This window comes from Herpetosiphon giganteus (genome assembly GCF_016907925.1).
Classification (GTDB): domain Bacteria; phylum Chloroflexota; class Chloroflexia; order Chloroflexales; family Herpetosiphonaceae; genus Herpetosiphon; species Herpetosiphon giganteus.
In genome coordinates this window covers 1-57,671 of record NZ_JAFBCZ010000007.1, presented here as the reverse complement: position 1 = coordinate 57,671, position 57,671 = coordinate 1, and the positions used below count along the sequence as shown (strand labels likewise).

The following is a 57,671-nucleotide window of genomic DNA, read 5'->3' as shown; positions in this document are numbered from 1 at the left end:
CGCCGAATTGGCAGCAATTGGCGCTGGCGAATTTCGCACGCCAGTCGTGCATGCCGCCAGTTTATGGCAACAAACCGGACGTTATGCCCAATATGGCGAGGCGATGTTGCGCTTCGAGAATCGGAATCAGCAAGCGTTGTTGTTTGCGCCAACTCATGAAGAAGCTGTGGCCGAACTAGCTCGCCGCGAGGTCGATTCGTATCGCCAATTGCCAAGCTTGCTTTATCAAATTCACACCAAATATCGCGACGAATTACGGGTGCGCGGCGGTTTGTTGCGGCTGCGCGAATTCACTATGCTCGATGCCTACTCGCTCGATGCAGATTGGGCTGGCTTGGACGCAGTGTATGATCGGGTTGCCTTGGCCTTCGAAACGATCTTCGAACGCTGCGGCGTGCGCTTCACCGCAGTTGAAGCCGATGGCGGCGAGATGGGCGGACGCGAACCACGCGAATATATGGCCTTTTCGGGCAGCGGCGAAGATACGCTGGTAGTTTGCCAAAACTGCAATTACGCCGCCAATAGCGAGGTCGCGGTGCGCGGCCAAGCTGCTGCAACCAACGAAATTGTGCCAGCCATGAGCGAAATTGCTACGCCAGCCTGCACCACGATTGCAGAATTAGCGACATTTTTGCAGATTAGCGAAGCCCAAACTGCCAAAGCGGTCTTTTTCAACTCAGAAAAAGGCTTGATCTTCGTCGTTGTGCGTGGCGATCGCGAAGTCAACGAAATTAAATTGCGAGCGGCGGCAGGCGTTTCGGCATTGGAAGCAGCCACCCTTGAGCAAATTAGCGCCGTTGGCGCGGTCGCAGGATACGCCTCACCAGTCGGCCTAACCAACGTCACTGTGATCGCCGATCATTCGGTCGTTGGAGTTGGTGGCTTGGTTGCGGGCGCAAATCGTAGCGGCTATCATCTGCAAAACGTAGTGTATGGCCGCGATTGGCAAGCAACAATCGTCGCCGATATTGCCAATGTTGAGGCTGGCGATGCCTGTCCAAGCTGTGGCGCAAGCCTAAGTTTGGAGCGCGGGATCGAAATTGGCCATATTTTCAAATTAGGCACGCGCTACACCGAAGCGCTTGGCGCAACCTATCTTGATCCACAAGGCCAAGCCCAGCCAATCGTCATGGGTTCGTATGGCATTGGTCTCGAACGCTTGTTGCAGGTGATTATCGAGCAACATCACGACGAAAAAGGTATCGTTTGGCCAGCCAGCGTTGCGCCGTTTGATCTGCATTTGGTGCAACTTGGGGCAAGTGCCACGGTCAGCGATGCCGCCAATCAGCTGTATGAACAATTGAATGCTGCTGGCGTGAGCGTGCTCTACGACGACCGCAACGAATCGGCGGGCGTGAAATTTAACGACGCAGATTTACTTGGCATGCCATGGCGGCTCACGGTTGGCGAACGCGGCCTCAAACAACAGGTGGTTGAGCTGCGCAACCGCGCAACGGGTGTGGTCGATACGATTGGGCTTGATGAGGTGGTAACGACGGTTAAGAACATAGAACATAGAGCATAGAACAAAGGATGAGGGATGAAGTCAAAAGGCAGAAGTCAAAAATCAAAAGCAGGCTTCAGGGGCCAGTTTTAACGCAGAGGTGCAGAGGAATAATGGCTATGGGCTGGAGGCTTTGGGCTATCGGAACATCATTCGTGCAATTCGGGCAATTCGTGGCTAAAAATGTTCAAGGCTTTGGGCTAGCAAGAACCTAATTCTAAAAATCTGTGCCAATCTGTGGCCAAAAAACTTAACCTTCGTGGCCTTCGCGTTCTTCGCGGTTTTCGAATCCTTCTTGGATCAATTTTTAACGCAGCGGCGCAGAGTTGAAAAGGATGAAGGATGAGGGATGAGGGATGAAGGGGCTAGGGTTCAGGGGCTAGGCTCTAGGCTTTGGGCTAGCAAGAATCCAATCCTAAAAATCTGTGGCCAAAAAACTTAACCTTCGTGGCCTTCGTGGCCTTCGCGTTCTTCGCGGTTTCCATCCTTCGTCCACTTCGGGAATCAAAACGAACATTGCCGCAGTGTGGCGGCTAGGCAATGCAGCCTGTGAACAATCAACTACTCATGGAGAATAACCGACCATGTTAACCAACCTCAATATTGCAGTTATTGGCACAGGCACAATGGGCGAGGCCGTTATCGGTGGTTTATTGCAAGCAGAATTAGTACAACCAACCCAAGTTTTAGCTGCCACGCCACGCCCTGAGCGACGGCGCGAATTATCGCAACGCTGGGGTATTGCCACCACTGGCGATAACCGCGAGGCCGCAACTTGGGGCAACGTCGTGATTTTGGGCATCAAGCCTCAAATGACCGAGCAAGTGCTGCCCCAACTCAATGGCGCGTTTCAAAGCGATGATCTGATTGTTTCGGTACTGGCGGGCGTGAAAATGCGCCAAATTGCCGAAGCCACCGGCCATAGCGCCATTGCCCGTTCGATGCCCAACACTCCAGCCCAAATTGCTGAAGGGATTACGGTTTGGACCGCCAGCAAAGGCCTTGATCAGGCTCGCCGGGGCTGGGCCAAAATTGTGCTCAGTGCAATTGGCGAGGAAGTTGAGGTCGAAGATGAAAAATTTATGGATATGGCCACAGCCTTATCTGGCACAGGCCCAGCCTATGTTTTTATGGTGATGGAAGCCTTGATCGATGCAGGGGTGCATATGGGTTTTCCTCGCCGCATCGCCGCCCAACTGGTCGAGCAAACGGTGATCGGCGCGGTGCGCTACTCGGCGCAATCGGGCAAGCACGTTGCCGAGTTGCGTAATATGGTCACCTCGCCTGGTGGCACAACCGCCGCCGCGCTCTACGAGCTTGAAAAAGGTCGGTTGCGCACCGTCTTGGCCGATGGGGTTTGGGCGGCCTATCGGCGGGCGCGCGAGCTTGGCGGCGAGTAACGGGCGCAATTGCTTTTTTGGGCTGTCCATGTACCATTAAGCCTACATTCGTGCTGGATTAAGGTTGGTGGCCTATGCTGGAATTTCGTGATATTCGCGCCCTTGAAGGGCCAAATGGCTATGCCCATGCCCCGGTAGCTTTAGTTCGGCTTGTCGGAAATCTGGCTGAAATTCAGGTTTGGCTCGATCAGGTAGCCTATGCGCTCAGCAGTACAGACATCAAGGCTGCTGAGCCAGTCATTCAACAACACCCAAGCCTTGGTGAATTTGCCATCACGTGGGCAACCACAACGCCTGAAAGTTTGGCGCTGCTGCTTGAACAGGTCGCGGGCACTGCCGAGGCCGCCAGTACCGCCGAGATTCAGGCCATGCTTGCCAGAGAACAAGTGCCAAGTACCTTGCAACCCTTGCGTGAACAACATTTGCCAGTGTGGCGCGCTGATGATCGCTGGCTGGTTGGCTACGGCGTGCATAGCCAAAACGCCGCCCAATTCGACCAAACGACCTATCAAGCCTTGCCGATTATCGCCATTAGCGGCACCAACGGCAAAACTACCACCACTCGCTTAATCGATTTTACCCTGCGCACCGCTGGCTACCAGACCGGTCGCACCGACACTGACGGCGTGTGGATCAATAATCAGGCGATTGAGCATGGCGATTGGACAGGCTTTGGCGGGGCGCAACTGGTACTCAGTCAGCCAACAGTTGAGGTGGCGGTGCTCGAAACCGCGCGTGGTGGTTTATTGCGCCGTGGCATTGCCTTCGATCATTGTGATATTGCGGTTTTGACCAATGTTGCCGACGATCATTTGCCTGATCGCGGCTTGGCGACAGTCGCCGAAATGGCCCATTTCAAGGCCACGATTGTGCGAGCAGCCCAAAAAGCTGTCATTTTGAATGCTGATGATCAGGTATTGATAGAGGTGGTTGCGCCCCAAGCGCCTGCGCCGATTATTTGGTTTAGTTTGCAGGCCAACAATCCGTTGATTCTCCAAGCGCAGCAAGCCCAACACAGCTGTTTGTTTCTGGCAGCAGATCAATTGATGCTTGCCAGCGCAGGCCACATTCAACCATTAATTGCTGTGGCTGAATTGCCATTAAGTTTTGGCGGCGTGGCTCAGCACAATATTGCCAACGCCTTGGCAGCAGCAGCAGCCTTGCACGCATTTGGATTAAGTGCAGGCCAGATTGCGCTTGGCCTCGCTGGATTTCGACCAAATGCTGAGCACAATCCAGGCCGCTTGAATCAATTTCAGCGTGATGGCATCACCTTGTTGATCGATTACGCGCACAACAGCGATGGCCTGCGCGTGTTGTTGGCCAGTGCCGAGCCATTGAGCGCAGCCGATGGCCAAATTGCCATGGTGTTTAGTGGCACCGGCGATCGCACCGATCAGCAAATTCAAGAGCAAATGACGATTATCGCGCAACATGTCGATCGTTTGGTGATCAAACGCGATCCTTGGTTTTTGCGCGGACGCGAGCCAGGCACGTTGGAGCCATTGATGATCGCCGCTGCCAGCGCTGCGGGCCTAGATCCAAGCGCAATCACCGAGCTTGAAGGCGACGATAACGCCTTCGCCGAGTTAACGAAAGATGCCAAGCCTGGTGATGTATTGCTGTGGCTGGTGTATAAAGATCGGCTGAGCAAAATTGCGATGGCCCAAGCATGGGAGCGTGCTGAATGAGTGAACCGCAGATCGCGACAGTTGATCAAGCTGAATATCTGTGGAACTCACCGCGCGAAGCCCAAGCACCCAAACGCCCGTTGGTCGAAATTGGCTGGGTGCTGATCGGCACCTTCGAAAAAATCGACGAGGGCGCAATTCGGACAGCCCGCGAGCAAACCCGCGATTATTTGCGCCAATGCTGGCCCGAATTTTCGTGGCGTTTGCCAATCGTCGTGCGCCCCGACCCCGACCCGGGCGATGTTTTGGCCGAACCAATTCGCTTAATCGATATGGCGGTGACCGAACGCTTGACCAAAGGCTGGGATTTTGCGGTCGCCTTCACCGCCACCGATTTGCATGCCTTGAGCAAGCAATACACCTTGGGCACGCCAGCTAGCGGCCTCGATGCAGCCGCCATTTCTACAGCGCGGCTCGACCCAACCGCTCAACGGTCGATGGTGCGCAAGGCTGAGCGCGAATTGGTGCTCAGCAAGCGCATTTGGGCCTTATTTTTACATTTACTTGGCGATTTATTGGCCTTGCCGCATAGCGACGAGCCAAGTAGCCCAATGAGTGTGCCGCGCGTGCCCGAAGATCTCGATGCGGTGCAGGATTTCAGCAGCGAGGAGCGCGAATGGATGCTCGAATCGCTGACCGAAGTTGCTGATTTGCGAGTTGAAGAAACCGGCGAATCATCGCGCAATCCCTTCTTTTTTACCTTGCGGGTGCTGGCCCGTTCAGGTCGCGAAATTCTGGCGGCAGTCGTGCGTAATCGGCCATGGATTTTGGTCTGGCACCTGACCAAATTCACTGGCGCAGCCTTATCAACCTTGCTGATTTTGCTGTTTACCGCCGAGGTATGGGATGTTGGGGTGCGCTTGCCGTTCGATGAAGTTGCTGGAGCGTTGGCAATTACAATTGCCGCCACCACAACCTTCGTCGTTACCCGCCAACGCCTGCTGACGCGGCGCACCCGCTTTCGGCTAACCGAGCAAGTCGTCGTGACCGATTTTGCAATTATCCTGACGATTTTAGGCGCAATGCTTTCAATGGTGCTGCTGCTGATCAGCGCGGCAATGCTGGTGATTTGGGTTGTGCCCAATGAGCTAGCCGAGCGCTGGACCGATTTTGCCACGCTTTCGTTGGAGCATAATCTGGCCTTAGCTGGCACCGTCACCGTGATTGGCCTGATCGTCGGCGCACTCGGGGCCAGCATCGAAGACCAAACCACCTTTCGCCATGTGGCTTTTATCGATGAGGAAACCTAATTAAAAGGATGAATTATGAATTATGAAGGATGAAAGCAAAAATCAAAAGTCAGAAATCAAAAATAAGTTTGGGGATATTGTAAGAATACAAGGTTTAGAAACCTTCGTGTCCTTCGTGGTTAAATTTCATCCTTCATCCCTCATCCTTCATCCTTCTACTAACTTCTTGGTATACTACAGGGAGGCAACGAAGCCGACCAACATCATAGGAGATATGCTCGATGGATTTCCAGTTAACCCAAGAACAGCAAGAACTGCGTCAAACGGTACGTGAATTTGCTGAGCGTGAGTTATTGCCCAAAGCCAAAGAGGTTGATGAAAAAGCCCAAATTCCGGCCTCGACATGGAAAAAAATGGCCGATACTGGCCTCATGGGCTTGCCTTTTGCCGAAGAATTAGGCGGCGCAGGAGCCGACGCGATTAGTGCAGCCCTCGCCGTCGAGGAGATTGCCCGCTGCTGTGGCTCGACCGCACTTTCGTATGCGGCCCACGTTGGTTTAGGCAGCGCCCCAATTGCCATGTTTGGCAACGATCAACAAAAACAACAATTTTTGCGGCCTGCCGCCGAAGGTCGCTACCTTGGCGCGTTTGGCCTAACCGAGCCACATGCAGGCTCAGATGCAGGCTCGACCCGCACCACCGCCGTGCGCGAAGGCAACGAATGGGTGATCAACGGCGCAAAAATGTGGATCACCAACGCTGCCGAAGCTGGCCACTTAATTGTTACTGCAATCACCAATAAAGATCGTGGCAAACGTGGCATCAGCGCAATCATCATTCCCCAAGGCACGCCTGGCGTACATTTTGGCAGCCCTGAGCATAAAATGGGTTTGCGTGGCTCGAATACCCACGCCATCACCTTTGATAATGTGCGCGTGCCAGCCGAAAACTTGCTTGGAGCCGAGGGCGATGGCTTTGTGCAGTTCCTCAAAGTGCTTGATGGCGGGCGGATTTCGATTGGCGCAATGGCAATTGGCCTAGGCGTTGCGGCCATGGAAGCAGCAGTCAGCTATGCCCGTGAGCGCCAAGCCTTTGGCCATGCGATTGGCAGCTATCAATCGATTAGCAATATGCTGGCCGATATGGATACCGAGCTGGAAGCTGCTCGCTTGCTGATTTTACGCGCCGCTTGGCTCAAAGAAAACGGCAAGCCATTCACTCGCGAAGCAGCGATTGCCAAGCTCTACGCCTCAGAAGCTTCAGAACGGGCCTGCCGCAACGCGGTGCAAATCTTTGGCGGCTACGGCTATAGCAGCGAATATCCGGTTGAGCGCTACTATCGCGATACCCGTTTGCTGACGATTGGCGAAGGCACCTCGGAAATTCTGCGCATGGTCATCTCGCGAGGCCTACTTGGCGAATTAGCCTAATTACGTGCAGCATTGAGAAGCCCCTCGCCCATGCGCGGGTGAGGGGTAGTACGATTGGGCAACCAAGAAATCAGGCCAAAACCACCTAATCCAAAGCCCTTCGCCCACGTGCAGTGGATACTCGTTCTGCGCTACTGCGCGAACCAAACCCACAAGGTTTCAATTTCATCACAGACCTACTGTAACCCACCAATCCAAAGCCCCTCGCCCGCGTGCAGTGGGAGAGGGGTTGGGGTGAGGGGATTACAAATTACTTGGAATAGATTAATAATTTCCGTAAATAAAGCTAAATAGCTAACTAAATTGTGCTGCTGATTACACCATATTAATCAGCAGCACGGTAATTGCTTGACAGGCAAACTAATTTCATTATAATCGTGGGCAACAGTTGGCTGCGAGAGAAGCCCGTTGATTATTCCACATAATCATCCATCAAACTCCTTCATCATTCAATCCCTCGCCTCATTCCAAATAATTATTTGGTTTATTTTGTTATTCCCAATAATTCAGTACTTCAGAGGATACACAAACACACAAGTATTTATATCCGATTGCAATTTAAAATAGTAGTTGTTTATATACCAATTAGGTATTTATTTTGCATTTAATTCAAAATATATAATACTTTAGGGATAAATTTTTAACTCTTGACAAATAAAATAATTATTACTATCATAAATTAATGATTATCTTATCAGGAGTGAAGAATCATGGTTAAGTTTATCAGTCGAGGGATTATTGCATTAGCAATCGTTTTAGGTGCGGCTAATGCAGGAGAGGCGTTTGCAGCGGCAGTTAACCCGTCAACACACCATAGTAGCGGCTCATGGCGCGCATGGCCAGCACGAGTAGTAGGTGGAGGCAGAACTGGCGTTCAAAATTATAATTATGCTCGTGGTCTTACAGTCAATGGGCATATGAATGTTTTTGGGCCAAGTGGCGGATCATGTTCGTTTAATGATTCAACGTCAACCGCTCATGGCGAAGCCTATGATGAATGTAGTGTATGGGATGCAAATGGATTACATACAGCGGCTGTATCAGCTAGTCATACTTGGTCAAATCCTAATGAAGTAAAAAATACAAATAGTACGGTAAATCATCCATAGGAATTTAAATTGGTCGATGTATGTTTAAATCCATACATCGACCAGATAATACTATATGAAAAAATTAATTCCAACAATTCAAGGTTCATTAAGAACGATTTGGAAAAGCCGATTTATTCGAATTATGATTCCGCTCTTAATAGCTTTCGGCGGATTTCTTGATAAACGCTTTGGAGCAGAACTATTATCAATATTAATGTTTTCAACCAGTGCTTGTCTCATAGTTATATTTGCGCAGGAAAATCGATATATTCAAAAAATTGAAGAACAAATTGTTAGCACAAATTATAATACAGTTCAATTAATAACTGGACAATTAATTTCCTACCTTATCGCTACAATCTGTATTCTATTATTATGTTGGGGTGCGACCTTTCCATTTTCAGATGGTCAAAGTGCAGGATTTACGATTAATGGAGTTTACTTGCGAGTTTTCAGCCAAAATCCTTGGCCATTAATGAGTAAAGTATTTGCAGCAAATTCGATTATACTAACTGGTTTAGTATGGCTGCGAAATAAACCCAGATTAAGTATATTTATTGCTATTAGTTATTGGCTATTTTCATTCATTGGGATAGCAATACGTGGTTATTTACGTAATTTATTATTAGGAAATTCAAGTAATCCACTCAAAATATTAAATTTCATCCCAAGTTTTAATGTTCATCAATTTTACTGGGCTGCAACTCAGTATTGGCTACTACCAACCCTTGGGTTGGTACTCATATTATTTTCAAGCTATTGCTTTTGGCTCGATTATCGATATAAGAAGCGCTTACCAGTATCATTTTCTAAGCCGTTAATGCTAGGATTAGCAATCGGAGGTCTCATTTGTTTCGTTACCGGTGAGATCTTATTTAAAGATATGTTGCAGCAGTATCAATTGATAAGGTAATAATTGATGAATCTAATCCAAACTTTTTGCCTTGGTTCACTGCGGAATATCAGCCGTAATCGTTTTTTATGGGTCATCTTACCCTTATTAATCGTATTTAGTAACTTCCTTGGGTTAAATGGCGATATTATGTATACCCTATTTACTCAATCTTGTGCATGTTTAGCTATTGTGTTTGTGCACGAAAGCAAGTGTGATCTGCAAGTGCGTGAAACAGTATGGAGTACGCGCTATAATCTGGTGAATTATAGCATTGGTCGCTTATTGGCCTATAGTATTGCTACCCTGATTATTATTGGACTCTGTGAAATTGTAATGTTCTTGCATGGCAGTAATGGTTATATTGGCGCTGTTCTGCATCATAACGGTGAACATATAACTATTTCAATGCGCTTTCCATGGCAATTATGGCTCAAAACCTTCTTTAGCATGTTGCCTATCTTCGTATTGTTATTATGCGTGCGAAATTATTACAGGTTGGGTTTAATCACCGCAATTGGCTATTGGTTATACATTTTTGCCTTTGTTATTTTGCTTAGGCAAAATATTCTGATCGGAACAATTACCTCAGGCTTTTATCCGTTGCGCTGGTTGGCAATTATTCCCAGCACCAATGTGTTTTTATATGCATGGGCTGACCCGATTCCTTGGATTTTGCCCAGCCTTGGCTTGGCCGGCTTAGGTTGGTTTGGCTATCTGGCGAAGTGCATGTGGCGCAAAACCGCTGAGCCACTGCACATCAAACCAGCTTGGCTTGGGCTGGGCCTCGCGCTGAGTTGCTTGAGTTTGTATCTTGGCTATCAGCAATTTGTAGCCATGCTCCACATGTATAATCCAGCAAGCGTGTTCTAAGGAAGGTGAGCGATGAGTTTAATCCAGCTTGAGAATATCTCTAAGCATTATGGTAAATACCAAGCACTTGAGCAATTAAATGTGCAGCTTGAAGGCGGCATGATTGGCTTGCTTGGGCCAAATGGCGCAGGCAAAACGACCTTAATTCGGGTTTTGACGGGCTTTTTGCAGCCTTCGCAAGGCCGCGCCAGCCTCGCAGGTTGCGATTTAGCCCAGCCTGAACAATTGGCTCAACTGCGCCAACAACTTGGCTATGTGCCCCAACATCCTGCCTTTTACCCAACTTGGACATGCAGCGAATTTGTCGATTACATCGCCCAACTCAAGGGCATGCACGCTGCCACTGAGCGCAAAGCGGCGGTCGAACGTAGCATTCAGTATGTTGGACTCAGCGACCATGCCAATAAAGCAACCCGCCAACTCTCAGGCGGCATGCAACGGCGACTTGGCATCGCCCAAGCAATCGTGAATGATCCCAAAGTGTTGATTGTCGATGAGCCAACCGCTGGCTTAGACCCAGAGGAGCGGCTGCGCTTTCGCCATCTCTTGGCAGGGCTGGGCAACCAGCGCTTGGTGATTTTCTCGACCCACATTGTTGAGGATATTGTGCAAACCTGCCGCCAAGTGATTATGCTCAAAAAAACCATTTTATATGCAGGCGGCTTGAACGAGCTGTTGGAGCAGGCCCGCGCAGCGCAAGTAAGCTGGGAAATTACCAGCCCAACCCCGCTCTACGATCAACAATTGGCAATTGTCAGCAGCAGCAACGACGAGCAAGGCTACCATTATCGAATTGTCGGCCAGCCGCCAGCAGGCAGCAACGCCAAACCAGCCAGCAGCGTTGGCCTAGAGGAAGCCTACCTATGGATGATGCAACAAGCCAGCGCCTAAATCGTAACCCCAGCCTGCGCCAACCCTTGACGCTTTGGCGTTTACAAGCGCGAATCGTGCGTTGGCGCTGGATCAGCAGTTTAAGCATTACGACCAGCTTGGCCCTGTGGGCGCTGACCGCCAGCTATCACAATGCAATGCTTGTTGTCCAAGCAATTATGCCAACCATTATCGCCTGGCTGAGTGTTGGCTGCTTAATCGACGATCCAACTATTGAACTAAGTGCCGCGACTGGCCTTGGCATTCGGCGCTTGTGGTGGATGCGTAGCTGCCTGATCATTGGGCCAAGTTGGCTGGTTGCAATGCTCTGCACATGGCTTGTGGCCAACGATTGGTTGATTTTTGGCTATAGCAATTTGTTGATGTTTAGCGCGCTCAGCCTCGGCCATTGGATGACCCGCATCACCCGCTACAGCCTGATTGGCGCAATGTTGATTTCATTTATTCTCTTGAGCCAATGGGTTGCGCCATTTTGGTGGTTGCCAATGGTCATGAAGCAGCGCACGCGGCTTGAGCAAATTAAGCAATATCTTTTCTTCCCCTTAGATAGCCATGCTGCTTTTCAGGTATTGCTGGCTGAGCGCCATTGGAATGTGCTTATGCTTGGCAGTTTGGGGCTAATTACTGCCTTGTGGGCTTGGTGGTTGTATGGCCGCGAAGAAGCCCTGATTTTGCCCAGAACCGAGTAAACAGGAGCAGCTAATGTATACAATTCCTTCAGCATCGATTCCATTAGCTAAAATAGTTTGGTTTGGAATTAAAAAAGCTTTGTTGTATGCATTGATTGCCTTTCTCATCTACTTAAGCATATCCTTTCTAGTTTCGTTCAACAATCATACTTCAATTATTATTCGATTATTTATTGTTATTGCTATGTTTCTGAGCATACCTTCGTTAATTTATACAGCAATACTAGTGTTTCTAAAGCGTAAATTATCATCGATAAAAATATATCATTATCTCTACATGCTATTCTTTTCAATTGAAATTCATCTTATCATAATCATAGTATTTGATAATCTATTTTCAAGCTCATTTCGTACTCCGTTAATTGAACAAATTATCTCGGTTAATCAACAAACAATTGAAAATATTCTAGAACCAGCCACGATCTTATCGTTTATCAATGCGATTACCTTTATTTTACCCCCAATCATTGCAGTTTTTACACTCTATCGTTGCCAGCAGCAAAAGTGGTTTTACCAACCTACAACATAAAAGCACCTCAATCGTGATTGATTGAAGTGCTTTTTGGATTAGTTCAGCGTTACGAAACTTAGCGTTTGCCAGAAACCGAGACTGTTTGCTCTTCTTCGCGGCCTTTGAACACCAAAATAATTGGCGTGCCAATAAAGCCATATTGCTCGCGAATGCGGTTTTCGAGGTAGCGCTTGTAGCCAAAGTGCACTTGCTCAGGCGCATTCGAGAAGAATAAGAAGACTGGTGGCTCGGCCTGCGCTTGAGTCGCGTAGAACAAGCGTAAGTGTGCGCCTTTGTGCATAGCTGTTGGTGGGTGTTCACGCACCGCCGCCCGCAACAGGTTGTTAATATCCGAGGTGCTAATCCGTTTGGCGCGTTCGCTCTGGATAGTTTGGGCAATATCGAGCACTTTGGTTGCACGCTGGCCAGTTTTGGCCGAGATAAACTCAATTGGTGCGTATGGCGCAAAGTGAAATACTTCCGACATGGTGGTTTTGGCATCTTCGTAGCTAAATTTGGCTTTATCGATCAAGTCCCATTTATTGACAATAATCGCCAAGCCTTTGTTGGCCTCCAAAACCATGCCAGCCACGTGGGTATCTTGGGCGGTTGGGCCTTCTTTGGCATCGATCAACAGCAAGGCAATTTGGCAACGCTCGATCGCTTTCATCGTGCGCAACACGCTGTAGCGTTCAATCCCTTGCTCAATCGAACCCCGCCGCCGAATCCCAGCGGTATCGATCAAGGTAATTGGCGTGCCTTTATAGGTCAATTTAGTATCGATTGAATCGCGAGTTGTGCCAGGAATATTGCTGACAACGACCCGTTCTTCGCCGACCAATTTATTCAGCAAGCTTGATTTACCGACGTTTGGCCGCCCGACAATCGCAATTTTCAGCGAATTGTCGTCTTCTTCCTCTTCTTGGCCAGCAGGCAAATTGTTTACGATCTCATCAAGCAAATCGCCTGAGCCAGTGCCGTGATAGGCGCTCAACGCAATTGGGTCGCCCAAACCAAGGTTGTAGAATTCAACCGCATTTTGGCGGCGATCTTCGGTATCGGCTTTGTTTACGCCCAAAACGACGGGCTTGCTGCTGCGGCGCAACAAGGCAGCCACTTCTTCATCAGCAGCGATCAAACCTTCGCGCACGTCGACCATAAATACAATGACATCGGCTTCATCGATAGCCAGTTGCGCTTGTTGGTGGGTGCGGCGCACAATTTCGGCCAACGGCAAGTTGGGGTCGTCATCGCCAACCAACAAACCAGCAGTATCGACAATCGTAAAGACGCGGCCATTCCAAATCGTTTCGCCATATTGGCGGTCGCGGGTTGTGCCAGCTTCGTCGGCAATAATTGCCCGGCGCTCGCCAATCAGCTTATTAAACAAGGTCGATTTGCCAACATTCGGTCGGCCAACAATCGCCACAATTGGTTTTTCCATAGCTATACCTCTTTCGCCATCGCTGCCCAAGGGCAACCATCGCTACATTCTACGACGTTCAAGTTGCACAATCGTGGCAGTTTGGCCCAACACAGCGATTGGGAACGTACCACGAACTCGTAATTCAGGGGTGGCATTGATCTTTTCGCGTAGCACATCGATTTCGGCGGCTAGCGCGACGATGATGCCACCAGGCGCAACAATTCGCGCCCATTCAGCACACACCCCTGAATACAATTGATGCAATTCATCGATATTGTTGACTTGTTTACCAAAGGGCAAATTGGTGACGAGTTTGTTGATTTCGCCTGGTTGGAATGGTAAGTCAGTTGCATCTAAACGGCGAATTGCTAAATCGCCGCCGACACTTGCCAGATTTCGGCTCAAGGCTTTGACGGCTTCACGGCTTTTATCGCCAGCAATCAGCCGCTCAAACGGCCCAACTGCTGCCCGTTCAGCAATGATCGTACCTGTGCCAGCCATGGCATCTAAAAATACATCGTTTGGTTGGGGATTGGAAAGCCGAACCATCGCCGCAGCAATTGCAGGCCGCAACGCCGCAGGCCGATCGACAATTCGGTTAATGCGATGACGCATGCCGCCAGTCGAAAGCCGAATCGCTACAATGATTTCGCTGCCAAACAGCGTAACCCATACTTCAACATCAGCTTCTTCTTCGACCAATTTCCAGCGGCCTGGCCACGAATCGCGCACCGCATCGGCCACGGCGATACCCACGGCTTTACGGGCAAAATCTTGTTTGCCAGTTACCCGCGTAACCACCCGAAAGGTGGTGATTTTGGGCGTGCGCCCGCCGTTGAGGGTGAAAACCCGCAGCGCAGTTGGCACTAGCATACTATTTTTGACCGAAGCATGAATTTGCTTCAAGCCGCCTTGATCGGGAGCAATATTGAAGGCCCGCGCCGCTACCACAAATAAATCTTCGGCAGCGCGCAAATTAAACAATTCTTTGGAGTTGGTGTCGGTGTGAAACAGCAACATATCATCTTTTTGGGTGACATGGCGCTGAGCAACCAACATTGGTTTTTGCAAGGTGGCATTAATTTCAGCCAACAACAATTGGCCAACCCCTGGTTGCGTTTGCACCGCAAACAACGGGCGGCTCATATCAACGGTTGGCAGGTGCACAAAGGCACGGCGACGTGGTGCGCCGGCGGGTGTTGGCGCGCCAGTTGGGCGGCCAGCAGGATCATGGCGTGGGCCACGGCTTGGCGCACCACTTGGGCGGCCAGCGGAATCATGGCGTGGGCCACGAGCAGGCGCTTGATTGGAGCGTGCGCCAGGTCGGCCTGGCCGCGCAGGACGTGAGTTTGATTGCGGGCCGCGCTCTGGGCTACGGCGTTTTGGGCGTTGGAATGGCATATCTATTACAACTCGCGCAAAGTGCGAGTTTTCCTTTCATCAGACTAAATCTATGTCAAGCAGCAATCTGCTGACAACCAACCCCACCATTAGCCCGCGCAAATGCCCGAATGACCCAGCCTGCTCAAGCCGATGGTGTTAGGGGAGTACGAAATGGCGCGACATCGTTGATAATCCGATGCTCGCCGCTATCATCACGCAGGCGTTGCGAACGAACTCGCCCACGATTTATTGCTTGCCAGAGCGCTTCAACACAGACTGCATCAAACTCTGTGTCGGCTCCTGCGCGCAAACGCCGAAACGCTTCTTCAATTGGTAAGCCTCTGCGATACGGTCGGTCAGAGGTCATAGCATCAAAGGCATCGGCGACGGCTACAATCCGCCCGCCGAGCGAAATTTGGCCTCGGGCTAAGCCATACGGATAGCCACTGCCATCAAGCCGCTCGTGATGCTGAATGATCACTGGCAACTCAGTTTGCAACATGCGAATATGGCCGAGAATCCGTTCGCCAATTTCTGGATGCGATTTCATCTCGCCAAATTCAGCGTCGGTCAAACGTCCAGGCTTTTTCAGCACCCCATCGCTAATGCCAATTTTGCCAACATCGTGCAAAATTGCGCCAATCCGCAGATGATGAATAAAGCTTGGGTCTAGCTCCAACTCTTCAGCAATCGCCACTGCAAATTCCGAAACCCGCATGGAATGGCCTTCGGTATACGGGTCTTTGGCATCGATCGCTGCCGTCAGCGCTTGAATAACATCCAAAAACAGCTCGTTAACATCGGCATACAAATCGGCAATTTCTAGCACTGTCGCTGCTTGACGGGCCAAGGTTTGCAACAACAAGGTATCATCGGCATCAAACCGACCAGCGCGTTTGTTCAAAACCTCGATGCACCCAATCAGATGCTCCTCAGATTGTGCACGTTCGCGGCCAAAGGTAATGCAACGAGTCTGCAATGGCACTGCCAAAATCGAGCGCGTCGCAAAGCCAGTCATCTCATCGACGCTGCCATCGTGGCGTTGATCGCGTTTGACATCGCCAACGCAAATCGTCTCGCCAGTGGCAGCAACATAACCTGCGATGCCACGGCCCTTGGCCAAACGCACCGCCTGCACTCGTTCGTGCATATAGCCAGTCGAATGCTGCAAAATCAAATCGCCGCTTTCAGGCTCGGTTAAAAATAGCGAACTGGCCTCGGCATCGAGCAAAATCCGTGCATAATCGATGATTAGATTCAGCAATGTTGTACGATCGAGCGTCGAGCCAATATGGCCAACAATCTCGACCAACGCACTCAAGCGCGATTCGCGTTGCTGGCTTTTTTTCAACAAGCGCGCTTTTTCCACTTCGGCAGCCATGCGATTGCCCAGCAATTTAAGCAAGCGTGGCTCCGAGCGTTGCGGATTGAAAATCTGAATCACGCCAACGACTTGTTCTTCGAGCAAGAGCGGCAACGACAAGAGCGAGCGCAATTGCAGGCTGTTAGCCTCGCCCAAACGCCGATCCCAGCGCGGATCGTTGTTAATATCTTCGATCCAGAGTGGCTGGGTAGCGGCAATTGTTGCGCCAACCAAGCCAACATCAATCGGCAAACGCACGCCAATCAAATGTTGGCTGGCGGGATCGCCGTGGACGACCTGAAACACAATCTCGTCTGCTTCAACCAGATAGAGCGTGCCAGCTTCGCCGCCAGCGATCTCGATCAATAAATCCAACATGCGATTCAGTAATGGGTCGAGCGACATGCTACTGGCAATAGCATCGGCCCGTTCAATCACCGCCAATACGTGTTCCAACTCAAAGGCACTATCCTGCACAACCGTCTGCAATGTCATACTCATGCTCCACTGGGTTGGGTAGCACTCGCAGGTGGTTGGTGGGCTAGCGCATTGAAGCCTGAGCCATGAAACGGCGCTGCGAGCGCGGTTTTGCTTGGCGGCTAAGTTGGCGCACGACCCGCCGAATTTCATGCGGCATACGGGCCATAGTCACTTGCGCACCAAGTGCGGTTGCAATTTGTTCAACAGTCCATTCGTCAATTGTGCGAGTTCCGGAGTGATCAAACATCACTTTCGGCAGCATCACAATATCAGCCGGGCCATGCTTTTGTAACTCGGCAACCACATCGCCGCCGGTCAGCAAGCCCGAAACGGTCACCATATCGCCAAAGAATTGATTGACGACAGGGCATAATTCAACAGTCAGGTTTTCGATTCGACTAAGTTGCTCGGCGACTTGTTGCAAGACTGGAGCGGCCAAGGTGGCACACGCCATCAGCATTCTGGTTGGTTTATCGACAGCGTTTGGCAGCGATGGCACAATTTCTGCCCATTCGTCTTGGAACTGACGCACCAAACCAACGCCGTTTTCTAATTGGTCATAGCCTTCGTACAACGAGCCATCTGGCTGTTCGCGGCCAGCCAACAGATAAAACTCATCGGAAGGATAGACCAAGACCGAGCCATGTTCGGCCATGTAATATTCTTGAAACGGTTCGCAAATGTCGATCACCGCAGCGGCTTCATCGCCGCGATATGGCCGCAATTCAACTTCGGTGGCTGCGCCTAAGCGGGCGCAAAAGCCAAGATTGCCTTCTTTGGCAGCTTGAAACAGCTCGTTGGCAACAGGCGCTTCCTCTTGCCAAATTGGCTGAGCTTCCCAGTTGCTATCAATCCATTCGGCGCTTTCGTGCACGCGGATGGCGGCTTTGATGCTTTGCGGTTTCTTACCTTCAAAGCGATAGCGGGTTAGGCCAACTGGCACAATCGCGATACTTTGGACGATTGGGTACAACTGGCCCAATTCATGGATGGTTTGGGCCAAGGCTGGGCCATCGTTTAACTGTGGGCATGCCACCACTTGGGTATGCACCTCGATGCCCAAATCGCCCAAGCGCCGAATTTGCGCCAACACATCGGGAACATCAGGTTTGCCCAGCAGAATTGCCCGCAAGGTACGATCAGTCGCGTGGACTGAAATATACATTGGGCCTAGGCGCTGTTCTGCAATCCGATCCCAGTCATCCTCCTTGAGATTCGTCAATGTTACAAAGTTACCATACAAAAACGACAAGCGATAGTCATCGTCCTTAAGGTAGAGTGTTTTGCGAAATCCTTTGGGCATTTGGGTTAAAAAGCAGAACGGGCATTTATTGTTGCAGGTTCGGAGGCGATCGAAGAGTGGCTCGACAAAATCGAGGCCCAGCATATCATCGGGGTTTTTGGTGAGTTGGATGCTGCGTTCTTCGCCAGCTTGACGTACCAGCAACTCAACCTGGTCTTCAGTCATGGCAAAGCGAAAATCAATCACATCGCGCATCACCCGACCGTTGACTTGCAGAATCGCGTCGCCAGCTTGTAGCCCAAGTTGCGCACCAGTGCTGCCTGCTGCGACTGCTTGAATAACCCCGCCATTGCCTGGTCGAATATTACTAAGATTTGGTTGATATTCCATAGCACATCACTATTTACTGCGTTAAACGCGGCGGCTAATCGCACAAAAGGCGCACCTTGCATTGTGCGCCTCATCCGCATTCTATCGCGTCAAATTATCAAGGGCCGTGGCCCAACATTATGTATTATAGCAGAAAGCCTTAATTCTGCTAGCCTGCTGCCAGATTAATTGAGTTTGCTGAGCTTGATTGCTGTGCATCAAACAACCTATATTTGATTGATCCACGCTACCATTTCATCCCATTAATTGTCCTTTAGGGGGTGCAGGGGGATGAAAACCCCCTGCGTTTCCCTCCGGCGGAGGGACGGAAGGGTGGCGAAACAATATCAACTCAGCTAAAAGCCTCAACATCCAAGATCTAACGTGGCAACACAATCACTTGTTTATCTTGAATGCGGCTGGGCCGATACAAAATTGCCACATTGCCCACCAACGCCACCAATGCAGCCTCAGTATCAGCCACCAATTGATCGGTTAATTCGCGGCGTTCTTCTTTAAATTCAACAAATTTCACTTTGATCAATTCATGTGCATCAAGTGCGGAGGCGACAGCAGCTACCACCGTGCTTGAAAGCCCTTGCTTGCCAACTTGCACAATTGGCTTGAAATCGTGGGCCAAGCGGCGCAAATATTGGCGTTGATTGCTATTTAAGCTGAGCATTCTTGCCCTTTCAGTGATTAATTTACAAGAAAAAACTGCTGGTTTTCACCAGCAGTCATTCGTGGAGCGGGAAACGAGACTCGAACTCGCGACCTTCTCCTTGGCAAGGAGATGCTCTACCAACTGAGCTATTCCCGCATCGCGTTATGACGCTATTATACACGGCTTTGCGAAAATTGCAAATTTAGCCAAACCCCAACCAAAACCTGCTACCAAGCCTCGTCATTTAGCCGATTACAAGGCCCTAAAACCTTTTGTTCATCCTTTGTCGATAGTTTGTTCAAATCTTGTCGCAAGCATGGCTTTCTGCTACACTAGTTTGAACGAAAGGTGTCGATCATGCCTGCTGCGAAACCACAACGATGCCAACGATGGCAAGCCTCATGAACCGTTTCATTCGCAACGTTCGCCATTTTTTGATGGCCAGCGGCAACCTGTATGCGCTACGTACAGGGCTTTTGCCATGCATACTGGTTTGGACTGCCTGGCGACAAACTCAGTTTTTGGGCTTAGGGCTAGCTATCGCGAGCTTTGGCTATCTGGCTCAATATTTGCGTGCTGCTGGGCGCTGGCCAGTGCCCCGCTGGCCATGGCTTGATCAATGGCTAGAATTTGGGCTGGCGCTGATTATGCCCTTAATTGCGACGAGCTGGTATAGCCCATGGTTATTTGATACGTGGCTTATTTTGGCGGCTACGGCGAGCCAACTTTCGCGCCGCAGCAGTACTACCTTGGGGATAGTATGGTTGGGCTATAGTGTGGCGCTATTTACCAGCAACAAACTTGGTCAAGCCAACCCGATGTTGTTTAGTATGCTGGTGCTTGGCGTACCAAGTATTTTATTGATCAGCATTAAGCCGCGCCCCCTCGAAACCAGCAATCAACCTGCTGCGCGCATGCTCAGTAGCCTACAAACTGCCCAACGCCGCTTTGAACTCATCAGGACAATTATTGATCATGCGCAGCGCTCGGCGATGGTTGAGGCCGTCTATCATCAGGCGCATCATGGTGTTCGCGATTTAGGCTTATTAATTGATGATATTAAGCCCCAAGCCAGCCAACCAAGTTTAGTCGAGCGCTTTAAGCCAATTATTGAACGCTGGCGAGCTACGACGTTAATTGAAGTACAGCTCCAAACCACAACTATTCCCCAGCAGGTTAGTCCAGCCCTCGAAGCCTTATTCGTGCGCGCTTTGGAAGAAACCCTCAGCAATGTAGCGCGCCATGCCAAAGCCAGCCTCGTCGAAATTAGCCTGCGTGGCGACGAACAGCAGCTCTCTTTAATTGTGCGCGATAATGGAATTGGCTTGCTCAACGGCCTAATTCAAGCTGGCAGCCACGGCTTGCGCTGGCTACGTTACCGGGCGCAAGAGATGAATGGCTGTTTGGATGTCTATGATGGGGTTGATGGTGGCTTAGTGGTGCAATTGGCAGTGCCAATCAACGTCTATGTGGCCTAAAAACAACAGCCGCCATACAACTGTATGACGGCTGTTGCAAAAAGAGCGAGTGGGCCAGGCTTGCTGTGACACCCATAGAGGCAAGCGTACCGTTGCTATCTTTCAATCCTGGCGGAGTTGGCAAACATATGCCGCACAGGACCCGACCCGTTCGCCATTATAGTCTACAAGCGGCTTAAAGTCAAAAAATGTTGATCTTTTGACCTGCCATGGTATACTTGCGATTGCCAGAACAACTACAGACCGTGGTGTCCTAGAAGATAGCGATGTGTCAGAATGCAGCGATGCCAGAACAAGTGCATCGCTTTTTTATTGGATACTTAAAATTTTTTTAGGACAAAAGTCACCCTTGACACTTTTAGTGACAGAGGCCAAAGTAGAAGACGACCATTGGTAGGTAGTCCTTTCTCTTGATATGGTTAAGCTAAGGTACTATTAAAAATTTAGTACCCACGCTTTAGAATATTCTGTTGGCACACAGCCAAAGACACCGTACTATTGTAAGTAGCGCTAAGCAGGCAATTTGGGAGCTGTTCTCGGTTGCAATCCAAAGCGGCGGCAGCTTGGCAACGTGTTGTTTTTTGGTGTAGTGTGGCACATATAGCCAGAAAGTAAGCCACCATGAAGTACCTGCGTCGATCAATTATTGCGCTCGTTCTCTATCTTGCTGCGTTTTTTAACATCGAGCGGCTGGACTTCCAGGGCGAGAATGTTATTGACCTACGTTCATTTGTGTATGTTCTCGGGTTAGCATCCATCATTATCACGCTGATGCTGCCCTATTTTCGCCAACGGCGGCTTTTGGTAGCCATGACCTATTGGGGTGCGATCTACGCAATTATTCGCTTGGCATTTTTTAATAGTGTTTCGTTTGTTGGGGTCGATATTTATTTATCACTCACCGAACTGGTCTTTTTGTTGGTCGGGGTGCGCTTTGCACACCAAGTCGCGATTGATCTCTACGATTTCGAACAGGCAGTGATCAACATCACCTTGCCCCAAGTCAATCGCCAAATTCGGCCACTCAACGACTCGAACGACGAAATTCAAACCGAGATGGTGCGCAGTCGCCGTCACCGTCGCCCAATGAGTGTCTTGGTGATCAAGCCCGATCCCCAATCAGTCAATTTGGCGATTCATCGCAGCGTCGAAGAAGTGCAAAAATCAATGATGACCCGCTATGTTGTTACCAGCTTAACCCGGGTTGTTGCTGATGTGATGCGCCGTACCGACATGATTTTTGAGCAACCAAGCTCAAACCAATTTATCGTGATGAGTCCCGAAACCAATGCCGCCAATTCTGTTTCTTTCGCGGAACGCATCAAGGCTGCTGCGTCCGAGAGGCTGGGTGTAGATGTGTTGTGTGGAATTGCATCATTTCCCGACGATGCCCTAACATTTGATGAGTTGATTCGCGAGGCCGATACACGGGCATTGCGCCAACTCAAAGCGGTTAAACCACAAGACACACGCTCGACCATTCAGACTGAAGTTTAAAGGCCACCAATGCATCGTGCAGAAAGGAACCGTCATGGCTTCTTCACTCAATTATCGTGAAAATCCAGCCTATGCCTGGCTGTTTCAAGTTCAACCCAATCGCTCACCAATGGCTCGCAAGATCTATTTGATTAATAAACGAGCGATGGATTTGTTGATTTTATTGCTGGCCATGCCATTTTTGCTGCCATTTTTCCTCTTATGTGCCATTTTGATTAAAATCGATTCGCCCAACGGGCCGATCATGTTTACTCAAAAACGCACTGGCAAGGGCGGGCGCACTTTCCGTATGTATAAATTTCGCACGATGGTGCCCAACGCCGAGGAAATGAAAAAGCAGTTGATGCACCTCAACGAGCTGCAATGGCCCGATTTCAAAATTAGCAACGATCCACGCATCACCAAGGTTGGTAAGTTTTTGCGCAAAACCAGCCTCGATGAATTGCCTCAGTTGCTGAATGTGATCAAAGGCGAGATGAGCCTCGTCGGCCCACGCCCAACCTCGTTTGGCGCACACACCTACGATTTGTGGCAAACCGAACGCCTCGATGTACAACCAGGTTTGACTGGGCTTTGGCAATTGTTCGGTCGCGCTAGCACCGAATTCCATGATCGCTTGCTTTTGGATATTGCCTATATCGAACGCCGCTGCTTGTGGATCGATATTCAGATTCTGTTCCGCACCATCCCAGCCGTGTTGAAACAGCGGGGTGCGCATTAGTGCCACAACCAATTGCTTACATGATGTCACGTTTCCCACATTTGTCGGAAACGTTTATTCTGCGTGAAATGCTCGAAATGGAGCGCTTGGGCTGGGATGTGAAGCTGTTTCCGTTGATGTTGCAACAACAGGCAGTTGTCCACGATGAAGCCAAGCGCTGGATTCCGCAGGCGCAGGCGCAGCCGTTTATCTCGCCGCATGTTGCGCTAAGCTTGGCCCAACGCTTGGCCAAACAACCGCTCAAAACTGGCGGCATCGTGGCCAAAACAGTGGCCGAAAGTGCCAGCAGCCCAGGCGAATTAGTCCGCAAATTGGCATTAATTCCCAAAGCGATCACGCTCGGCAAGCATATGCAAGCGCAAAAGATTGCCCATATTCATTGCCATTATGCCACCTATCCAGCCTTTGCGGCCTGGATTATCAATCGCCTAACTGGCATTCCCTATTCGTTCACGGTGCATGGCCACGATATTTTTGTGAATCGAGCGATGCTGCCAACCAAAGCGCGCGGAGCCAGCGCAATTATTGCCATCGCTGAGTTCCACCGCGAATTTTTGGTTGAAAAACTAGGCGAATGGGTGCGCAATCGAATTCATATTGTGCATTGTGGCATTCGCCCAGAGCGCTATCAACCCCAACCCAAGCCCGCTGGCGAACGCTTCGAAATTTTGACCACAGGCAGCCTACAAGATTACAAAGGCCATCCCTTCTTGATTCAGGCATGCAGCTTCTTGCGCGACCGTGGCGTAAACTTCCGCTGCCGGATTATTGGCGGTGGCGAAGATAAAGCAATGCTTGAGCAATTGATCGCCGAAAAACAATTAACCGGCAAGGTCGAATTGCTTGGCCCACAGCCAGAAACCGCAGTCCGCGAGCTGTTAGCCACTGCTGATTGCTATGTGCAAGCAAGCATCATCACCCCAGCGGGCAAGATGGAAGGTGTTCCGGTATCGTTGATGGAAGCCTTGGCCTGCGAATTACCAGTTGTGGCCTCGCGCATGTCGGGCATTCCCGAGCTAGTGCGCCCCGACGAAACTGGCTACCTCGTGCCACCTGCCAACGCCGCTGCCTTGGCCGACCAACTGCTCTACGTGCGCGATAACCCAGAAGAAGCAGCCCGCTATGCAGCACGTGGCCGCGAACTGGTGCAAAGCGATTTCAATTTGGTAACCTGTGTCGAGAAACTTTCCGAAACCTTACTCGCCGTGAATCCCGCTTTGCAACGACCAATTCAACGCAATGCCTAAGCGTAGGAGCAGCAGGAATGCCCCAAAAGATTGCTTTTCTCAAAATTCGCGATTTTTCGTTTATTAATCCCAATCTGATCGCTCAATTCAATCGGGTGTTTCCTGAATATACGCTTGAGGTTTTCGATTTTAAAGATTGGCTTAAACATAATCCACATTTGTATCTGTTGGCGATGGCCGCCGTTTACAAAGAATATGGCCGCGAGATTTTGGCTGGCAAGAAGCAGCCCAACCCGCATTTATTTGTCACACGCTGGATTGGCACGCGAATTAAAAAGCTGGTGCAACAGCGTTTCAATCCGCGTGATTATGCCTTTGCTTTTCAGACCCAAACCTTTTTTGATGCAAGTGTGGCAGGCTTGCCGCATTTTATCTACACCGACCACACCTTGCGCGCCAACTGGCGCTACAAACTGTTTGACCCAAGCAAAATTCAATACTCGGCAGAATGGCGCGCGGCGATTGAGCCGGAGATTTATCGCAATGCCAGCAAAATCTTTTTTGCCAGCAATTTTGCCCGCAATTCAGCCATTGAAGATTACAACTATCCTGCTGAAAAAGCCGAGTGTGTCTATACAGGTATTAATGTTAAAATAGACCCACCAACCGATAAAGATTACGCCGCCAAACGAATCTTATTTGTTGGAGTAGAATGGGAGCGCAAAGGCGGGCCGGAAGTAGCCGAAGCCTTCAAGCGCATCCAAGCCCAGCATCCCGACGCAACATTAACCATCGTGGGATGCACGCCAGAGCTTGATTTGCCCAATTGCCGGATTATTGGGCGCGTGCCGCGTGAAGAGGTTGTGCAACACTTCCGTGAGGCGACGATTTTTTGCATGCCCAGCAGAATCGAGCCAGCCGGAATTGCCTTTACTGAAGCGGCAATGTATAAATTACCGATTATTTCGGCCAATAGTGGCGGCCTGCCCGACCGCGTATTGCACGGCCAAACTGGCTATCTGATTGAACCTGGCGATGTTGATAGCTTGACCAATTATTTAAGTGATTTATTGGATCACCCAGAACGCTGTCGCGAATTTGGTGAAGCTGGCTACCAACTCGCGCATCGTGAATTTACTTGGGATCGCGTTGGCGATCGCATTCGGGCTGCTATTCTTTCAACTATTCAACCAACGCAGCGCATGGCCTAGCCAGCAGTCGGCGCTGCAACAAAGGAACTGTTGCTATGGAATTTCGTCATTATCTCCGAATGTTAGGGCGCGGCTGGTGGCTGATCGCTCTGGCAGCACTAACAGGGGCAACCTTGGCGCTTGCCCGCTCTTATGTAACTGAGCCTGAGTATCGCACGCGCACGCGGCTATTGCTCAGCCCAAACTTGGCCCGCGTTGATAGCGGCCAAGAATTATATAGCGTTACCACCTTGCAAAACCGCACAATCGTCAACACGATTGCCGAAATTCTGAATAGTGGTAGCCCATTCAAGGAAACTGGCGGCGGCCTGAATTTGCCCCCAAGCGAAGTCGTGCGCTATAAAAACAATGCGGTCACGGTTCCCGAGGCTAATGTCTTGGAAGTCTATGTTGATGGGCCTGATGCGAATACCACCGCATTGTTGGCCAATAGTTTGGCGCAACGCACGATCGATTTCGTTGATCAAAAATACCCCAGCTACAGCCTAACTGTGCTTGACCCAGCTTTGCCCTCATCGGTGCCGCAAAGCCCCAAGCCAGTGCGCGACACGACCTTAGCTTTGATTTTGGGTGCAGTCGTTGGAGCAATTATCGCGATTGTCCAAGCCCAATTGAAAACACCGTTGGAAGCCTTACGCCGCCGCAGCACAATCGATGCGATTTCGACGGCCTTCACGCGTCGTCACTTCGACCAACAAGCCAAAGATGCGCTGGGTCGTAGCTCCATTGCCTCGTTGGGCTTGGTCTATCTCGATGGCATGCAAGATGTGATTGATAGTATGCCTGCGCCTGTGGTGCAGCGCGTCCTGCGCCATGCCAAAAACGTCTTGCGCAACGAATTACGTGGCAACGATATTATTGGGCGTTGGGATAACACGACCTTCTCGATTTTGCTGCCTGAAACGCCGGAAATTGCCGCCACGCGCACACTTGATCGGATTCTGAATGCGCTTGATCAGCCAGTCGAAACCGGGATTGACGATGTAGTGGTGAAACTCACGCCCTACGCTGGGGGCGCAACCCGCCGCAACAACATGGCCTATGGGCAATTAGTCGAAGAAGCCGAAGCCGCCTTGACCCGCTCCTATCGCAGCGGCGAAAAGAATGTGCTCTTCTCTGCCGTCGAACAACCGGCCTAACTTAAACCAACCTGCACGGCGTGAATTGCATGCCGTGCAGCAACGAGGTCATTATGCTGGTCAACACACCACAAGAAGAGCCAAGCAGCCAACCAGATTTTTTTAACAGCAAATGGATGAATGTCATCTTTGCATGTTTGGCGATCGCTGGTGGAGCTGGGGTTGCTGCCGCCTTGGCAGTTTTCGATAACCCGTTGAAATTGGTGCTGCTGTTTGGCGGAGCCGCCGCCGCAATGGTCACGATGCGCAACAGCGAATGGGGCTTGTTGGCGCTGGTTTTTATGAGCTACACCCGTTTTTCCGATGTGATGGTGCGCAATGGTGCTCCTTCGACTGCCCAACCATTTTTAGCGCTGCTCTTTTTAATTATTTTCATGCGCTGGATGCTCTACAACCAAAAGCCCGAACCATGGCTCAAACCAGCGGTCTGGATTTTCATCTATGGCATGGTTGGGGTGGCCACGTTTCTGTATGCAGATGATGTGCTGCGGGTCAAAAACGGCGTGGTGAGCTACTTCAAAGATGCAATTATCGTGGTGGTGGTGGTGATGATGATGCGTTCGCCCAAGATGCTGCATCGTTCGATGTGGGCACTCTTGTTTGCGGGCATTTTCATGGCTTCGATCACCACGTGGCAGCAATTAACTGGCACCTTCGATAACGATTATTTGGGCTTTGCCAAAGCTGGCAAAATGCAAATCGTCTCCGGCGTTGAGGATGATTACCGAATTGCAGGGCCAATCGGTGACCCCAACTTCTATTCGCAAGTGCTGCTCACGCTGATTCCGCTGGGCATGGATCGCTTGTGGAATGAGAAAAATAAGAAATTGCGCTGGTTTGCAATTTGGCAATTGAGCGTCTGTATGGCCTCGATTTTCTTCTCGTTCAGTCGCGGTGCGTTTCTCTCGCTGGCGTTTGCCAGCTTGCTGATGTTTATTCGACGGCCACCAAAGCTGATGTCAGTAATTATTATTGTGGCCTTGGCCATTGTAATTATTCCGACCTTGCCAGCCTCGTATATTGCGCGGCTCGAAACGATTCCCGAGGCGATTCCTGGTTTAGCCCAAGAAGATGTGCGCAACGAAGCCTCGTTTCGCGGGCGTTCGAGCGCCCAACAAGCAGGTATTCGCATGTTCTTGGCGAATCCGGTTTTTGGCTTGGGCGTGGGCAATTTTGGCAATCACTACCAAGAATATGCCCGCGATCTGGGGCTGGATAACAGTCGCTGGGACCAAGCGCCGCACAATATGTACCTCGAAATTCTGACCGAAAAAGGCTTGTTTGGGCTTTCGGTCTTTGCGGCCATGATGTGGGTGCTGTTCCGCGATATGAACAAGGCGCGCAAGAAATTCCGCGAAATCAAAATGGATGATTTTGATGGCTTGATTTTTGGCTTTCAGGCGGGCTTGGTGGGCTATATGATTGCGGGGATTTTCCTGCAACTCTCCTATCCACGCTTCTTTTGGATTCTGATTGCCATCGCCTATGCAATTCCCAATGTTGCCAACAAAGCTTACGAAGACTATCGCGAGGCGCAACCAAATGGCGAAACAGCCTGAGACGATTGTACAGAGCGCTGCTCGCAATACGTTATGGTCGTATGCCGCCACTTATGGCGGCAAAATTCTGATCTTTATCACCACGGTGATTCTGGCCTATTTTGTCACCAAAGCTGAGTATGGCTTGGTTGGCATGGGTCTGACCGTCATCGCCTTTTTAGAGGTGATGCAAGATCTGGGGATTGGCTCAGCGGTGATTTATCAGGCTGATGAGGATGCCGCCAACACCGCGTTTTGGCTTGGCTGTGGCATTGCGCTGACCCTTTTCAGCATGACATGGCTGGCAGCACCAATCGTCGCCACCTATTTTTTGCAAAATAATCCTGATGTGATTCCGATTATTCGGGCTTTGGGCTTGAGCTTCCCGCTGTTTGCCTTGCGCAATATTCACGATGCCTTGTTGCGCAAACGCATGCAATTCAAAAAGCGTTTTATCCCCGACTTGATTCAAGTCAGCAGCAAAGGCGCAATTTCGATTGGTTGTGCCTTGGCGGGTATGGGCGCGTGGAGCTTGGTTTGGGGCCAGTTGGGCGGCTCGGCATGTGGCGTAATTGCCTATTGGATGGTTAATCCATGGCGACCTAGCTTGAAACTGGATCGCGCGGTTATCAAGCCGCTGTTAGGCTTTGGCAGCAATATTGTGGCGGTCAATGGCTTGGCGGTGATGCTCGCCCAAACCGATTATTTGCTGGTTGGGCGCTACCTTGGCGATGAAAAGCTGGGCGTGTATACCAACGGTTTTCGCTTTCCCGATTTGATGGTGATGCAAATTTGTATTGCCTTGGCGAATGTGTTGTATCCCTTGTACAGCCGCTTGCGCGACGATCCGGCGGGCTTGCAACAGGGCTTTTTTATTGCTTCGCGCTATGTTGCCTTGGTTACGGTGCCACTTTCGTTGGGCATCGCGATCGCGGCTGAGCCGTTTGTGCTGACCTTGCTGAGCGTGAAGTGGGTTGAAACCGTGCCGATTATGCGCACGATTGCAATTTATACCCTGTTTCTTTCGCTGGGCTACAATGTTGGCGATGTGTATAAAGCCCAAAATCGCACCAGCATTTTGACCAAGCTTTCGATTGTGCGTTTGGTGGTGTTGGTGCCAGCCTTGTGGTTTGCCGCTGCTCAATTCAAATCGTTGCAAGCGGTCGGCATCACCCACGCCTTGGTCGCATTTTTGGGCAGCACGCTCAACTTGGTGGTTGCCGCCAAAGTGCTCAACATGCCAATCCGGCGAATTTTGAGCGCCTTCCAGCCAGCCTTTCTTGCTGGCGCAGTGATGAGTATTTGTTTGATGTTGACCCTGCTGGCGTTGCAAAACACGCCGTCGTGGTTGCAACTCTTGGCAGCGGTCGTGGTTGGCATCGGCTCCTACGGTGGAACTTTATGGTTTGGCCAGCGCGAAGTCTTGACCCAAGCAGGCCAAACCTTGCGTGGTGCGGTGGCACGGAGATAATATGCACGTTGTTCAGGTCATCGATTCGCTCTATCGTGGTGGAGCGCAACAATTGCTGGTTACCTTCGCCATCGAAGCCCAACGCCGTGGGATCAAAACCAGCGTTGTGTGCCTCAAGGATGAAGATCGCGGCAGCAACTTGGTTGAACGGCTGAATAGTTTGGGCGTTGAAGTTGTGCGTTTTGCTGCGCCCAAAATGCTGGCTCCCAAACGCATCTGGCAATTAACCCGCTGGTTACGCCGTAATCAAGTCAGCGTTGTCCACACCCATTTGACCTATGGCAATGTGGTGGGCATTTTAGCCGCCCGCTTGGCCAATATTCCGGTGGTGGCAACCATGCACTTGGCTGGCTTCGACCCTTCGATTGCCAATCGCCAGCAGCAATTTGAAGCGCAGATTGTGCGCTTTTTGGCCCAACAAATTATTGCGGTGGGCTATACCACTCGCGATGCCTACCAGCCAATTATGCCCAATCGCAAGCTACATGTGGTGCATAATGCGGTGGTTGCCGTGCCAGAAATTAGCGCTGAGCAACGCTACGCCACGCGCGAGGCAATTCTGGGCGATGCTGATTTGACGATGTTGATCAACGTTGGGCGCTTTGCTGCAATCAAAGATTTGCCAACCCTGATCGATGCTTTTGCCTTGGTGCATCCTGAACACCCCCAAGCACGCTTGGTTTTGGCTGGCGAAGGCGATCAGCGGCCTAAAATCGAGGCCAAGATTGACGAACATCACTTGCATGCGGTCGTCAATTTGCTCGGCGCACGCGATGATATTCCAGTGCTATTGCGCAGCGCTGATGTCTTTGTTAGCTCGTCGGCCAATGAAGGCTTGCCAATCGCGGTGCTCGAAGCGATGGCCGCAGGCTTGCCGATTGTCGCGACCAAGGTTGGCGATATTCCGCAGGTTGTGCGCGAACAAGCAGGCATCACCGTGCCACCACACGATCATCAAGCGCTGGCAGCGGCAATTAATCAATTGTTGAGCGAGCCAAGCCAAATGCAGCAAATGCAACAGGCAGCGCAAGCGATTATCGAGCAGTATCACAGCCCAAGCGCATGGGTCGATCAATTATTAGCGTTGTATACCGCCGCCCACGAGGGCGTTGACCAGCGTGAGGCAGTTTCCGCATGAACGATAGCTTGCACGTAGCGATGATCATCCAAGGTTATTTTCCGCGCATCGGCGGTGCTGAACGCCAACTGGCGGCTTTGGCTCCTTTTTTGGCCGCCGAAGGTGTGGCAATTAGCGTGCTAACCCGCCGTTATGCTGGATTCAAGCCCTTCGAGATGATTGAGAATGTTCCGGTACATCGTTTGCCAATTCCTGGGCCAGTGCCAACTGCGGCCTTAGTCTTTACGGCAGCGGCAATTCCCTTGCTCTGGCGCTTGAAGCCCAATTTGGTTCATGCGCACGAGATGTTTTCGCCAGCAACGACGGCGATTGCGGCCAAACAAGCCTTGGGACTGCCCTATGCCGTGACCGCGCATCGTTCAGGGCCGCTTGGCGATGTGCTGCGCATGCAACAACGCCCGTTTGGCAAAGGTCGGTTGGAGCGGATCACCAAAACCGCCGATGCCTTCTTTACCATCAGTCGCGAAATCGATCAGGAATTTGAGCAGATTTTGGGCATTGAGGCCGAACGACGACATTATGTACCCAACGGCGTTGATCCTGAGAAATATCATCCGGTGAGCGCTGAAGCTAAAGTTGCGCTCCGCCGCGAACTGAATTTGCCTAGCGAAGGCCCAATCACGCTCTACGCTGGGCGGCTCTCTGAGGAAAAACGGGTGCGCTATTTGGTCGAGGCTTGGCCTGCGGTTCGCGCTAAGCATCCCGATGCAAGCTTATTGATTTTGGGGCAAGGGCCAGAGGAAGCAGCGCTCAAAGCCAAAAGCAGCCCTGGGGTGATTTTTGGCGGCGCAGTGCATAACGTCCCACCCTATTTGCAAGCAGCTGATGTGTTTGTGTTGCCATCGATTGCCGAGGGCTTTTCGGTGGCAATGCTCGAAGCCATGGCCAGCGAATTGGCAGTTATCATTACCGATGTTGGTGGCGCACGCGATGCAATCGACGACAGCCAGAATGGCTTGATCATTCCGCCAGACGATCAGCCAGCGCTGGAACAAGCCTTGTTGCAAGTTTTGGGCGATGCAGCAGCGCGTCAACGCATGGGCCAAGCAGCGCGCCAACGGGTGCAGCAAGAATTTGCCTTGAGCGTAATCGCCAAGCGCTTGCGCAGTTTGTACGAAGGCATACGGAAAGTATGAAGTATGAGGGATGAAGGATGAAATGTGAGAACATAGAGCATAGAGCATAGAACATAGGGTATAGGAATCGGGGATCAGGGGTCGAGGATCGGGGATCGGCTTTGGACTAAAAGAATATAATCCCAATAATCTGTGGAATCTGTGGCTAAAACTTAACCTTCGCGACCTTCGCGTTCTTCGCGGTTTCAGCTTTCGTGCTCTTTGTGCTCTTCGTGGATCAATCCATTAACTGAGAGGCGCAGAGTGACCGAAGGGTGAGGGATGAGGGATGAAGGATGAAATGCGCTCGGCATTGGGCCAGTAGAACAATAATCCCAATAATCTGTGGAATCTGTGGCTAAAACTTAACCTTCGCGACCTTCGCGTTCTTCGCGGTTACAACTTTTGCGGATCAATAGTAAGGAATACTCAATGATTGCGGCGTTATTTTGGCTGTTTGCAGGCAGCGTCATCTACACATATGCAGGCTATCCGGCGCTCTTGACGTTGTTGGCGCGCTTTCGCCATGAACGCGGGCCGTATCCGCATGCCGAGCCAGCAGTTACCTTGCTGATTGCGGCCTACAACGAAGAGGCTGAAATTGCCCGCAAAATTGAAAACTCGCTCGAATTAGATTATCCACGCGAGCAATTGCAGATTTTGATTATTGCCGATGGCTCGAGCGATCGCACGCCAGAAATTGTGCAGCAATACGCCGACCAAGGCGTGGAATTGCTCTACGAAGCGCCTCGGCGCGGCAAAATGGCGGCGATCAATCGCGCGATTCCGTTTGTGCGCGGCGAGATTATTGTCTTTTCCGATGCCAATAATCGCTACGATGCCAACGTAATTCGCGAACTGGTTGCGCCATTTGCCGATGCCGATGTGGGCGCAGTGTCGGGCGCAAAAGTCATCGAAAAAGGCGACGGTGCGCTGGGCGAATCCGAAGGGCTGTATTGGCGCTACGAGTCGTTTGTTAAAAAGCAAGAGAGCAAATTGGCTGGCTGTACTGCGGTTGCTGGCGAAGTGCTGGCCGTGCGCAGCGATTTGTTCGAATCGCCGCCAGATGAAATTATCAACGACGACACCCATATGGGCATGCGCATCATCGCCCGTGGCTTTCGCATTCACTATGCGCCGCAAGCTCGCTCGCACGAACGAGTTTCGCAATCGGCGCAGGATGAAATTGCCCGCCGCGCGCGGATTTTCGCTGGGCGTTATCAAGCAATTACCTATGCCCGCAGTTTATGGCCCTTCCGCCGCCCGCTGGCCTTGTGGCAATTGCTCTCGCACCAAACCCTGCGCACCTTGGTGGCAGTGAATATGGTCGGGGCCTTGGTCATGAATATTGTGGCGGTGCTATGGCCAAGTAAGGCAAAATCGCATAAACTACTCCGTCTGGCAGCGCCATTCAATTGGCTGTTGCTGGCGTTTCAAATTGTGTTCTACACCATGGCTTGGCTTGGGGGCCAGGTTGACTCAAATAGTAAACTAGGCAAGGTGGTTTACGTGCCAACCTTCCTAGTCAATAGCAATTGGGCTGGCTTGATTGGCCTGTATCGCTTTGTCCGACGACGACAAACCACGCTATGGCAGCGAGTGGGGCGGCGCACGAACTAACTTCGACTGGTATTTGCGCATAAACTGAGGTGATCCTATGTGTGGTATTTGTGGCATTGTCTATTTTGATCAAAGTCGTACCGCTGAGCGGCCATTGCTCGAAGCGCTGTGCGAAAACATCCATCATCGCGGGCCAGATCAAAATGGCTTTTATCTCAACGGCCCGGTGGGGCTTGGCTCAGTGCGGCTGTCGATTATCGACGTTGCTGGCGGCAAAATGCCAATCGCCAACGAAGATGGCTCAATCTGGATCGTCTATAACGGCGAGGTCTACAACTTTCCTGAATTGCGCCCACGCCTAGAAAAAGCTGGCCATAAATTCGAAACCCACTCCGATACCGAAACGATCGTGCATTTGTACGAAGAAATTGGCGATGAATTTCCCAAGCATCTCAACGGCATGTTTGCCTGCGCAATTTGGGATGAGCGCCGTCAGCGCTTGGTGATTGCCCGCGATCACGTTGGCATCAAGCCTGTGTATTATGCCAATTTAGGCGATCGCTTGGTCTTTGGCTCGGAAATTAAGGCCATGCTCGATACAGGCATTAGCCGCGAAATCGACCCAATTGGCTTGCACGATTATCTTTCGTTGAATTATGTGCCTGGTCCAAATACGATTTTCAAAGCAATTAAAAAGCTTCAACCAGGCCATATGCTGACCTACGAAGCAGCAACCAACGCCGTCGAAATCAAGCAATATTGGGATATTCCGCGCGTCGTTTCGCCACACTTCAAAATTACCAACGATGTTGAAACCGACCTGCTGAATCTGTTGCGCACCGTTGTGCAGGATCAACTGGTTAGCGATGTGCCCTTGGGAGCATTCCTCAGCGGCGGGGTCGATTCAAGTTTGGTGGTGGCCTTGATGAGCGAAGTCACCAGCCAGCCCGTTAAAACCTTCTCGGTCGGTTTTGCCGAAAAATCCTACGACGAATCGCCATATGCGCGAATTGTCGCCGAGCGCTTCCGCACCGATCACCACGAAATCGTGATGAATCCTGATGCACAAGCCACGGTCGATGCCATGGTCAAATATTTTGACGAGCCATTCGCCGATTCATCGTCGGTAGCGGTGTATGCGGTCAGCGAATTGGCCAGCCAGCATGTCAAAGTAGCGCTCAGTGGCGATGGTGGCGACGAGGTATTTGGCGGCTATGCCACCTATCAAGCAGATAAAATCGCTGCGCTCTATCGGCGTTTGCCGCAAGCAATTGGCAGCGGTTTGGTGCCAAGCGTAGGCAATCGGCTACCGACATCCGATGGCAAAGTGAGCTTCGATTTCAAAGCCAAGCGCTTTGTGCAGGGCGGGATGCTTGCGCCGTTGCCAGCCCACGCCGCGTGGAAAGCCTTTATGAGCGAATCGATGAAAGAGCAGCTGTATGCAGGCTCGTCGATTTTGACCAAACAACGCCCAACCGTCGATCTGTTGCAAGGCTATTACGATGCCTACGCGCCCGACGATGTGCTCAATCGTTTGCTGTATGTCGATTCCAAAGTACAATTGGCCGACGATATGTTGGTCAAGGTTGATCGGATGAGCATGGCCCATTCGCTCGAAGTGCGCGTGCCGTTGCTCGATACGCGTTTGGTCGAGTGGATGGCCAAATTGCCAAGCCACACCAAAATCAATGGCATGAAGCTTAAATATTTGCTCAAGCGCGTGGCTGCCAAAGTGCTGCCAGCAGAAATTTTGCAACGCCGCAAAGCTGGGTTTAGCGTGCCAATTCCCCAATGGCTCAAAACCGACCTGCGGCCATTGGTCAACCAAAAACTTTCGGTTGAAGCCTTAACCGAACAAGGTTTCTTCAACCCGCAATATATTGCAACAATGCTCAGTGATCATTGGGCTGGGCGGCACGATTATAGTCGCCAAATTTGGAATTTACTTATGTTCAGCATGTGGTACGAACGCTACGGCAAATAATCACGTGCCACCAACACTGCCAGCGTAACTCGCTGTTACGCTGGCCTATTGTCTCGCAAGGAGTTCGCATGGTTCGTTTAGTGCGCGTTTTTCTGCTTTTTTCCGTGGCGCTGGGCCTTTTTGCCAGCTTGCCAATGGTTTCACAGGCTGCTCGCACCAGCCTTAATCCCATTCCTGCCAAAACTGCGGCAGCCCCGCTTAACCAAGCAACGGTTACGCCAGTGGTTACCGATAGCGATACTGTGACCTTTGCCCAGCTTGGCGCGCGCGAAGATTCGATGGAAGGGCCGTTCAACGCCCGCTATATCAACGTGCGCTTGCCTAGCACATGGCAATTGGAGCCAGGCGCAGCAATCACGCTTGATTTCGAAACCTTCGTTTCCGGCAGTTCAGTCAGCAGTGATGAAAATGTCCAATTTTTCGCTGGCTCGATGGATGTGCAATTTAATAACGTGCAGCTTGAACGAATTTTCCTCGATCGTTCAGGGCCACGCTCGGTTACCATCCCTATTTCGCAAACTGCCTACACCTCAACTCGCGTCGATGGCGCACACACCTTGGGCATTTTGCTCGATGCAGGCCTCAACTGTGGCAACGATAGCCAAACCAGCGTGATCATTCGCGCCACATCGTCGCTCAAATTGCCTCATAGCTTGGGCACACTTTCGACCGATGTCAAGCAATTGCCACGCCCAATCTTCCAAGATTCGCCGCTTGAGCCAGATGTTGCCACGATCGTTGTGCCCAGCAATGCCAGCGCCGCCGAGCTTGAAGCCGGCTTGATTGTTGCCGCCAAAGTTGGTAGCATTACGTCAAGCAGAATTCAAGTGCCGTTGATTGCAGAGAGCGTGCTTTCGCCAACGCTGCGCAGCGAATCGCACTTGATTTTCGTTGGTCAAGCAGCCAATTTCGAAAATTTAGCTGCCGTTGATTTTGCCGAGGGCAGCGGAGCCGAGGGCTTTAACCTCAGCGAAGCCCAAGCCGCCGATGGCATTATTCAAATGGCAACCTCGCCATGGAACCAACAACGGGTTGTGTTGGCGCTCAGCGGTAACGACGACGAAGGCGTTATCAAAGCAGCCAAGGCATTTAGCACCGGCAATGTGCGCGCGAGCAACGATCCCTCAATTGCTGTGGTCGCCGATGTCAATTCGCCAGATGTTTTGACCAAAACCCTGAATTTGCAAATTACTGATGTGCCAAGCACTGGCTTGACTGTCGAACGCACCTTCCGCAGCCTTGGCTTCGAAACCGCCTCGGAGTTTGGCATCGGCGGGCATACCTTCGAACTCAATGTCGATATGCCCAGCGGCTACGAAATGAGCAACGATGGCTATATCGAAGTTCATTTTGCCCACTCGGCCTTGCTCGATTATTCAGTTTCGGCGATGATGGTGCGAGTCAACGATCGGCCAGCAGGCTCGATTCGCTTCGATGATACGACCTCGCAAAATGGCGTTGGCCGCGTGCCGATTCCACGTGGCAACTTGAATGTTGGCCGCAACCGAATCACAATTAGCGCCAACTTAATTCCCAATACGCCATGTGTTGATCCCAACTTGGCAGGCATTTGGTACACGCTGCGCGCCGATTCGATGATTGGCATTCCAGTCCGCGCCACCCGTGGCCGCTCGATCGTGTTGCGCAATTTGGCGACCTTCTTGGAGCCACTCACGATCAGCAATACCTTGAAAAACGTCGCCTTTGTGGTGCCAAGCGATGATCCAGCAAGTTGGACGGTTGCTGGTCAGTTGGCAACAGCTTTGGGCGATAGCCTCGATCCAGCGTTTGTTGAGTTGCGCGCAGTCAATCCCGAACAGGTTGCCAGCGTACAGGCAAATCACGATTTGATCTTGGTTGGCCAAGCCCCAGCGCATGCCATTTTGCAAGATCCTGCTTTGCAGCCAATTATTCCTGCACCGTTTGCTCAAGGCAGCAAGCATCCAACCCTTGGCAATAGTCGGGTAGTTTATCGGATTCCGCCCGAATTGAGCCTTGGCTATTTGGAGTTTATGCGTTCGCCTTGGAACGAGCAACGCAGCATTTTGGCGGTGCTTGGCAGCACTGACCAAGGCGTGCAATGGTCGGGCAATGCCTTAACGACCTCGCGCTTGCGCACGCGGCTCAATGGCAGCTTGGCAATCGTCAACGACCAACAAATTAGCGTCGAAGATCCAACGGTCACTGGCGATACAGCTGGCATTGCCAACGATGCACTCGGCGAAAACCAAGATGATCCGATCTATCGCGAAGTGACACCACCTGAAAAACCGCAATGGATTTTGTATGCTATCGCTGGACTCTTGGTGTTGATGGTGATTATTTCGGTCATCGTGATCATTCAAGCCGCCCGCAAGCGCAAGCAACGCCTAATCTAAATTGGGGATCGGTTGTTGGGGGTCGGGGATCGGATGATCCTCGGCCCCTGCGTTTTTAAATTGATCCACGAAGGACACGAAGAGACACGAAGAATGGGAACCGCGAAGGACGCGAAGGGTAAGTTTTTAGCCACAGATTGGCACAGATTGCTCAGATTATGTTCCGATAGCCTAAAGCCCAAAGCCCTTCATCCCTCATCCCTCATCCCTCATCCTTCGGTGCTCTGCGCCGCTACGTTAAATTTTTCGCCATGAATTGCACGAATTCCACGAATAATTATTTTTAGCTACAGATTCTTCTTCCGATAGCCCAAAGCCAATAGCCCTTCATCCTTCATCCCTCATCCCTCATCTTCATCCTTCGGTGCTCTGCGCCTCTGCGTTAAACCCCCGACTCCTGACCCCTGAATCCTCGCCACTCTCTTTGTTCTCTATACAGCCATAGGCCAACGCTCAGGCTATATGCCAGCAACAGCCAGATGCTGCTAAACTTGGGGATTTCGACGGCAGCCCAAGGCAGATCGGCCAGCCATTCGGCGACGCGCACGACCCAGGTTAAGGCGGCCCAGGTAATCGGCAAAGCCAAGAAGGCCAACCAGCGCCCAAACAAGCCCAAACAGGCCAACACCGCGCCGCTCGCCATAATCAAGGGCACAACCGGCACAATCAGTACATTCGCGACTGGCGCAATTAACGAGAGATTGCCAAAGTGATACAAAATAATTGGCAAGGCCCACACTTGAGCAGCCAAGGTTGCAGTCAATGGCTCAATTATCCATTCGAGCCAGCGCCAACGTAGCCACAAACGCAATTTGGCTTCAATAGGCTTGCCCCACGCAAACAAACTGGCGGTTGCCAGAGCTGATAATTGAAAGCCTAAATCCCACAATGCCTGCGGATCAAGCAAGGTCATCAGCCAAATTGCTGCTGCCAAGGCAGCCCAAGCATCGGGTTTGCGGCCAAGCGGCTGGGCCAAAGCTACAATCGCGCCCATCAAGGCGGCTCGCACCACCGCACCACTCGCCCCTACAAAAGCCACATAGACCACAATTGCCCCAAGTGCCAAACCAGTGGCATGGCGTTGATTGAGCTTGAGTGCCTTGCCCAAGCCCAAAAGCGAGGCCACCACAATCGTAATATTCCAACCAGAGATCACCAGAATATGCGAAAGCCCTGTGCGATTGAAGGTTTCCCAAACTGGCTTGGGCACGCTGCTTTTGACCCCCAGCAACATCCCAACCAAAACTGCTGCTTGGGGCTGAGGCAGAGTTTGGTTGATGATTGTTTGAGTGCGAATTTTTAGCGCCAATAAGCGTTGATAGGCTGAGTTGGTGGCAGGCAAAGCTTGTTCAAGCAGCGCAGGCTCAAGCATGGCATAGATCGAGCGGCGACGCAGATAAGCAGCGTAATCGAAGTTTGGGCTTGAGCTTGGCGTGATGATTGTGCCACTCACCAGCAAGCGTTCGCCGTTGCTGCGTGGCGGCTCTGCTGGCAGGGTAAGCATAATTTGGCCCGAGGTTGCTACCCGTTGCCGATTGGCTTCATAGGCCTGAACTTCAAGCACAATTCGTTGTTGTTGCGGAGTCCATTGCGGCTCACCAACGATCACCCCTTCCAAACGGGTTGTCAAACCAATCTGTTGACGAATATCGTCAGAATTGACCATATTTTGACTGAGCAGCATTCGGCCTACCCCTAGCATAGTACCGGCATATATTGCTATTAGCATAATTCGCCATGATTTGCGGATATAAACAAAAATTAAAATAATTGGTATTGATGCAATAAAATATAGATACCACGCTATTTGAAGCCTATCAACCAACCACAGTCCTATAGCCCATCCCAGCGTAAAACAGCAAAATCGCATATGCAAACCTCCAAATAATGCTGGTTTTTTAGAGCCACAAACTGCTAAAAATCCCCCATGTCACTATTGCCACTGGATGGTGGTGAAAAATAGTAAAATTGTTTTTATCCCTTTGGAATGGCCTAAAAATAGTTAAAAATTAGTTGAAACAACGTATCAACAATCTTGCATATTGAAATAGGGCGTGGTATTGTTCTCCTGCGCAAATAGTACTATTCCAGCAAACCAAGATTCAGACCCTTCGATAAGCGCCATGAGCATTGATAATGCTCCAGCTTTGGCCAACCAATGACTTCTAGCATGCGCTCGCCCGATCGCATCAGAGAAGTCAGCGCCAGACCTGCCGCGGCTCTGCAATTTCGTGTTTGGCAGTCAATAACGCTCGTTAGCGATATGCCAACTGTATGACTATTTTCGTCAGTTTTTGGTGTTGTTCTGTTACAACGCTGGCTGATGGGCTGGTTATTCTCGAAATCCCTACAATTGCGGAGGTTATAATTCTTTATGGTTCGCAAACGTTTAATCACTCTTGCTGCCTTGTTCGGTGTAGTTGGGGCTGTTTTTGGTTCAGTTGCCAGTACTGGCGCTCAAGATTATGGCAAAGTTCGCGGTCAATTGATCCGCAGCTATCGTGAAGCCGAAGCCAAGGGCGTACGCCCAGATTGGGTAACCGCCGCCGTCGATACGAGTTTGAATCACTTCTCAGCCAAAGGTGCCAACAGTGGCAATTTGAAATTGCGTGGCGTTGATCAAGATGATTTGGGCACGAACGTGCGCCTCGATCAAACCTACGCTGGCTTGCCGGTTTTTGGCGGCCAAGTGATTTCGCACCTCGATACCAAGGGCAATGTAACGCAAGAAAGTGGCGAACTCTTCGTGGTTGAAGGGACTGATCTCACTGCTAAATTAAGCTCAGCTGAAGCAATCAAAATTGCTCAAAGCCAAGTGAAATATGATTTCGGCACCACCCGATCTGGTGGCGTAGAAACCAGCAGCGAACTCAAAATTCTGCCTCGCGAAGGCAAAGATTCAGTGATCGTCTTCCAAGTGAGCTTACACATCGAAGATGGCACCGACGCAACCGCCCACCACGAGTTCTTCATCAACGCCCAAACCGGCGAAACCGAGTTGTACTACAACGATATGGATGGCGTAAACGCTACTGGCACAGGCAAGAGCTTGTACAGCGGCAATGTCTCAATCACCACCGATTTGGTGAGTGGGGTCTACAATCTGCGCGATAACTCACGCGGTGGCATGTACACCACCAACATGAACAATCGCACCAGCGGTGGCAGCATCTTCACCGATGCTGATAACATTTGGGGCACAAACACCACCGCCAGCACCCAAAGTGCAGGCGTTGATGCTCACTATGGCGCACAACTGACCTGGGACTATTATCTGAATAGCTTTGGTCGTCGCGGCATCGATGGCAATGGCTTCCGCGTGTTGAGCCGCGTTCACTATGGCAATCGCTACAACAACGCCTTCTGGAACGGCTCCAACATGACCTATGGCGATGGCGATGGCAGCACCTTCCGCCCATTGGTTTCGCTCGACGTTGCAGGCCACGAAATTACCCACGGCCTGACCGAAAAAACCGCTGGCTTGATCTATAGCAATGAATCGGGCGCTTCCAACGAATCGTTCTCGGATATTTTCGGCACGATGGTGGAATATAGCAGCGGCACTGGCGATTATCTGATCGGCGAAGACATCTATACACCAGCTACCGCTGGCGATGCCTTGCGCAGTATGTCAAACCCAGCTGCCGAAGGCGACCCCGACCACTACAGCAAGCGCTACACTGGCACTGGCGATAATGGCGGTGTCCACACCAACAGCGGCATCCAAAACCATGTCTTCTATCTGTTGGCCCAAGGTGGCACCAACCGCACCTCAGGCCAAGCAGTAACCGGCATTAGCCGACCAAAAGCCGCTGCGATCTTCTATCGCGCCTTGACGGTCTACTTAACCCCAAGCTCAAACTTCAAGGCTGTACGCACCGCGACCCTCAACGCCGCCCGCGACCTCTATGGCGCAAGCAGCGCTGAATACAATGCAACCGCCCAAGCATGGACGGCCTGTGGCGTTCAATAAGCGTTAATTCTCGTTTCCAAGCACACGCTCCACATGGGGCGTGTGTTTTTTTAGCAATTAAGCGCTTGGAGCAAGCCAATTTCTACGATTGAGCCAGAGCCTTAGCTTTGCCAATGCCCAATTCAAATAATCGCCAACTCGCCCAATTGTGCTACACTGCCTAGCAGGAACCATTCTGTTTGCTAAGAGGAACTGTATGCGCCGTTTTTGGATTGCGATCATCACATTAATGATCCTGCTGAGTGGCTGCGAGGCTCAGCAATTTTTGGCAACCCCAAAGCCAACCAAGCCCAATGGCTCAAATCAACCGCAAGCCGACGTTAATCACATGGCGTTGGGCAATCCTAGTGGAGCGTTGCCCGAAACCAGCAGCAGCAACAACTATCTGATGCAGCGAGCGGAATATAGCTTGGCCTACAATCGCAAGCTCAACATTCTCAATTGGGTCAGTTGGCATTTGGATATTGCTGATTTGGGCAACACCGACCGCAGCCAATTCACCACCGATCCCGATTTGCCCGAAGGCTGGTATCGCGTCAAACCCAGCGACTACACCAACAGCGGCTATGATCGTGGCCATATGTTGCCATCAGCCGATCGCACTGCTTCGGAAAGCATCAATCGTTCGGTCTTTTATATGACCAACATCGTGCCCCAAGCACCCGACAACAACCAAGGCCCATGGAAAGAATTCGAGGATTATTGTCGCGATTTGGTGCGCGATGGCAAGCAATTGTATTTAATCGCTGGCCCCGAAGGCTCCGAAGGCAGCATTGGCGATCCCAAAATTCGCGTGCCCAAGTATGTTTGGAAGATTGCGCTGGTGCTTGATGCCAATGCCCAAGTGAGCGACATCAATGCCAAGACCGAAGTAATTGCGCTGCGCATGCCCAACCGCGATGGCATTCGCGATAAAGATTGGCGCGAGTATATCGTTTCGATCGCGACAATCGAAGAAAAAACCGGCTATAGCTTTTTCACCAATTTGAGCGCCGAACTGCAAGCCAGCTTGAAGCAAAAAGTTGCCACCCCGTAGATGTGATTTCCTCACCACCGATCCCCTCGTTCACACAAATGAACGAGGGGATTTCTCCATAGCCCAAGCATCCGCAACATTAAGGATGGGCAGCACATATGCTTCGTTGCAGCGATATTGCTGCATTCCTGCAACGATATTGCAACTCCAGCCAAGAGGCTCAAGCTATACTCTCCCTATCGTTTTGAGTATTCAATCTAGGGAGATTCATTAATGCTTCGTTCCACCATTTTCATACGCTGGATGCTTGCACTTATGCTGTTATTTTGTATCAGCGGCTGTGGTCAATCCCAATTGGAATTTACCATGGAATACTCATCCGAATTGTCAGCGCAAATGAAAGGCTATCGCTCTATCTATCAGGGTCGCGTTGTTGATCGATCATCAAAAGAGCCTATTCCGAATGCACGAGTGTACATTTTGCATGACCGAATGTATGGGTCGCGTGCTGAAGCTTTCACCGATGCCCATGGAAGCTTTACCACGACAGTGAAACTTTTTTACAATGAAATTAAAATAACCGCAGATGGCTATAAACCATATGAAGGAATATGGAATCTTTGTCCCTAGTGAATAACCCTGCATCGGCTTGTGATAGCGAGGGTTAACAGACACCACCATATGTACCAGCCATAACCTCTATCGTTTGATTATTCAATCTAGGGAGATTCATTGATGCTTCGTTCCAACATCTTCATGCGTTGGCTGCTTGCCCTCGTAGTGCTGATCAGCATTAGCGCTTGTGGCGAGCTAGCCAAACCACAATTAGCGGTAACTTCTATGGGATCAGGATTTTTAGTCGTCGATGCTGATACACAAGCACCAATTACCAATGCAAAGCTTTATATTGACCCATTGGAAACACATATCGATGACATTCACGTCATGGTAAACAAAGGAGAATCTGTTGCCCATGCACGAGTCTATCTCCAGCCATTCTTCTCAAGTAGCGATAATAAAGGCTTCGTTGCGTCTACAATCAAAATGGGAACCAACTTTATCCTTATAACTGCGCCAGGTTATGAACCAACAGAAATACTTATTATGGCTGATCCCTAATAATCCAAGCTACGGATCAAACGTGAACATAAAATGAGTTGCGGGCAAGCTCTTACGCACAACAGAACAAGGGCTTGCCTGCAACTCTTCAGTAGTCGATGCTATTAGCGGGCAAGCGGCGGCACGGCCAAGCGAATCACATAATCGTTGCCGTCAACACCCGTATCCGCAGGGTCATACCAAATGACCGCAAGCTCGCTGCCATCGGGCGACCAGACAGGCCATTGATAACTTCCTTATGGGGTCAATTGCAAGCGATCGCCAGTCTGCGAGTCGACCAACCACACAATATCGCGGCTCCCATTGAAACGGGCCACAATCACCAACCAACGCCCATTCGGCGACCATTGCAAGCCAGCGATACTATAGGCATCGGCCAGAATCATGCGCCGATTCCCGCCATCCGCATCCATCAGATACAAGTTGGCGGGTTTGGTCAGCGCCCAGGCACTGAACCACTGCCCACGCTCGGCTTGCAAAAAAAGGCAATCGTTGCACCATCAGGCGACCACGCAAAATATTGCGCAACCGCCACGCCCAGATCAAGCGGCTGCAAACCATTAGCGGCAGTCCACCAATAATACTGTGAGCCAAGATATTGTCTATCCGTAACTAAGGCCCGATCCATGGCGGACGACCAAACCACGCCACTATTTTTCATGACTTCACGCGGCAATGAGGCGGGCAGCAGCGTGGTTAATTACTCGTTCGTCGGGTCAAATTGGACGTATTGATTAGTATCTTTGAGCGGGCCATTCAGCTCGAACATATCGGTGCTATACCGCAAGCCAAGTTTTCCGTTAGGCAAGCGCTGTGCAAGCGCTAAAAGTTGATTGTACTCCACTTGAACAAAAGGAGCATGCATACCTTCTCCAATCAATGATGAGATTGATCTGTGGATGGCTCTCTCTGGCAGCATTGTGAGCAAATACGATTACTCATCCTTCAGGCTAAAGTATAGTCAAAATATCATTAATATGCTTCACCTTTATGGGAGAATATTGACGATCAAATAGCGATAAAAACCATTATCCTGCCCTTTATTTACCTAGCACTTCTTTACGCACTAAAAGAAGCCACCACGCACTTCATCCCCAGTCGAATCACCCCCGAGGCTAGGCCGATTAGGCCAATGGAAACGCTCCCACGAATTAGGAATAATATGCTATGATACTGATAGCGTGATATGCTTTATCCGTTGAATTTCCCACTCGTGTTAATCATCCAAAGGAGGCTTGGCAGACGTAACATCTATGCTGGAGAACGCTCCTATCGATAGTCGGATGATAATGGTGATATGTGCAATGTAGCGCAAGGAGATCCGCTGATGGTTCGCCGAAATATGCATCTTTCGCTGATTAGTTTATTGGTCTTGACCCTGATTTTGGCTGCCTGTGGCAGCGAGAGCACCGCAACAACCACCAGTGGCAACACTGGCTCAACCAACCCTGCAGATGTCAAAGGCGAAATTACGGTTTGGGCTTGGAACGTGGCTGCCAAAAGCCTCGAAGCCACCGTACCTTCGTTCAACCAAAAATATCCCAACGTCAAAGTTACAATCCAAGACCTTGGGCGCACAGATGTTTATGATCGGCTGACGACCGGCATGCAAGCTGGCGGCGCTGGCTTACCCGATGTCGTCGCAATCGAATCCGACCGCATGGATGTTTACACCGCGACCTTCCCCGAAGGCTTGGCCGACTTAACCAGCCGCGCAAGCAAATACGAAAAAGATTTCGATCCTTCAAAATGGGCCCAATCAAAAATCAACGACAAAATTCGCTCGATTCCCTGGGATTCAGGCCCAACTGGCTTGTGGTATCGCGTCGATATCTTCGAACAAGCTGGCGTAGACCCCAAATCGATTGAAACATGGGCCGATTTGATCGCTGCTGGCGAAAAGATTTTGGCCGCTACCGATGGCAAAACCAAGCTTATTCCCGTTGATATTGTGGCCGATGACGCTGGCTTCCGCATGATGACCAGCCAATTGGGCGTGTGCTGCTATTTCAATAGCGATGGCAAAATCAACCTGACCAACGAAAAATCAGTTCAAGCCCTGACCTTGCTCAAAGAAATCAACGATAAAGGCTTAGTTGCCAATATCAATGGTTGGGATGGCACGGTTGCCGCCACCAAAAATGGCGATGTTGCGACGGTTCCATTCGGCGTATGGTATAGCGGCACGATCATCGACCAAGCGCCTGATCTCTCGGGCAAATGGGATGTGATGTTGTTGCCAGCCTTCGAAAAAGGCGGCAATCGGGCTGCCAACCTTGGCGGTTCAACCTTGGCAATTCCCGCAGCAACCAAAAATCTCGATGCTGCATGGGCATTCGTCGAACACGCCTTGGCCACCAACGAAGGCCAAAATCTCATGATGGAAAAATTTGGGATTTGGCCAAGCTACCAGCCAGCATATAGCGCTGATCTGTATAGCAAACCAGTCGCCTTCTTCAACAACCAACCAATTTGGAAGATGTTTGCTGATGAAATCAAAAACATTCCACCAGCAACCTACACCAAAGATTATGCTAAAGGCCAAGCTGTTTTGGCTTCAGCCCAATCCAAGGTCTTGAGCCAAGGCATGGACCCCAAACAAGCCCTGCAAGAGGCAGCCGACGAATTAGCCAACCAAACTGGCCGCGAAATCGCCCAGTAGGTTCATGCGCGCATTCCCAGCCCCTCTCTCGCCTGCGGGAGAGGGGAGTTTGGCTTAATGCTGTGGGAATGCTGGTTACTCTAGTCAGTTAATGGTCATGCCTAGGAGGGTTCTATGGGGTCGCAGATGCTCACGCCAGCAGAGCGCCGCCACCAATGGCGACGGCGACTTACCCCGTACATGTTTTTGGTCCCCGCCTTGTTGGTGTTTGGCATCTTTATGCTCTACCCAATTGTTTCTTCGTTGCAATTGAGCTTCGAGAGCCAACTAAACCCCAACAGTGGCTTTAGCTTTGATAACTATCGCCGCTTATTGGGCGATAAAGTGTTTCGCAAAGCGCTGACCAACACGGTGTTTTTATTGCTGTTTCAAGTGCCATTACAACTTGGCTTGGCCATGGTTTTGGCAGTGATTCTGAATAACGCCGTTTTGAAGTTTCGCACTGTCTTTCGCCTAATTTATTTTCTGCCTGCAATTACCGCGCTCTTTGCGGTGGCCTTGATCTTTCGGCTGCTGCTGAACGATGAAAAAGGCTTGGTTAACTATGTGCTGAATGGCTTGGGCATTCAATCGGTGCCTTGGCTGAGCAATGCGTGGCCCGCCAAATTCTCGCTGATTACAGCGATTACCTGGCGCTGGACAGGCTATAACATGGTGATTTATCTCGCCAGTTTGCAGAGCATTCCCGATGAGTTGTACGAGGCTGCTGAGCTTGATGGCGCTGGGGCATGGGCCAAATTTTGGTCGATTACCGTGCCGATGATGCGCCCAACAATTCTTTTAACCACCGTGCTTTCAACCATCGGCACGCTGCAAATTTTTGATGAGCCATATCTGCTGACCCGCAGCGGGCCATCCAACGAAACCCTGAGTATGGCAACCTTGCTCTATCGCACTGCATTCCAAAGCGCCGAAATTAATTATGCGTCGGCGATTGCCTATGTGATGGTGTTGATCATTGCAGCCTTTTCGCTGCTCCAATTTCGGCTTGCTCAGCGCGGGGAGGACTAAGCGATGGCAAAAACCAAGCTTTCAGACGACTTTATGCCGAAGCCCTTGGTCAGCCGTTTCCAACGCATTCTGATCTACATCGTGTTGGTGATTGGGGCCTTCTTCTCGCTGTTTCCCTTTTATTATATGTTTGTCCAGGCTTCGCAGCCTTCAAGCGAAGTGCTGCGCTTTCCGCCCCACTTGTGGTTTGGTAGCTCAGCTTGGACCAACATCAAAGGGCTATTTGCCAATGGCTTTGGCCGCTCGCTGTTTAATTCGGCCTTTATTGCGGTGGTCTATGCCAGCCTGAGCGTGTTTATTGCCTCGCTTGCTGGCTATGCCTTTGCCAAATTCCGTTTTCGCGGGCGCTCGGTGTTGTTTGGCATGTTTTTGTTGGTCTTGATGATTCCCTATCACGTCACCGCTGTGCCCCTGTTTCAGCTGATGTCCAAAATTACCTTTTTGGGCAATCCAACCTGGATCAGCAGCTATCAGGCGGTGATTTTGCCAGCGCTGGCCAATCCGTTTGGCATTTTCTTGATGCGCCAAAGCATGCAAGCCTTGCCCGACGATTTGCTCGACGCAGCACGCATGGATGGTGCTGGCGAGTGGCGGGTATTCACCAGCGTAGCATTGCCAACAATGCGCCCAACCTTGGCAGCCTTGGCGATTTATTCGTTTATGTTTCAATGGAATAGCTTCTTCTGGCCGTTGATTGTGATGCGCGATAAAGCCATGGAAACGCTGCCCGTGCGGATCAATGCCTTGGTTGGCTTGTCGATTATCGATTATGGCCAGTTGATGATGGGCACGGCGCTCACAACCTTGCCAATTATGATGATTTTTATCGCCTTCCAACGCCAATTTATTTCCGGCGCACTCGCAGGCGCTGTCAAAGGATGAATTATGAGGGATGAATTATGAGGGATGAAATTTAACCGCTAAGAATGCGAAGGCTGATAAGGATGAAGGATGAATTATGAGGGAGGAATGTAACCGCGAAGCATAGTATGGACGCGAATATCAAAATAAATGCTTCAATGCCACGAACTATCAGTACGTGAATAAACAAAACTTCGTGCTCTTCGTGTCCTTCGTGGTTAAAAACTTAATCTTCTCGCGTTTGGTTCATCCTTCATCCCTCATCCTTCATCCTTTCACAAGAGGTTTTTTTATGCCATTAGGTGTTTGTTATTATCCCGAGCATTGGCCACAAACGTGGTGGGCCGATGATGCCCAACAAATGCGGGCCTTGGGCTTAGAATATGTGCGGATCGGCGAATTTGCTTGGGCCTTGATGGAGCCAGCAGCAGGCCAATACGATTGGGCTTGGCTTGATCAAGCAATTGAAACTTTGGCCAGCCAAGGCTTGAAAATTGTGCTGGGCACGCCCACCGCTACACCGCCAGCATGGCTGACCCATCGCCAACCAGACCTGTTGCGGATCGATGCCCAAGGTCGGCGTTTAGGCCATGGCGGTCGTCGTCAAGCCTGTTTGGTCAATCCTGATTACATCGAATATAGCCGCCAAATCGTCAGCGCCATGGCTGAGCGCTACGGCAACAATCCAGCGATAGCCGCTTGGCAAATCGATAACGAAATTGGCAATCATGGCTCGGCGCGCTGCTATTGCGAGCATTGCGCCGCAGCATTTCGCCAATGGCTCGAACAACGCTATGGCGATTTGGCAGGCTTAAACGAGGCTTGGGGCACGGCATTTTGGAGCCAAACCTACAGCGATTGGCAACAAATTCCTTTGCCAAATGTGCCAGTTGGCGGCGGCCATAATCCTTCGCTAGTGCTCGATTATCGGCGCTTTGCCTCGGATCAACAGGTGGCTTATTGTGGCATGCAAGCAGACATTTTGCGCCAGCATTCGCCAAATCGCACAATTTTGACCAACATTGCCCCTGGCGACGATGAGATCAATTGGTTTGATATGGCCAAGCAAGTTGATACGATTGCTTGGGACAACTATCCGCATGGTTTTCCGAATTGGCAAGCAGTCTCGATGTATCACGATCACATTCGAGGCCTCAAACGCCAGCCATTTTGGGTGATGGAGCAACAGCCAGGCCAAATCAACTGGACTCCCACCAATCCGCCAGTGCCGCCCAACCAAGTGCGCTTGTGGAGCTACCAAGATGCAGCTCATGGCGCGGCCAACGTGCTCTATTTCCGCTGGCGCGCCTGCTGGCTTGGGCAAGAGCAATATCATAGCGGCCTGCGCGATCATGCCAATCGGCCAGCCCGTGGCAGCGTCGAAGCCCGCATTGTTGCCGACGAATGGCAACAGCATGGACAGCCAGAAGCAGCCCCGCGCAAAGTTGCCTTGCTCGTTTCCTACGATGACCATTGGGCGCAACAGCTTGATCCGCACGCTCAAGGCTGGAGCTATTGGCAGCTACTGCGCACGATTCATCGCACGCTCACCAGCTATGGCGTTGGGGTGGATATTGTGCAGCGTGGCACGCCACTCGACGAGTATCAATTGGCAATTGCTGTAGCCCCAATGCTCGATAACCCTACTGAAACTGCTGGCTGGCGCGAGTGGGTTCAAGCAGGAGGCACGTTGATTTGCACGCCACGCAGTTTGACCAAACGCAGCGACAATCGCACAGCTCCCGCTGGCTTCCCCAGCGGTTTGACCGATTTGTTCGGTGCTGATGTGGCCGAATGGAGCGCGCTTGATCCGGCGAAGCCTTGGGCGGTGAAAGTTGGCGATGCCAGCTATACCGCGCCGCTGTGGATGGAAGTGCTGAACGTAAGCCACGCCAATACGTTGGCGACGTGGGATCAATGCTATGCCGCTGGGCAGGCTGCGATTAGCGCCGCAACTTATGGCAAGGGCTTGGCAGTTTTAATGGGCTGCTATCCAACAGAGGAAATTTTGGGCGATCTCTTGCCACGCTTGTGGCCTGCTGCTCAACGCTTGCCCGAGGATATTGAGCGAATTGAGCTAACCGATGGATTACTGTGGTGCAACCATGGCGAGCAAGCCCAAACGATCAAGCTACAAGGCACGTGGCACGATCGCTTGAGTGGCGAGGAATTCAGCAATAGCTGCGAAATTGCTAGCTTAGGCGTGCGTTGGCTGCAACAACCCTAAAACAAACAAGCCCTGTTGAGGACAATCAACGGGGCTTGTTCGTTAATCCCAATCATCGTGATCAGGGTCGTGGTAGAGCGGGCGCGGCGGGGCAATCGAGCTCATATAATCTTGCAAGATTAAAATGGCCGCCAGCTCATCGACGTGATCGCGATGTTTGCTTTTTTTGATGCCCATAGCTTCGAGCGAGCGCTCAGCCTCAACGCTGGTAAAACGCTCATCATACAAGGTAATTGGAATGCTGGTGCGTTTTTGCAGGCCGCGCATAAACGCCTGCACCGCCTTGGCCTGAGCGCCAACCTCGCCACGCAAGGTCAATGGCAGGCCAATAACCAGCTCAACCACCTCATTATCGGCAATCATTTGTAAAAGCTGGGCATAGGCTTTATCGCTCGGCTGTGCGGGCAAGGTTGGTTGGCCACTGGCAATAATCCGGTCGGGATCGCACATTGCCACGCCAATGCGTTTGTTGCCAACATCCAAAGCGATAATTCGGCCACGGCTGGGTCGCTCGCTCATTCTTGCACCTGAACATTGATCTCGGCAGGGTCGAGCGGCAAACGCTCCACTTCTGGCACAGAAACAATATCGCCAATCAAGCCACTTTCGCGCAAGGCTTGCAATTGCAGCATTGCCTCGGCTGGAGTTAGGCCTTTGATACTTTCGGCAATCTTCAGTTTGGTGCTATCGGGCAAGCCAAGATTGGTTTTTGGCGCAACTTCAACGGTTGCCAACAACAAACTTGCGCCCGAATCATCGAGCCGAACTTCGCTTTTGACGATGCTGCTGGTATCGGTGCTGAACGATGGATCTTTGATCCGCAAGGCATTTGGCAAGGCCCGATTCAATTGTTCGGCAAAATTGCCGCGCACCGCCAAGCCTTGAAAATTTGCGGTCACAATCAGCTCAAAATCGCCATCAGTGCCAGCCACAGGGCGGGTCTGCACATCATATAAACTTGGGTCTTGGGTCAAATCATCGACATTAGGCAAGAAATTCACATCCGCCAACACTTCGCCTTCTTGCAGCACAGTTTGCATTTGGGCAGGGATTGCACTGCGAAATTGGGCGACAGCTTGGGGCAACAGTGGCAGCCAATCTGCTTCAGTTGGCAATTTCAACAGGGCAGTCGTGCCGCCTTGAACTGGCTCTGAATTGATCGCAAATAGTGCGCCTTCGTAGCCTTCAATCGTCCAAATAACATCACCGCTGGCTGGCATGTTGTAGCGAGTGCCACCAGCACTAGCCACAATTTGGATCGCGCCAACGCCGTTGGTCACGCCAGTAATGCTGCTGCTTGCTTCGGGAATTGTCACCTCGCCTTGGGTCAAGAAAACAATTTCTTCACCAGCAGCGTTGAGCACCTTGACCCGCGTATTGGCTGGAATCGGATAGGCTTGGGTATTGCGATTATAGACTTCGAGCCGGCCAGCAGCTGCTTGATCTGGCTGCTCGGTTGCCGTGATGACCGTGCCACGCACAGGCACCGAAATTGGCACCGTAATCAAACGGCCTTGAATTGCCGCCGAACTTGGCTCGCTAATCGGGTCGGCTTGATAGTTGAGCCGCACATCTTGGTAGGTTTGGCCACCCAAGCTTGGCGCTGGCCGCACCAAAACCGTAACCCCACTCACACCTCTATTGCCAAACAAAAACCATAATAACGCAGCAATTGCAATCGCCGCCAGAATCAGCATGCCCCACAATGGATAATTGCGTTTTGGCGCGTTTTGTTGCTTGAGTTCGGCCTTTTCGTCGGCGCGTTTTTGCTCAGATCGTGCCCGACGGGCTTTGGCATCTTGGCGGTGCAAGTCATCACTAGTTAATTCAATATCTTCTGGGCGAATGCGCGGGCGAGCTGGTGGTGCAGTAACAGTCGCGCTATCACCGCTGAGCGTATCCGAAAAATCGTTGAATCCATCAAAATCCCAGTTGTCGTTGCCACGCGCTTGCTCGTGTTGGCGCAAGCCAGTTTCGCCAGCAGTTGAAGCGACCGAAAGGCTATCCAAGGCATCGGCCCAATCGTCGATTTCGCTACGTGGCTGCTGCGGCGCAGGCTTGGGAATCGGTTGGCTAGCAATTGGCTTGCTCACGCTAGAGCTGGTTTGCAAACGATCGGTCGTCGAAGCTGTGGGCAAACCTTCCAGCGAAGCCAAGAAATCTTCTTCGGGGCTAACAGGAGCAACTGGCGGGGCTGGAGCTGCGGCAGCTGGCGCAGGCTTGCTGCCTACTACGCTTGGCTCAATTTCTACCACCATCATCTGGCAGGTCAAAGCAGCTTTGACAACCTTGGGATCGCTGGTATAGAGCGTCAGTTCGATACCTTCGCGGTTGGCAGTTTCGCGCAATCGATCGCAGGTTTTACGGCTTTGTAACGAAATCGAACCTTCGGGCATGAAGATGTCAACATGCTCTGCTTTGGCATTACGCACCTGCTGAAGAATGCTATCGATTGAATCAGCAAGGGCAATGGTGATCAGTTCAGTTTTGCCAGTTGTCATTGGGTTGCCCCCAAAGCTTTCAGAATGAACACACGTCAAATGTTGTGGTGTTGGCAGAATCTCGGCTTTATTGTACAACGATCTGTTACCGATGAGGACAACACCACAGGTTGTTTACTCATTGGGCGATTAATGCTTATCGTTCCCCCTCTCCTCGCTCAACGGGAGAGGGGGCTAGGGGATGAGGGATTTTCAGCTAGAGCAAACTACTGGCTTCAGCCAAAGCTTGATCAAGCGCAGCTGCATCGCGACCGCCTGCCTGAGCAAAATCGGCGCGACCACCACCACCACCACCAACTTTGGCAGCCAAGGCTTTGACCAAGTTGCCAGCATGGCGACCAGCTTTAACTTGGTCGGCGGTTGCTGCGGCGAGCAACAACGGCTTGCCATCGATGACGGTGCCAAGAATGACGACACCGCTACCAAGTTTATCGCGCAGTTGCTCACCAAGTCGGCGGAAGCTATCAGCGTCGCTGGCTTCAACCCGCGCCACAACCAATGGCGTGCCTGATTGCTCAGTTTTTTGGGCCAACAAGCTATCGACTTGACCAGCAGCTAATTCGCCACGCAAGCGTTCGATTTCATCGCGGCGCGATTTTTGGTCGAGCAATAAGCTATCGAGTTTTTCTTCAACTTTGCCTGGCTGCGCACCAAGTTTCTCGCCCAAGGTACGAATCAATTGGGCTTGTTGGCTGACCCATTCGGCAGCGGCGCGACCAGTGACAGCTTCGATCCGGCGCACACCTGAGGCCACTGAGCCTTCACTGACGATTTTGAAGAAGCCAATTTCGCCAGTGCGGGCAACGTGAACGCCACCACACAGCTCGCGTGAGCAAACCGGCGCTTCGCTGTTGACGTGCACATGATCGCTGCTATCGCCACAACCGACGGTCACCACGCGCACAACATCGCCATATTTTTCGCCAAACAAGGCCATTGCGCCTAATTCGCGGGCTTGCGGCAAGGCCATTTCGGCAGCTTCAACTTTGCTATCAGCACGAATCCAAGCATTCACTTGGTCTTCGATTTGCTGAAGTTGGTCGCTGCTGAGGCCTTTTTGGTTGTTGAAGTCGAAGCGCAAGCGCTCTGGCGCAACCAACGAGCCTTTTTGCTCGGCATGGTCGCCCAAGCTGTCGCGCAATGCGCGGTGCAACAAGTGGGTGGCGGTGTGATTACGCACAATATCGCGGCGACGTGCTGCATCAACCGTGACGGTCACTTGCTCGCCAAGGCTCACGCTGCCTTCGCTGACCCGCCCACGATGGACAAACACGCCAGGTACTGGTTTTTGCACATCGTCGATCACAATTTTGCCATGCGGCCCGACCAATACACCGCTATCGCCCATTTGGCCGCCACTTTCGGCATAACACGAGGTGCGATTGAGCACAAAAGCGACTTCTTGGCCACGTTGGACGGTGCCAAGTTCTTCGCCATCGAACTCCAGCGCCAGCACATGGCCCCAGCTTTCTAGCTCGTGATAGCCAGTGAAACTGGTTGGGGCCAAATTGCGCTCGGCCCAGCGTTCGGTAACCGCGCCTTTTTTGAATTGAGCAGCACCACGGCCACGGGCGCGTTGGGCTTCAAGCTCAGCCTCATAGCCTGCCAAGTCAACCGTCAAGCCACGTTCGGCCACGATGCGTTCGGTCAGATCGAGCGGAAAGCCATAGGTATCGTAGAGTTTGAAGGCATCAGCACCACTGAAAACTGCCTCTGCTTGATTTGGCAACATTGCTTCGAGTTGGCGCAAACCGCCAGCCAAGGTTTTGTTGAAGCGTTCTTCTTCGCCAGTCACCACTTCGGCAATATAGCTTTGTTTGTTGCGCAACTCAGGGTAGGCATCGCCCATCATATCGATGACGGTGGCAATCGTTTCGGCCAAGAATGGCGCTTTGAAGCCGATGGTTTGGCCAAAATAGGCGGCGCGGCGCACCAAACGGCGCAGCACATACGAACGGCCTTCGTTGCCAGGCCGCAAGCCGTCGGCAATCATAAAAGCGATCGAGCGGCTATGGTCGGCCACCACGTGGTAGGCCGAGCTATTGGCTTGATAATGTTCGCTGCCAGTGCCCAGCAATTCCATCACCGTGTGAATAATTGGCGTGAACAAGTCGGTTTCATACGAGCGAAACACGCCTTGTTTGACAATTGCCAAGCGTTCGAGGCTCATACCAGTGTCGATTGATGGCTTGGGCAGCGGAGTCAATACGCCGTTTTCATCACGGTTGTATTGCATAAACACCAAGTTCCAAATTTCCATATAGGTGTCGTCTTCGGAGTTCACCCCTTCTGGCACTTGGTTATCGGGATCATCGCCGATGTAATAGTGAATTTCCGAGCATGGCCCGCGTGGCCCAACATCGCCGGCAGACCACAGATTATCTTTGGCATCGAAGCGCAAAATCCGCTCGGCAGGCATATAGGCTAGCCATAAATCGTGGGCTTCTTCGTCGGCGGGAATCTGCTCATCGCCTTCGTAAATGCTGACCCACATCCGTTTGGGATCAAGCCCAATTTCTTGGGTCAGAAACTCCCATGCAAAACGAATTGCATCTTTTTTGAAATAATCGCCAAACGAAAAATTGCCCAGCATTTCAAAAAAGGTATGGTGACGCGGCGATGGCCCAACATTTTCGAGGTCGTTTTGCTTGCCAGAGATGCGCAAACACTTTTGCGATGAAACGGCGCGGCTGTAGGGGCGGCTTTCGCGACCCAAAAAGACATCGTTAAACTGAACCATCCCAGCCACTGTAAACAACAGGGTGGGATTATCGGCAGGAATCAGCGAGCTACTTGGCACGACGGCGTGCCCTTGCCGCGCAAAGTAGTCTAAGAAACGCTGCCGTAGCTCTGAACCTTTCATTTGGGAACCTCAAGATATTAAGAACATAGAACAAAGAGCATAGAACAAAGCCAATTATTGTGCTCAAGCCATTAATGTTCTATGTTCTATGCTCTGTGCTCTCACGATTATACACGATGCTGATGGGCTATTTGCGCTCAGCGTAGCGCTAATTCAAACAAACTATAGGCTTCGTTGGTATCGTGCCAATTGAGTTGGGCGATTAATTGAGCTTGGCGACTATCACGCCACTGTGGAGTAAGCAACTCTTGGCATTCGGGCAGGGTGCGCGCATGAGCCAAAAGCGTGGTTTGCGCTGCCGCATCGCCTTCAATATGGGCAATAAAGCCATCCGGTTGGCAAATCATCCAGCCGCTGCGATCAGGCAGCACATATAATTCTTGGCTGGCAGCACGGCGTTCAAGCTCAGCTTGATCAAGGTTGCGCACCGTCCACTGATAGACATAGCGCCCGCCTTGATCGTGCAAATTCTGGGCTTGGCTCAGATCGATCAAGCTAGCATCGGGCACAACATTGGCAGGAGCAGCAGCAAGATCGTTCAAGCCATACCATTCAATAAAGCCAACATTGGCAAAATTGAGCTTTTCGGCCATCGAATGCATGCGATGATTGCTACGCTCGGTCATATAGCCGATCGTGTGCGCGCCCCAACTTTTGGCCCAATCGATCGAATATTCGACCAATTCGCGGCCCAAGCCTTGGCCTTGCAACTCAGGATGAATCCGTAAGCCACCAAACCAAGCTTGGGTTGGCGAAAGCACCCGCAGGCGCAGCACAACCACCGGTTCTTGCCAGCCAGCAATCTCGCCAACATACAAATGGCCTTGGGGCAACCAATAATCCCAAACATCGCCAATATAATCTGGTTGTCCGTTCCACAAAGTATTGCACCACGCCACAATTGGCTCGCGATCGTCGCTGGTGGCTGGGCGCAGGGTGAGTCTATTTGAGTTCGTCGTCGTCGTAGGCATGTAAATCATCAAACTCTATATCATCGAGATCGACAGCACTGCCGTCGCTATCGAAATCATCAAGGTCAAAGCCAATCCCAGCCAAGCCCGAATCTTCTTCGAGGCCGCTGGTGAGGGTATGCAACGCCCGTTGCAAGGTTGTCGCGTTTTCGGCGGCAAAATACGAGAGGCTATTAGCATTCAAACGGGCCTGCTGGCCATCATCAAGTGGGCTAGCGCCAAGCAACAGCACAGGCATGGAGGCGATAGTTTTACCATAGGTGCTCAAAAAGCGTTCAAGCTCGCGCTCGGCAAAAATCGATTGCTCTTCGCTTTCGAGGTCAAGCAACAGAATCACGCCATCAGTATTGTGCAAAACATGCTGGCGGTCGGCGGCAGTTGAGCCAGCAGAACGCAAGGCATGCAGCATATAGACGGGCTTAATATCACCAAGGCTAGCATTTGCAGGCCGGTAACGAGCTACGAGGGTTGGTTCGTCCGTTGGCGGGCTATCCCAGGTTACTTCGCGTTCAGCGAGCGGAATGGCTGTAACCAATTGGGCGGCTAGTTTCACTGCATTGCGGGTAGGTGGGCCAAACAGCACGACCTTGCAATGCCATTCGTTTGTCTCATGATTGAGCCGTGACATAGCTCCTCCGAAATTCCACTGCAAAAACGATGGGCAGTCGCAAGGATTATAGCATTGTCTCGCAGCTTAGCGCTAGCTTTTCATGGTAGAGCATTCCCTCACCCCCCAGCCCCCTCTCCCACTGAACGCGGGCGAGGGGGAGCACCCGTTTTACGTCTGGCTTTCTCTGGGTTGCTTGATTCACTGAACGGCCCACTGAACACGGGCGAGGGGGAGCCGACCAGTGTTTACCAAGAACTGTGTCAGAACCACAAGTCTAAAGCCCCTCGCCTGCGGGCGTTTAAGGGCGGACAGGGACGCTTAAACCGAGGATACAGAACGACCTCGGGTGGTATACTGGATGGTGCAAACCCTATCCGCTAACCAGCCGAG

At 51.2% G+C, this 57,671-nt stretch carries 45 protein-coding genes, 1 tRNA gene and 1 other RNA gene (1 of these 47 running past the window's edge); 31 read left to right on the top strand and 16 right to left on the bottom strand.

Annotated features, from left to right (window positions below; genetic code table 11):
• The 10 genes from JOD20_RS08240 to JOD20_RS08195 all read left to right on the top strand — a co-directional run.
• Positions 1-1,525, top strand: the 3' portion of a protein-coding gene (locus JOD20_RS08240) for a proline--tRNA ligase (RefSeq protein WP_204754810.1). The gene continues 173 nt to the left of window position 1, outside the view; 1,525 of the gene's 1,698 nt are visible here — the last part of the coding sequence; its start codon lies off the left edge, out of view; the stop codon is at positions 1,523-1,525.
• 563 nt (positions 1,526-2,088) lie between these two features.
• Positions 2,089-2,904 (top strand): pyrroline-5-carboxylate reductase, encoded by an 816-nt coding sequence (gene proC, locus JOD20_RS08235; RefSeq protein ID WP_204754809.1) that lies wholly within the window; start codon positions 2,089-2,091, stop codon positions 2,902-2,904.
• Between the two features lie 74 nt (positions 2,905-2,978).
• Positions 2,979-4,595 (top strand): Mur ligase family protein, encoded by a 1,617-nt coding sequence (locus tag JOD20_RS08230; RefSeq protein WP_204754808.1) that lies wholly within the window; start codon positions 2,979-2,981, stop codon positions 4,593-4,595.
• A complete protein-coding gene (locus tag JOD20_RS08225) occupies positions 4,592-5,845 on the top strand; it encodes a hypothetical protein (RefSeq protein ID WP_204754807.1) in 1,254 nt (417 codons plus the stop codon). Before JOD20_RS08230 ends, JOD20_RS08225 begins: the two co-directional genes overlap by 4 nt.
• A gap of 221 nt (positions 5,846-6,066) precedes the next feature.
• The gene (locus tag JOD20_RS08220; RefSeq protein ID WP_204754806.1) at positions 6,067-7,215 is read left to right on the top strand and encodes an acyl-CoA dehydrogenase; all 1,149 of its coding nucleotides are present in this window, start codon (positions 6,067-6,069) and stop codon (positions 7,213-7,215) included.
• A 710-nt stretch (positions 7,216-7,925) separates the two neighbouring features.
• Positions 7,926-8,324 carry a hypothetical protein gene (locus tag JOD20_RS08215; protein ID WP_204754805.1) on the top strand — a complete coding sequence of 133 codons (399 nt, stop codon included), beginning with the start codon at positions 7,926-7,928 and terminating at the stop codon, positions 8,322-8,324.
• 55 nt (positions 8,325-8,379) lie between these two features.
• The gene (locus JOD20_RS08210) at positions 8,380-9,219 is read left to right on the top strand and encodes a hypothetical protein (RefSeq protein WP_204754804.1); all 840 of its coding nucleotides are present in this window, start codon (positions 8,380-8,382) and stop codon (positions 9,217-9,219) included.
• A gap of 6 nt (positions 9,220-9,225) precedes the next feature.
• Positions 9,226-10,071 carry a hypothetical protein gene (locus JOD20_RS08205; protein ID WP_204754803.1) on the top strand — a complete coding sequence of 282 codons (846 nt, stop codon included), beginning with the start codon at positions 9,226-9,228 and terminating at the stop codon, positions 10,069-10,071.
• Positions 10,072-10,083: 12 nt separating this feature from the next.
• Entirely contained in the window at positions 10,084-10,962 is an 879-nt protein-coding gene (locus JOD20_RS08200; RefSeq protein ID WP_204754802.1) for an ATP-binding cassette domain-containing protein, read from the top strand.
• Positions 10,935-11,651 (top strand): hypothetical protein, encoded by a 717-nt coding sequence (locus tag JOD20_RS08195; RefSeq protein WP_204754801.1) that lies wholly within the window; start codon positions 10,935-10,937, stop codon positions 11,649-11,651. The genes JOD20_RS08200 and JOD20_RS08195 overlap by 28 nt, the downstream gene beginning before the upstream one ends.
• Positions 11,652-12,238: 587 nt before the next feature.
• Here the strand turns inward: JOD20_RS08195 and der are convergent.
• The 6 genes from der to JOD20_RS08165 form a co-directional block, all read right to left on the bottom strand.
• Complete coding sequence (gene der / locus JOD20_RS08190) at positions 12,239-13,606, bottom strand: ribosome biogenesis GTPase Der (RefSeq protein ID WP_204754800.1); 1,368 nt, start codon at positions 13,604-13,606, stop codon at positions 12,239-12,241.
• Positions 13,607-13,648: 42 nt separating this feature from the next.
• Positions 13,649-14,989, bottom strand: coding sequence for a THUMP domain-containing class I SAM-dependent methyltransferase (locus JOD20_RS08185; protein ID WP_204754799.1), 1,341 nt, complete (start codon positions 14,987-14,989; stop codon positions 13,649-13,651).
• 124 nt (positions 14,990-15,113) lie between these two features.
• Entirely contained in the window at positions 15,114-16,829 is a 1,716-nt protein-coding gene (locus JOD20_RS08180; RefSeq protein ID WP_204754798.1) for an HD domain-containing phosphohydrolase, read from the bottom strand.
• Between the two features lie 46 nt (positions 16,830-16,875).
• On the bottom strand, positions 16,876-18,447 hold the full coding sequence (locus tag JOD20_RS08175) for a DUF512 domain-containing protein (RefSeq protein WP_204754797.1): 1,572 nt from the start codon (positions 18,445-18,447) through the stop codon (positions 16,876-16,878).
• A gap of 358 nt (positions 18,448-18,805) precedes the next feature.
• Positions 18,806-19,108 carry a ribosome assembly RNA-binding protein YhbY gene (gene yhbY, locus JOD20_RS08170; protein WP_204754796.1) on the bottom strand — a complete coding sequence of 101 codons (303 nt, stop codon included), beginning with the start codon at positions 19,106-19,108 and terminating at the stop codon, positions 18,806-18,808.
• Between the two features lie 62 nt (positions 19,109-19,170).
• Positions 19,171-19,246 (bottom strand) — tRNA-Gly (locus JOD20_RS08165).
• A gap of 245 nt (positions 19,247-19,491) precedes the next feature.
• On the opposite strand from JOD20_RS08165, the gene JOD20_RS08160 reads away from it, so the two are divergent.
• On the top strand, positions 19,492-20,568 hold the full coding sequence (locus JOD20_RS08160; RefSeq protein WP_204754795.1) for a sensor histidine kinase: 1,077 nt from the start codon (positions 19,492-19,494) through the stop codon (positions 20,566-20,568).
• A 49-nt stretch (positions 20,569-20,617) separates the two neighbouring features.
• On the opposite strand, the gene ffs is transcribed toward JOD20_RS08160, so the two are convergent.
• An RNA gene (gene ffs, locus JOD20_RS08155) (signal recognition particle sRNA small type) lies at positions 20,618-20,716 on the bottom strand.
• A gap of 473 nt (positions 20,717-21,189) precedes the next feature.
• Between ffs and JOD20_RS08150 the strand changes: the two genes are divergently transcribed.
• From JOD20_RS08150 to JOD20_RS08095, 12 genes are all read left to right on the top strand, one after another.
• Positions 21,190-22,065 (top strand): nucleotidyl cyclase domain-containing protein, encoded by an 876-nt coding sequence (locus tag JOD20_RS08150; protein WP_204754794.1) that lies wholly within the window; start codon positions 21,190-21,192, stop codon positions 22,063-22,065.
• Positions 22,066-22,099: 34 nt separating this feature from the next.
• Entirely contained in the window at positions 22,100-22,786 is a 687-nt protein-coding gene (locus tag JOD20_RS08145; protein ID WP_054536317.1) for a sugar transferase, read from the top strand.
• A gap of 20 nt (positions 22,787-22,806) precedes the next feature.
• Positions 22,807-24,033, top strand: coding sequence for a glycosyltransferase (locus tag JOD20_RS08140; protein WP_204754793.1), 1,227 nt, complete (start codon positions 22,807-22,809; stop codon positions 24,031-24,033).
• 17 nt (positions 24,034-24,050) lie between these two features.
• Positions 24,051-25,184: a glycosyltransferase family 4 protein gene (locus JOD20_RS08135; protein ID WP_204754792.1), complete on the top strand. Its 1,134-nt coding sequence runs from the start codon at positions 24,051-24,053 to the stop codon at positions 25,182-25,184.
• A 35-nt stretch (positions 25,185-25,219) separates the two neighbouring features.
• Positions 25,220-26,323 carry a YveK family protein gene (locus JOD20_RS08130; protein WP_204754791.1) on the top strand — a complete coding sequence of 368 codons (1,104 nt, stop codon included), beginning with the start codon at positions 25,220-25,222 and terminating at the stop codon, positions 26,321-26,323.
• A 53-nt stretch (positions 26,324-26,376) separates the two neighbouring features.
• Positions 26,377-27,882 (top strand): O-antigen ligase family protein, encoded by a 1,506-nt coding sequence (locus JOD20_RS08125; protein WP_204754790.1) that lies wholly within the window; start codon positions 26,377-26,379, stop codon positions 27,880-27,882.
• Positions 27,866-29,332 (top strand): lipopolysaccharide biosynthesis protein, encoded by a 1,467-nt coding sequence (locus JOD20_RS08120; protein WP_204754789.1) that lies wholly within the window; start codon positions 27,866-27,868, stop codon positions 29,330-29,332. Before JOD20_RS08125 ends, JOD20_RS08120 begins: the two co-directional genes overlap by 17 nt.
• Position 29,333: 1 nt before the next feature.
• Positions 29,334-30,470 (top strand): glycosyltransferase, encoded by a 1,137-nt coding sequence (locus JOD20_RS08115; RefSeq protein WP_204754788.1) that lies wholly within the window; start codon positions 29,334-29,336, stop codon positions 30,468-30,470.
• Complete coding sequence (locus tag JOD20_RS08110) at positions 30,467-31,606, top strand: glycosyltransferase family 4 protein (protein ID WP_204754787.1); 1,140 nt, start codon at positions 30,467-30,469, stop codon at positions 31,604-31,606. Before JOD20_RS08115 ends, JOD20_RS08110 begins: the two co-directional genes overlap by 4 nt.
• Before the next feature lie 411 nt (positions 31,607-32,017).
• Entirely contained in the window at positions 32,018-33,205 is a 1,188-nt protein-coding gene (locus tag JOD20_RS08105) for a glycosyltransferase family 2 protein (RefSeq protein WP_204754786.1), read from the top strand.
• Between the two features lie 37 nt (positions 33,206-33,242).
• Positions 33,243-35,129 (top strand): asparagine synthase (glutamine-hydrolyzing), encoded by a 1,887-nt coding sequence (asnB, locus tag JOD20_RS08100; RefSeq protein WP_204754785.1) that lies wholly within the window; start codon positions 33,243-33,245, stop codon positions 35,127-35,129.
• Between the two features lie 68 nt (positions 35,130-35,197).
• Entirely contained in the window at positions 35,198-37,507 is a 2,310-nt protein-coding gene (locus JOD20_RS08095; RefSeq protein ID WP_204754784.1) for a cellulose biosynthesis cyclic di-GMP-binding regulatory protein BcsB, read from the top strand.
• A gap of 382 nt (positions 37,508-37,889) precedes the next feature.
• Here JOD20_RS08095 and JOD20_RS08090 read toward each other — a convergent pair whose 3' ends face one another.
• Positions 37,890-39,377: a ComEC/Rec2 family competence protein gene (locus JOD20_RS08090; protein WP_239583781.1), complete on the bottom strand. Its 1,488-nt coding sequence runs from the start codon at positions 39,375-39,377 to the stop codon at positions 37,890-37,892.
• 504 nt (positions 39,378-39,881) lie between these two features.
• Between JOD20_RS08090 and JOD20_RS08085 the strand changes: the two genes are divergently transcribed.
• The 4 genes from JOD20_RS08085 (at position 39,882) to JOD20_RS08070 (ending at position 43,575) form a co-directional block, all read left to right on the top strand.
• The gene (locus JOD20_RS08085; RefSeq protein ID WP_204754782.1) at positions 39,882-41,480 is read left to right on the top strand and encodes a M4 family metallopeptidase; all 1,599 of its coding nucleotides are present in this window, start codon (positions 39,882-39,884) and stop codon (positions 41,478-41,480) included.
• A 196-nt stretch (positions 41,481-41,676) separates the two neighbouring features.
• On the top strand, positions 41,677-42,516 hold the full coding sequence (locus JOD20_RS08080) for a DNA/RNA non-specific endonuclease (RefSeq protein ID WP_204754781.1): 840 nt from the start codon (positions 41,677-41,679) through the stop codon (positions 42,514-42,516).
• Between the two features lie 213 nt (positions 42,517-42,729).
• Positions 42,730-43,086 carry a carboxypeptidase-like regulatory domain-containing protein gene (locus tag JOD20_RS08075; protein WP_204754780.1) on the top strand — a complete coding sequence of 119 codons (357 nt, stop codon included), beginning with the start codon at positions 42,730-42,732 and terminating at the stop codon, positions 43,084-43,086.
• Between the two features lie 105 nt (positions 43,087-43,191).
• Complete coding sequence (locus tag JOD20_RS08070) at positions 43,192-43,575, top strand: hypothetical protein (RefSeq protein WP_204754779.1); 384 nt, start codon at positions 43,192-43,194, stop codon at positions 43,573-43,575.
• Positions 43,576-43,811: 236 nt separating this feature from the next.
• Here the strand turns inward: JOD20_RS08070 and JOD20_RS08065 are convergent, their stop codons facing one another.
• Genes JOD20_RS08065 through JOD20_RS08055 form a run of 3 tightly spaced genes read right to left on the bottom strand, consistent with a single transcriptional unit; the run spans position 43,812 to position 44,440 of the window.
• Entirely contained in the window at positions 43,812-44,054 is a 243-nt protein-coding gene (locus JOD20_RS08065) for a TolB family protein (protein ID WP_204754778.1), read from the bottom strand.
• Complete coding sequence (locus JOD20_RS08060) at positions 44,012-44,236, bottom strand: hypothetical protein (RefSeq protein WP_204754777.1); 225 nt, start codon at positions 44,234-44,236, stop codon at positions 44,012-44,014. Before JOD20_RS08060 ends, JOD20_RS08065 begins: the two co-directional genes overlap by 43 nt.
• A gap of 39 nt (positions 44,237-44,275) precedes the next feature.
• The gene (locus JOD20_RS08055; RefSeq protein WP_204754776.1) at positions 44,276-44,440 is read right to left on the bottom strand and encodes a hypothetical protein; all 165 of its coding nucleotides are present in this window, start codon (positions 44,438-44,440) and stop codon (positions 44,276-44,278) included.
• Positions 44,441-44,902: 462 nt separating this feature from the next.
• Between JOD20_RS08055 and JOD20_RS08050 the strand changes: the two genes are divergently transcribed.
• The 4 genes from JOD20_RS08050 to JOD20_RS08035 all read left to right on the top strand — a co-directional run bounded on the left by JOD20_RS08050 (position 44,903) and on the right by JOD20_RS08035 (position 50,336).
• Positions 44,903-46,237, top strand: coding sequence for an ABC transporter substrate-binding protein (locus tag JOD20_RS08050; protein ID WP_204754775.1), 1,335 nt, complete (start codon positions 44,903-44,905; stop codon positions 46,235-46,237).
• A gap of 114 nt (positions 46,238-46,351) precedes the next feature.
• Positions 46,352-47,248, top strand: coding sequence for a carbohydrate ABC transporter permease (locus JOD20_RS08045; RefSeq protein WP_204754774.1), 897 nt, complete (start codon positions 46,352-46,354; stop codon positions 47,246-47,248).
• A 3-nt stretch (positions 47,249-47,251) separates the two neighbouring features.
• Complete coding sequence (locus JOD20_RS08040; protein ID WP_204754773.1) at positions 47,252-48,130, top strand: carbohydrate ABC transporter permease; 879 nt, start codon at positions 47,252-47,254, stop codon at positions 48,128-48,130.
• 271 nt (positions 48,131-48,401) lie between these two features.
• The gene (locus JOD20_RS08035) at positions 48,402-50,336 is read left to right on the top strand and encodes a beta-galactosidase (protein ID WP_204754772.1); all 1,935 of its coding nucleotides are present in this window, start codon (positions 48,402-48,404) and stop codon (positions 50,334-50,336) included.
• Positions 50,337-50,378: 42 nt separating this feature from the next.
• Here JOD20_RS08035 and ruvX read toward each other — a convergent pair whose 3' ends face one another.
• The 5 genes from ruvX to JOD20_RS08010 form a co-directional block, all read right to left on the bottom strand.
• Positions 50,379-50,855 (bottom strand): Holliday junction resolvase RuvX, encoded by a 477-nt coding sequence (ruvX, locus tag JOD20_RS08030; RefSeq protein WP_110514091.1) that lies wholly within the window; start codon positions 50,853-50,855, stop codon positions 50,379-50,381.
• Positions 50,852-52,837: a hypothetical protein gene (locus tag JOD20_RS08025; RefSeq protein WP_204754771.1), complete on the bottom strand. Its 1,986-nt coding sequence runs from the start codon at positions 52,835-52,837 to the stop codon at positions 50,852-50,854. Before JOD20_RS08025 ends, ruvX begins: the two co-directional genes overlap by 4 nt.
• Positions 52,838-53,033: 196 nt before the next feature.
• Complete coding sequence (gene alaS, locus JOD20_RS08020) at positions 53,034-55,700, bottom strand: alanine--tRNA ligase (RefSeq protein WP_204754770.1); 2,667 nt, start codon at positions 55,698-55,700, stop codon at positions 53,034-53,036.
• A gap of 137 nt (positions 55,701-55,837) precedes the next feature.
• Positions 55,838-56,671, bottom strand: coding sequence for a GNAT family N-acetyltransferase (locus tag JOD20_RS08015; protein WP_204754769.1), 834 nt, complete (start codon positions 56,669-56,671; stop codon positions 55,838-55,840).
• Positions 56,643-57,299, bottom strand: a complete 657-nt coding sequence (locus tag JOD20_RS08010) for a hypothetical protein (RefSeq protein WP_204754768.1) — start codon at positions 57,297-57,299, stop codon at positions 56,643-56,645. Before JOD20_RS08010 ends, JOD20_RS08015 begins: the two co-directional genes overlap by 29 nt.
• Positions 57,300-57,671: the final 372 nt, after the last annotated feature.

Coding starts and splice junctions, on each gene's coding strand:
- proC (WP_204754809.1), top strand. CDS start 2,089: ATGTTAACCAACCTCAATATTGCAGTTATTGGCACAGGCACAATGGGC.
- JOD20_RS08230 (WP_204754808.1), top strand. CDS start 2,979: ATGCTGGAATTTCGTGATATTCGCGCCCTTGAAGGGCCAAATGGCTAT.
- JOD20_RS08225 (WP_204754807.1), top strand. CDS start 4,592: ATGAGTGAACCGCAGATCGCGACAGTTGATCAAGCTGAATATCTGTGG.
- JOD20_RS08220 (WP_204754806.1), top strand. CDS start 6,067: ATGGATTTCCAGTTAACCCAAGAACAGCAAGAACTGCGTCAAACGGTA.
- JOD20_RS08215 (WP_204754805.1), top strand. CDS start 7,926: ATGGTTAAGTTTATCAGTCGAGGGATTATTGCATTAGCAATCGTTTTA.
- JOD20_RS08210 (WP_204754804.1), top strand. CDS start 8,380: ATGAAAAAATTAATTCCAACAATTCAAGGTTCATTAAGAACGATTTGG.
- JOD20_RS08205 (WP_204754803.1), top strand. CDS start 9,226: ATGAATCTAATCCAAACTTTTTGCCTTGGTTCACTGCGGAATATCAGC.
- JOD20_RS08200 (WP_204754802.1), top strand. CDS start 10,084: ATGAGTTTAATCCAGCTTGAGAATATCTCTAAGCATTATGGTAAATAC.
- JOD20_RS08195 (WP_204754801.1), top strand. CDS start 10,935: ATGGATGATGCAACAAGCCAGCGCCTAAATCGTAACCCCAGCCTGCGC.
- der (WP_204754800.1), bottom strand. CDS start 13,606: ATGGAAAAACCAATTGTGGCGATTGTTGGCCGACCGAATGTTGGCAAA.
- JOD20_RS08185 (WP_204754799.1), bottom strand. CDS start 14,989: ATGCCATTCCAACGCCCAAAACGCCGTAGCCCAGAGCGCGGCCCGCAA.
- JOD20_RS08180 (WP_204754798.1), bottom strand. CDS start 16,829: ATGACATTGCAGACGGTTGTGCAGGATAGTGCCTTTGAGTTGGAACAC.
- JOD20_RS08175 (WP_204754797.1), bottom strand. CDS start 18,447: ATGGAATATCAACCAAATCTTAGTAATATTCGACCAGGCAATGGCGGG.
- yhbY (WP_204754796.1), bottom strand. CDS start 19,108: ATGCTCAGCTTAAATAGCAATCAACGCCAATATTTGCGCCGCTTGGCC.
- JOD20_RS08160 (WP_204754795.1), top strand. CDS start 19,492: ATGAACCGTTTCATTCGCAACGTTCGCCATTTTTTGATGGCCAGCGGC.
- JOD20_RS08150 (WP_204754794.1), top strand. CDS start 21,190: ATGAAGTACCTGCGTCGATCAATTATTGCGCTCGTTCTCTATCTTGCT.
- JOD20_RS08145 (WP_054536317.1), top strand. CDS start 22,100: ATGGCTTCTTCACTCAATTATCGTGAAAATCCAGCCTATGCCTGGCTG.
- JOD20_RS08140 (WP_204754793.1), top strand. CDS start 22,807: ATGATGTCACGTTTCCCACATTTGTCGGAAACGTTTATTCTGCGTGAA.
- JOD20_RS08135 (WP_204754792.1), top strand. CDS start 24,051: ATGCCCCAAAAGATTGCTTTTCTCAAAATTCGCGATTTTTCGTTTATT.
- JOD20_RS08130 (WP_204754791.1), top strand. CDS start 25,220: ATGGAATTTCGTCATTATCTCCGAATGTTAGGGCGCGGCTGGTGGCTG.
- JOD20_RS08125 (WP_204754790.1), top strand. CDS start 26,377: ATGCTGGTCAACACACCACAAGAAGAGCCAAGCAGCCAACCAGATTTT.
- JOD20_RS08120 (WP_204754789.1), top strand. CDS start 27,866: ATGGCGAAACAGCCTGAGACGATTGTACAGAGCGCTGCTCGCAATACG.
- JOD20_RS08115 (WP_204754788.1), top strand. CDS start 29,334: ATGCACGTTGTTCAGGTCATCGATTCGCTCTATCGTGGTGGAGCGCAA.
- JOD20_RS08110 (WP_204754787.1), top strand. CDS start 30,467: ATGAACGATAGCTTGCACGTAGCGATGATCATCCAAGGTTATTTTCCG.
- JOD20_RS08105 (WP_204754786.1), top strand. CDS start 32,018: ATGATTGCGGCGTTATTTTGGCTGTTTGCAGGCAGCGTCATCTACACA.
- asnB (WP_204754785.1), top strand. CDS start 33,243: ATGTGTGGTATTTGTGGCATTGTCTATTTTGATCAAAGTCGTACCGCT.
- JOD20_RS08095 (WP_204754784.1), top strand. CDS start 35,198: ATGGTTCGTTTAGTGCGCGTTTTTCTGCTTTTTTCCGTGGCGCTGGGC.
- JOD20_RS08090 (WP_239583781.1), bottom strand. CDS start 39,377: ATGCGATTTTGCTGTTTTACGCTGGGATGGGCTATAGGACTGTGGTTG.
- JOD20_RS08085 (WP_204754782.1), top strand. CDS start 39,882: ATGGTTCGCAAACGTTTAATCACTCTTGCTGCCTTGTTCGGTGTAGTT.
- JOD20_RS08080 (WP_204754781.1), top strand. CDS start 41,677: ATGCGCCGTTTTTGGATTGCGATCATCACATTAATGATCCTGCTGAGT.
- JOD20_RS08075 (WP_204754780.1), top strand. CDS start 42,730: ATGCTTCGTTCCACCATTTTCATACGCTGGATGCTTGCACTTATGCTG.
- JOD20_RS08070 (WP_204754779.1), top strand. CDS start 43,192: ATGCTTCGTTCCAACATCTTCATGCGTTGGCTGCTTGCCCTCGTAGTG.
- JOD20_RS08060 (WP_204754777.1), bottom strand. CDS start 44,236: ATGAAAAATAGTGGCGTGGTTTGGTCGTCCGCCATGGATCGGGCCTTA.
- JOD20_RS08055 (WP_204754776.1), bottom strand. CDS start 44,440: ATGCATGCTCCTTTTGTTCAAGTGGAGTACAATCAACTTTTAGCGCTT.
- JOD20_RS08050 (WP_204754775.1), top strand. CDS start 44,903: ATGGTTCGCCGAAATATGCATCTTTCGCTGATTAGTTTATTGGTCTTG.
- JOD20_RS08045 (WP_204754774.1), top strand. CDS start 46,352: ATGGGGTCGCAGATGCTCACGCCAGCAGAGCGCCGCCACCAATGGCGA.
- JOD20_RS08040 (WP_204754773.1), top strand. CDS start 47,252: ATGGCAAAAACCAAGCTTTCAGACGACTTTATGCCGAAGCCCTTGGTC.
- JOD20_RS08035 (WP_204754772.1), top strand. CDS start 48,402: ATGCCATTAGGTGTTTGTTATTATCCCGAGCATTGGCCACAAACGTGG.
- ruvX (WP_110514091.1), bottom strand. CDS start 50,855: ATGAGCGAGCGACCCAGCCGTGGCCGAATTATCGCTTTGGATGTTGGC.
- JOD20_RS08025 (WP_204754771.1), bottom strand. CDS start 52,837: ATGACAACTGGCAAAACTGAACTGATCACCATTGCCCTTGCTGATTCA.
- alaS (WP_204754770.1), bottom strand. CDS start 55,700: ATGAAAGGTTCAGAGCTACGGCAGCGTTTCTTAGACTACTTTGCGCGG.
- JOD20_RS08015 (WP_204754769.1), bottom strand. CDS start 56,671: ATGCCTACGACGACGACGAACTCAAATAGACTCACCCTGCGCCCAGCC.
- JOD20_RS08010 (WP_204754768.1), bottom strand. CDS start 57,299: ATGTCACGGCTCAATCATGAGACAAACGAATGGCATTGCAAGGTCGTG.